The sequence below is a fragment of the Saccharopolyspora indica genome (assembly GCF_027853965.1).
Classification (GTDB): Bacteria; Actinomycetota; Actinomycetes; order Mycobacteriales; family Pseudonocardiaceae; genus Saccharopolyspora; species Saccharopolyspora indica.
This window is the reverse complement of the sequence record NZ_JAQGLB010000003.1, coordinates 400,444-457,317: the sequence shown is the minus strand read 5'-3', so window position 1 is coordinate 457,317 and position 56,874 is coordinate 400,444. Positions and strand designations below refer to the sequence as shown.

Below are 56,874 nucleotides of genomic sequence, written 5' to 3'. Positions count from 1 at the left end.
CTGCCTGCCCCCGCCACGCTGGTACGACAAACCACGCTGCCAATCGCGACCGTTCTGCTGGTAGGGCCGATGGGCTCTACCTGTGACCGGCATGTTCTCGAGCCCCGGCGGGTACACCTCGCAACGTCGAGCCATCGAGCGGCTGCCGGGGATGGGAAGGTCATGAACGAGAGCAAGCCACAGATCCTGGTCGGTGTCGACGGATCGGCCGGATCCCGGGCGGCGCTGCGGTGGGCGCTGCGCTACGCCGAGCTCAGCGGCGGGCGTGTCGTCGCGCTGATCGCCTGCGCGATTCCCGCGCTGATCGATGTAGCGCTGATGCTGGAGGACGACGTCGCCGCCAATGCGAAACGGGAACTGGAGAAAGCCGTGGAGGAAACCCGCGCTCTGCTCGGAACACGGCTTCCGGTGGAACAACGAGTGGTGCGCGACCACGCCGCGCGAGCGTTGCTGGACGAGGCGCGAGAGCAGGACGTGGATCTGCTGGTGGTGGGACATCGAGGACACGGCGGGTTCATCGAGGCGCTGCTGGGCTCGGTGAGCCAGCACTGCGTCCACCACGCTCCGTGCCCGGTCGTCGTCGTCCGTCACCGATCCTGATGCACGGCAACGCCGATCGATTCACTTCCCCGTGCGTGCTACTGGGATCTCCTTGCGCGTCTCGGTTTCCCGCCGTGGCATGTGGATGGTGAGAATGCCCGCTTCGTACTCGGCTTTGATGTCGTCGGTGCTGCAACTGGCTGGTAGCAGGAGTGTGCGGCTGAAGCTGCCGTAGTAGAACTCGCTGTGCCGTTCGGTGCGCTCTTCGTGCTTGCGCTCGGCGTCGATCTTGAGCTGGTTTCCTTCGACGCTGATGTGGATGTCCTTGTCGGGGTCCACGCCGGGCAGTTCGCAGCGGACGACGAGTTCGTCCTTCTCGGCGTAGGTCTCCACGCGCATCGCGTGGCGTTCGCCGAACGGCCACTCGGTTTCGAGCATCTGGAAGATGTCCGGCAGGCCACGGCCCGGCCGGGGCAACAAGCTGGTCATGGTGCCTCCTCAACGACGGATGAACCCTTCTCAGGATCTGTCCTCGTCGTGAGGCGGACTAGGGCCGACCGGCCCGTTCCCCACCACGCGCATCGCGGGCCGAGATGCCGGGATGCGGCACCAGTACCGCCCGAGTTGTGCCGTGCTGAAGCGGCCGTACGGTCGAGGCCAGGAGGGAGTCGGCCATGCACAACGCGAACGTCGTGGGCGTTGACGGATCCGAGTCAGCGCTAGCCGCAGTGCGCTGGGCCGCGAGCGATGCCGCGTTGCACCGAGTTCCGCTGCGGCTGGTGTCGGTCGGAGCCGGGACGTTGCCTGACGCGGCTCGCGCCGCCGACGAGACCGATCGGCATCGCTGGCTGGACTCGGCGACACGACTGGCCATCGAGATCGCTCCGCGAGCGCAGGTCCGCCCGGAGCTCCGTCGCGGTGCGCCCGGTTCCGTTCTGGTCGAGGAATCCGGGCGAGCCCGTCGGGTGATCGTGGGAATTCGTGGGCTCGCCGAGCGAACTGGTCTGCCGGTCGGCTCCGTCGCCGAGTTGGTCGCCATGCACGCCGCGTGCCCGGTCGCAGTGGTGCGAGGACGGGAACCCGGACCAGCCGAGCCGAGCTCGATCCTGGTCGGGGTCGATGGCTCCCGCGTTGGTGAAGCCGCCGTCGCCACGGCGTTCGAGGAAGCATCGGCTCGCCGCGTGCCGCTGGTTGCCGTGCACGTCTGGATGGATGTCGCGATCGATCCCTGGCTCCCCGCCGACGACGGGGAATGGGAAGAGATCAACGAGACCGAACGGGCCGTGCTCGCTGAACGCCTCGCGGGGTGGCAGGAGAAGTACCCGGACGTCGAGGTGCGCCGGGTGGTGGAACGGGACCGGCCGGTGCGCTACCTGATCGAGCACGCCGAGAACGCCCAGCTGATCGTTGTCGGCAGCCGGGGGCGGGGCGGCATGACCGGGATGCTGCTGGGCTCGACCAGCCGAGCCCTGCTGCACATGGCCCCGTGCCCGGTGCTCATCGCCCGGTCCCCGAACACCTGAACGCCGCGGGCGTGACCCAGCTGGTGACCATCAGCCCTACCAGGGGTTGTGGCTGGTACGGAACTGTCAACCCGGAGGCTTCGTCCTCCGAGGTGACATCAGATGATGGGTCTGCCCAGAAACAACCGGCCCCGGGCCGGTCCGGTCCACAGCCTCGGGTGGGCGGCGAACGTCGACGTCCGCGTCAGCAGCGACGGCGTGCAGCCGTTGCACCTGGCCGAGGTCAGGGACGGGCTGGCCGATCGCCTCGGGTTGCCAGCGGTGCCGCAGGCGCTGATGCGGTTCGGGTACCCGGCGCCGGTGAATCCTGGAAGCAGGGGGAGTCATGAGCAGTTCTGAGGTGAAGCCGGTCGTGGTCGGGATCGACGGATCCCCGTCGGCACTCGACGCAGCGTGCTGGGCGGCAGCCGAAGCCGCCCGCCGCGGAACGTGGCTGCAGATCGTCTTCGCCGACGTCTTCGCGCAGGTCTACATACCGGAGCTGCCGACGATCCCGTTGCCGGAGACCTACAGCGATGCGATGGCGCGGCAAGCCAGGACCTGGCTGGACCGCGCTGAACAGGCGGCGCGGTCCGCAGCACCTGATATCGAGGTGCGGACCGTCTCGCACACCGGGAGTGCGGCGCCGGTGCTCATCGACGAGTCCCAGCGGGCTCAGCTGGTGGTCGTGGGCAGCCGCGGGCTCGGTGGGTACACGGGCTTGATCGTGGGATCGGTCGCCGTGGCCCTGTGCGCGCACGGTCATTGCCCGGTCGCGGTCGTGCGACAGTCGCCCGCGGACGTGGACCCGGCTGCGCCGGTGGTCGTCGGCGTGGACGACCGGGATCACCAGGAACCGGTGCTGACCGCCGCTTTCGATGCGGCCGCGATGCGCAGCGTGCTGTTGGTGGCTGTGCACGCCTGGCACGAAGTGGGATCCCGACGTGCCTGGAAGGAATTCCACGCGGCGGGCCAATCGGCTGCGGTGCACGCCGAGGAGGAACGCTTCCTCGCCGAAGCGCTGGCGGGGTGGACCGACAAGTACCCGGATGTCGCAGTACGTCGCGTCGTGGTGCACGGCCAGCCCGCTCGAGCACTGCTCGACCACGCCGAACACGCTCAACTCGTCGTAGCGGGCTCCCGTGGCCGCGGAGGCTTCGCCGGGCTGCTGCTGGGGTCGACCAGCCAGCAGCTGGTGCACCACGCCTCGTGCTCTGTGCTCGTGGTGCGGTGACGCCCGAGGTTTCGGAAGGAGAGGAAGATGCACTACTGGGGTGACTACGGCCCGAGCATCTGGGGAATGACCATGATGACGGTGAGCATGGTGCTGTTCTGGGCGTTGATCATCGCCGCCATCGTTGCTCTCGTCCGCTACATCGGCCGGACCGGGCGGAGCGAGCAGAGGTCCACTCCTGCGGAGGAAATCCTCGCCGAGCGGTACGCGCGCGGGGAGATCGATGATGAGGAGTACCGCCGCCGCATGCAGTCATTGTCGGAGCGCGGCCACCGAAGAACCTGACGTGGTAGGGCACTGGAGGCACCGCCCCTGGAACGCTCCGGCCCGGGAACGCGTGCGAGGACCTCAGCATTCGAATTCGTTGCTGGACGAGGAGAAGCCCGATGGACCAGGAAACGAAGGAGACCGGAAGCACACCTGTCAGCACCGTCACCTCGACATCGTGGTCGCGGTCGACGGATCCGTTGGCGACTACCACGCCGCCGTTGCGCAGAACGTGATCGTCGGTCGGCCGGCGCGAACGACGTAGCCCAGTGGAGACGACGACAGTCATGTCAGGTCTGTGCACCGACCTGTACGAGATCAGGATGGCGGCCAGCTACCTGCGTCGCGGTATGACCGCACCCGCGACGTTCAGCCTGTTCGTCCGGAAACTGCCGCGTGACCGGGGATTTCTGGTCGCCGCGGGTCTAGCCGACTGTCTGGATTTCCTCCAGGAGTTCCATTTCGACACCGATGAACTCAGCTATCTCTCTGACGTGGTAGGGCTCGACGCCGACGACCTGGCAGCACTGGGGGAGCTGCGGTTCACCGGCGAGGTGCGGGCGGTGCCCGAGGGACGCGTGGTCTTCGCCGGTGAGCCCCTCCTGGAGGTCACCGCGCCGATCGCGCAGGCACAGCTGGTGGAGACGGCGCTGCTGAACTTCGTGACGTTCCAGACGTCGGTGGCGACCAAGGCCGCCCGGTGCCGGATCGCAGCACCGCACGCGGATCTCATCGACTTCGCGGCACGCCGCACGCACGGGCTGGAAGCTGCCAGGGCGGTCGCGCGGGCTTCAGCCATCGCCGGGTTCGCGGGAACGAGCTACGTGGCCGCGGCACGGGAGTTCGGTCTTCCCGCCTCCGGAACGATGGCGCACTCCTACATCGAGGCCTTCCCCGACGAACGAGCGGCTTTCACGGCTTTCGCCGAAGACTTCCCTGGCATCACGGTGTTCCTCGTGGACACCTACGACACCCTCGAGGGAGTGCGGAGGGCCATCGAGGTCGCCGCGGGACGTTCTGAGGAACTCGTCGGGATCCGGCTCGACTCCGGCGACCTGGCAGAACTGGCGAGGCGGTCCCGTCGCCTGCTCGACGAGGCAGGGTTCGCGGACGCCAAGATCATGGCCAGCGGCGGGCTCGACGAACACCAGCTCGCCGACCTCTCGGATGCCCCGATCGACGCCTTCGGCATCGGAACCCGCATGGGAGTGTCGGCCGACGCCCCGTCCCTGGACAGCGCCTACAAGCTCGTCGAATACGACCACCGTCCCGTGATGAAGCTGTCGCCGGGCAAGCTGACCGCCCCCGGATCCAAGCAAGTCCACCGCGGCGCTCCCGGGGAACCGGAACTCCTCTCTCTGCGGGACGACATCGCCCCGTCCGGCCGAGAACCGTTGTTGGAGATCGTGATGCGCGACGGGGTGCGCTTGCACGATCCGGAGAACGTCGAGGTGGCGCGCCGACGATTCGAAGGAGATCTGCGATGGCTTCCCGACATGGCGCGTCAGCTCACCGACCCGAGTCCCGTCGAGGTGACGTGGAGTCCGAAACTGCAGCGCCTCACCGGTGAGCTGAGACATGCTTTGGCCACCCGAATGGGGCTGAAGGACACGTCGGAGTGATAGCGATGCTGTGCTGCCCACATCACAGTGGTGGGCGACCTGGCTCGGCCGACCGCCTCGTTCTCGACGTGCGATCTCGGGAGCGCGCGAGTAGACCCGGATTCGACTGCAGAACCAGGCATTGGGGGAGCGATGAATGACCAGAAGCCGCGAATCCTCGTCGGGGTGGATGGCTCGCCAGGCTCCCAGGCCGCTCTGCGGTGGGCGTTGACCTACGCCGAACAATGCGGCGGAACCATCACCGCGTTGATCGCTTGGGCACCGCCAGTCCTGGTCGAGGCTGCGCCCGTACCCCCGGTGATTTCCGACGAGGATTCGAAGAAGTGTGCCGAACAACAGCTCCGGCAGACCGTGGACGACACCAAGGCTGCCCTGGCAACATCGGTTCATGTCGGCCTCGAGGTGGTTCGCGGCCCGGCTGCCCGGTCGCTGCTGGAACGCACCGAGCACGCCGACCTCCTCGTGGTGGGAAGCCGCGGCCACGGCGGGTTCGTCGGGGCGCTCCTGGGCTCGGTGAGCCAGCATTGCGTGAGCCATGCGCACTGCCCGGTCGTCGTAGTGCGCCCCGGCGCCGGATGAGCACCGACAACTTGCCCCTTCCCGCGGTGGTCGTCGAGGCGGGGTGTCATTCGACCACCGACCCACGCGTCCCGGCATCCATGGAATCTCAGCGTCAGGTAGTCGCACGAGCCTGCTCGGCTCCAGGGCCGTTCGACCCTGCATCGACCTCCCCGACGCGAGACAGTTGGTGGGCGATTCGCATCCCCAGAACCAGTGGGAGAGCACCAGGATGGACACCTCGCGCACCGGAACGTCACCGGCTCGCTTCGTGCAACCGAACAGCGTCGCTATCACGCAAAGCCACTGCGCTGTGGTCATTTTCATCGCTGATCGTGCGTACAAGGTCAAGAAACCGGTCGACTTCGGCTTCCTCGACTTCAGCACCGTGGCTGCGCGGGAGTGGGCGTGCAGACGGGAACTGGAGCTCAACCGCCGGCTCGCCCCGGACGTCTACCTCGACGTAGCCCAGGTCATCGACGGCAGCAACGAGCCGTGCGACTGGATCGTGATCATGCGCCGCATGCCAGCAGAACGACGGCTCTCTGAATTGGTGACGCACGGCGCGGACGTACGAGGCGATCTGAAGCAGCTGGCACGCTTGCTCGCCTCCTTCCACAGCGTGGCGGACCGCGGAGCTGAGATCGATGTCGCGGGAGGACTCGCAGCGCTGCGCAGACGGTGGACCGACAACTTCGCCGGTGTTGAGCCGTTCGTCGATGAAGTCATCGACCGTTCTGCATTCGCGGAGATCGTCGAGCTGACCCTGCGCTTCCTCGGTGGACGCGAGGCGTTGTTCGACGAACGAGTGCGGCGGGGATGCATCGTGGACGGACATGGTGATCTGCTGGCCGAAGACATCTTTTGCCTGCCGGATGGCCCGCGAGTGCTGGACTGCCTCGAGTTCGACGACATGCTTCGCTACGTCGACGCCCTGGACGATGCGGCGTTCCTGGCGATGGACCTCGAGAGGCTCGGTGACCCCGAGCTCGGCCGGGCCTTTCTTGATTGGTACCAGGAATTCTCCGACGCTCGAGGTGTTGCCTCGCTGGCACACCACTACCTGGCTTACCGGGCGTTCGTCCGGGCGAAGGTCGCGTGCCTGCGGCATGCGCAAGGTGTTGCCGACGCCGCAACACAGGCGCAGCAGCTGACCAGCATGACGGTGCAGCACCTGCGCGACGGCCAGGTACGCCTCGTACTGGTGGGCGGACTACCCGGCACCGGAAAGTCGACCATCGCAGGCGCGCTCGCGGACCGGATGGGTGCGGTTCTGCTGCGCACAGACCAGATCCGCCGAGAGCTACCCGGGTCCGTCGGCCTCGCGGCGCACGCCGGCTACGGCCGCGGCCTCTACGAGAGCGAACGCGTGCACGAGACGTACCGGGAAATGCTGACACGAGCACGTACCCTGCTCGAGTTCGGGGAAAGCGTGATCTTGGATGCGAGTTGGAGCCGCGCGGAGGAACGCGAGTCGGCCAGGCTTGTCGCAAACGAGACGTTCTCGGCGGTCACCGAGCTTCGGTGCGTGGCCCCATCTGAGATCACCGAGCCTCGCCTGCTCGCCCGAGAGGGTGATATCTCCGACGCGACCGCGGAGATCGCTGCATCGATGAGTCGGCACTTCGCCACTTGGCCTGAGGCCATTCCCATCGACACCTCCGGGCGCGGGGATGCCTCGATCAGCGCGGCATGGGCTGCTCTCGACGTTCGCTGAAGGAATTTCTGCGCCATGCAGCCGCCACAGCGCCCTGACTTTGCGGAAACCGGAACGCTTTGAGGCTGAAAGGCCCGGCCGACGCCTGGCTCGGCGAAGGATACTGGCAGTAGGCCAAGGCGTTGTGAGCTGGTGCCAGGAAGCTGAGAGGCGCACCGTGATCGAAGTTGTCGGGCGGTGGTGGGCTGGAACATCGGATTGGCATCCTCTCGCGGCCTACGAGATCGTGCTCGAACATATGGGGACCAAGTGGCGTGTGACCTACAGAGTGCACGGCGAGCCGCATGCCTTCGTCAGTTTCGAGAGCGAATCTGAAGCCCGACACGACATCAAACACCTCATGACGATCTGTCCTCCCGATGTGCTGCCGTGGCATGAGGTTGCAACGGTAGACCCGTGAGCCATCCTGGATGATTTGTTTCTCGGTCGGCTCGCAAAAGCTGAGAAATGGACGATCTTGCGCTGCTGGTTAGGTCGCGGAGCGATGAAGGTGGGCGGTTCAGGTGGTCGCCTCCTGCCTGAGCGTGCTCCGGCTTTGAGTGTCCCTTCAGTCGCAGCCGTCCTGTGCAGCACAATGTTGGCTGGAACTGTCGTGTCAGTGCTGACTGAATTTTAGGTATCGCAGAGGCCGGGCTTCGTTGCGGCTTTGTGCGACGCGCTTCATTGTGGTGTGGGTGGCAAAGCGAGCGGAGGGGTGAGTGTCGTGGACTCCTTTACTTCGCTGAGTAGACTGTGCAGTGACCTCGAAGAATGAGTCTGAGCACGCCGCTGACCCCGCACTTGGCTGGGGGTCAAGGGGTCGCAGGTTCAAATCCTGTCATCCCGACGGTTGTGACCAGCGGGTTTGCCGAAAGGTGAACCCGCTGGTTTCGTCTTTGGGGTCGTTGTGGTCGCAATGTGGTCGCATGTCGCGCGATCGTTTCCGTGGGGTGTTCTTGGTCAGGCGGCTTGTGTCTGGGTTGTGTTGAGTGTGGTGGCGATGGCGTCGACGGCTTGGTGTGCGGTGTGTCGGGCGAGGTGGCCGTAGATGTTGACGGTGACGGAGAGCGTTGAGTGGCGCATGGTCTTGGAGATGACGCCGAGGGGCACGTTGCTGGCGATCATGAGTGTGGCGGCGAGGTGTCGGAGGTCGTGAACGCGGATGCGTGGTACCCCGGCGGCGGTGCTGAGATCGTGCAAACGGTGCAGGACATACTCCGGCCGTAGGGGTTGTCCGTTGGCTCTGGTGAAGACGAGTCCGTAGTCGCGCCATCGGGAGCCGGCGGCGAGCTGCTGGCTGTGTTGGCGGGTGGCTTGTCGTTGCAGGGCTTGGGTGACGCGGCAGGAGAGTCCGATCCAGTCTTGGCTGGTCTTTGTTTTGGGCGCGGTGAATACCGGAGTCGTGTTGTTCACATTGGACAGTGTGTAGCGGACGTAGAGGACTCGGTCGTCGAGGTGGACGTCTGCCCAGTGCAGTGCGAGTGCTTCTCCTTTGCGCATGCCGGTGCCGATGAGTACTTCGAACAGCTCGGTGAGCGGGTCGTTGACGGCCGCGCAGTGGGCGAGGAATCGGACGGCTTCGGCGGGTGTCCAGCAGATCCGTTGGGGTTTCGGTGGTTGCGGGATCACGGCGTATCTGGCTGCGTTGTGGGCTAGTCGGCGCTCGCGGACGGCGTCGCCGAGTGCGCTGGAGAGGGTGGCGATGCAGCGTCGGAGGGTGACCGCGCCGCGGCCGGCGTCGAGCTGGGCGTGGACGAACTGGGTGATGTGCTGGGTGGCTGAGTTTCTCCAGCCGGATCTCGCCGAGGGCGGGGATGAGGTTCTTGGTGATGTAGTCGGTGTAGCGGGCGATAGTGGTGGGCTTGAGTGTCAGTGTTTTGGTGGCGAGCCAGTCGGTGAGGTAGTCGGCGACGGTCTGGCGGTCGTCTATGGAGATTCCGCTGCGTTCGCAGGCCAGGACGCGGTTGAGCTCGGCCTGGGCGTGGGCTCGGGTGTCGTAGCCGCTGCGGCGCAGGGTGTGGCGGCGGCCTGTGATCGAGGGCAGGTCCACGGCGAAGGTCCAGGTTCCGTGCTTGCTCGAGGCGAGCTTGGGGCAGTGCGGGCCGAGCTGCCGTCCCAGTTCGTCGCGGCATCCGCAGCGGCGGTAGACCCGGCCGCGGTTCGGATTCGAGGTCATCGGGATCACCTTCTTCGCGTGGCGATGTATCCGCAGGTCAGGGCCCTGTGTCTCTAGGCTGCGCGGGATGCGACCACAGTGCGACCACCGGCCCCGTCTTCGCAGGTCAGCGGACAACCACGTGTCGCTACGTCACCAACGACATGCGCATCGCTCGCGAGGAGATCTTCGGTCCGGTCCTCGTCATCATCCCGTACGAGCACGAGGAGGAGGCGGTCGCGATCGCCAACGATTCCGAGTACGGGCTGGGCGGGGGAGTCTTCTCGCCGGACCGCGAACGCGACCGCGGTGGCGCGCCGGGTCGTGACCGGCACGATCGGCATCAACAGCGCGTCGTTCCCGATGGAAGCGCCGTTCGGCGGCGTGAAGAACAGCGGCATGGGCCGCGAACTGGGTCCCAGCAGTCTCGAACCGTACCTGGAGCTGAAGACCATCTTCCGGAGCTGACGAGGTGGGACAGGCCCGGGAAACATGCCGTGCGGGTGTGACGCTGTCCGATGCCGGGCGGTAGTCGCTCAGCGGGGGAGGAGTCCCTCCCTGGATGAGACCTTCCCTTCTCGCGCGGTTCGATCCGGCGCACATTGGGAGTCACGGCGAGCCGGACAAGCGGCCCCGTCAGGATCTCCACATCGGAAGAGGTAACCGGCCCCATGCGGCATGATGTGCGTTTCCCGAGCAACGGCCTGATGCTCGCGGGACATCTCTACACCCCCGACAGCCCGACCTCCGAGCTGTCCCCGGCCATCGTGGTCGGTCACCCGACGACCGGGGTCAAGGAGCAGACCCCCAGCCTGTACGCCCAGCGGCTGGCCGAGGAGGGCTACATCGCCCTGACCTTCGACGCGGCCTACCAGGGCGGCAGCGAGGGCGAGCCGCGCGGCCTGGAGAACCCGTTCCAGCGCGCGGACGACTTCCGCTGGGCGGTGTCGTACCTGGCCAACCGCGAGGACGTCGACCCCGAGCGGATCGGTGTGCTCGGCATCTGCGCGTCCGGTGGCTACGCGCCGTTCGCCGCGCAAACCGATCACCGGATGAAGGCCGTGGCCACCGTCAGCGCGGTGGACCTGCCGGGCTTCTTCCGCGCCGGTGACCCGGAGGGCTTCAACGAGCTGGTCAAGCAGTCCGGGCAGGCCTACAGCGACGAGGTGGCGGGCAAGCCGGCACCGCTGGTGCCCGCGCTGCCCGAGACCGCCGACGCGTCCACCCCGGCGTCGGTGGCGGAGTTCGTCGACTACTACAAGACGCCGCGGGCCCAGCACCCGTGCTCGACCGGCATGTGGGCGCTGCGCAGCGCGGCGCTGCTGGACCAGTACGACTCCTTCGCCCGGATCGACAAGATCGCGCCGCGGCCGCTGCTGATGATCGCCGGCACCAAGGCCGAGACCTTGCCCTTCAGCGAGGGCGCGGTGGCCCAGGCCGGTGACAACGCCGAGCTGCACCTGATCGAGGGCGCGACCCACGTCGACCTCTACGACCGGGACGAGTACCTCGCCCCGGCGGTGGCCAAGCTGGTCGAGTTCTTCAACCAGAACCTGACCAAGGGCTGAGCTCGGCGGAGTCCGGAGACCGCGGTGGCGACACCGCGGTCTCCGCTCTCCCATCGGACCGGGTCCAGGCGTTCACCACGACGCAGAACAGGAGAGCAGTACGATGAGCCACGACCCCTACGCCAACCTCCCCGCGGTCGGCTCCTTCACCGTTGTCAGCGACGACGTCGCGGACGGTCGGACGCTGCCGCTCGCGCAGCGCAGTGGAATCTTCGGTGCCGGTGGCGAAGACGTCTCTCCGCACCTGAGCTGGTCCGGTTTCCCGGCGGAAACGGCGAGTTTCGTCGTGACCGCGTACGACCCCGACGCACCGACGGTCAGCGGGTTCTGGCACTGGGCCGTCGTCGACATCCCGGCCGACGTCACCGAACTCCCGACCGGCGCGGGGGAACCGATCGGGAGCTTGCTGCCCGATGGTGCCTTCCAGCTGGCCAATGACGCCGGTCTGCGCCGTTTTCTCGGTGCGGCACCGCCGGAAGGCCACGGTGCGCACCGCTACGTCTTCGCCGTCCACGCCGTCGACGTCCCCACCTTGGGAATCCCGGACACGGCGACACCGGCGTTCCTCGGGTTCAACCTGCTCGGCCGCACGCTCGGCCGAGCGATCATGACGCCCGTCTACGAACGCTGACTTCACCACCGCAGCACCCGCGCCGTCCCTAGCAGGGGCGGCGCGGGTGCTGATCTCACGGCAGGACCAGGACCACCTTGCCGCGGGTCGCGCCGCTGCGGACGCGCTCGGCCGCGTCGTTGGCGCGGTCGAAGGGGAACTCCTGGTCGACGACCGGCCGGAGCCTCCCGTCCGAGAGGGCGGGCAGCGCCGCTTCGTAGGCTTCGCCGAGCAGTTGCGCGAGCACCTCGGGGCGGCCGTAGGACACGCCGCGCACGGTGAGGTGGCGGAACGACAGGGCGTCGACGTCGATGGTGGACGCGGCGCCGCCGAGTCGGCCCGCTTGCACCACCTGACCGTCGATCCGCGTGGCGGGCAGCACCTCCGCGAACGTCTGACCCGCCACGTGGTCCACCGCGAGATCCACGCCGATGCCGTCGGTCGCCGCGAGCACCGCTTCGGTGAGCGGTTCGGATGACGTGATGACGACCTGGTCGACGCCGAGCGAGGTCAGCAGCTCCGCTTTGCCGGGCGAACGCGTCGTCGCGAGGACGCGACCGGCGCCGAGAACCTTCGCCAGCTGGACGCCCACCAGGCCGATCGCGGACGTGGCGCCCGTGATGAGCACGGTCTGCCCGGCGCTCAGCCGCCCGGCGCGGAGCGCGCCGTACTCCGTGAGCAGGGCTACCGGGAGGGTGACTCCTTCCGCATCGCTCAGGCCTTCCGGGATCGGCAACGCCAGATCGCTCTGCGCCACCGCGCATTCCGCGAACGCCCGCGAAGTGGTCGCCATGACCCGGGAGCCGATGCGTGCCGAGTCCACGCCGGCTCCCACTGCGGTGATCGTCCCGGCGACCTCGTAACCGCCGATCACGGGCTCGGCCGTGTCGCCCGGCCCGTTGTCCAGCGCCCGCACGTCGCCGTTGTTCAGCGCGAATGCGGTCGCCCGGATCAGCACTTGGCCGGGCCCCGGATCCGGCGCTTCGACGTGGACCTTCTCCCAGGCGTGCTGCGGCGTGACCGCGAGCGCGGTGATGGTGGTCATGACACTCCTTGTTCTGCGGCGAAAGAACGGCTGAACGACTGTCCGCCCGACACGCTGCGCCGCATGTCGGCCAATCGCATCAGTTCGTACCTCGCCAAGCCCTCGTGCGGTGCGGATGCCTCGTGGAGGGCCTCGGCCATCGCGGCTGCGTCGGCGACCGCTTGGTCGAAGCCAGCGCCGGTCATCGGGGTCTGCGCGTGCGCTGCGTCGCCCACGAGAGCCAGGCGGGCGTTGGTCACCTTTTCCGGCAGGTACTCGGAAATCGGTGTGGCCACGACGTCCTGGTTGCGGAATGCCTCGATGACGCCCGATCGCCACGGTTCGTCCCACTTGCGCGCGGCTTCTTCGGCGAGTTGGTCGTAGATGTCGTCGGGGATGTCCCCGGCGCGCGGTGTGCGCATCACGTCGCTGCCCCGGACGGCGCCGATCCGGCGGAGCAGGTCGTTGTAGCGGGGATCGAACCAGCCCCAGCCGAAGCGCCGGACCTTCTCGTCCGCCTCGATCAGCGGGTAGACCGCGAGCAGGTCGCGTCCGCCCTCGAAGAACGTCGGGCCCCCGGCCCGGTCCCGGTGGACCTCGGGAAGTTCGGACTGGCCGAGCCACAGGACGTAGCCGGCGTATCCGGCGTTGGCGCGCTCGGCATCGACCGCTCCGCGGACCACGCTGCGGTAGCCGTCGGCACCGATGACGACCTCCGCGGCCCAGACCCGGCCGTCAGCGGTGCGAGCCCACGCCTCGTCGTCGTCGCAGCCCACGGCCACGACGTTCGCGCCGTCGATCAGCTGGATCGCCGGATCAGCGGCTGCTGCGGCCCGCAGAGCCTGGTAGACGTCCCACCAGGCGTGCGGCAGGTAGCCCTGCTGCAGCGCGCCGTGGCCGAGGTGGCCGGAGACGACTCGGTACGCGTCGGGGCCGATGGCATGTTGGAGTTGCCCGCCGGCCACCCGAATCGCCACCCCGCGCTGGGTTCGCCCGGCCGTGCGTTCGAGGACTGCGGCCGGGATGCCCTGGGCCGACAGCGCGAGTGCTGTGGACAGTCCGCCCAACGATCCGCCGACGATGAGCGGGCCCTCGATGCGTCGGGTTTCGGTGGTCGTGGAGGATGATGTGCTCAATGTGAACTTCCGGTTCGAAGCTGTCGTTCGGGCCTGCCAGACCCGGTCCGCTCCGAGTCTGGCCACGGCACCGCGCGCGAAGAAGGGCCGACTTCGTCCCCGGGAGAGCGTTGTCCCCGGGTGCGACGGGTTCAGTACTGGGCGAAGGTCACGGGGAGGGCGGCCAGGCCGCGGACCCACACCGACGGGAGCCACTGCAGGTCGTCGGGGCGCACCGCGAGCGCGACGTCGGGCAGGCGGTCGAGGAGCACCTCGATTCCGGTCGTGGCGATGATCCGCGCGATTTCCTGGGCGGGGAAGGGACACCCGTGCTCTCCGTGGCTGAACGACAGGTGCGCCTGGTTGCCCGCCGCGCCCGCGCAGGAGTCCGGGCGAACCTGCGGATCGGTGTTCGCCGAGGCCAGGCCGAGGACGATCAGGTCTCCTCTGCGGATCCGCTGGCCGCCCAGCTGGGTGTCCTGGGTGGCCCACCGGCCGACGAAGTTCTGCGTCGGGCTGTCCTCCCAGAGCACTTCGGTCAGGGCCTGCGCCACGCTGCTGCGCCCGCCGGAGAGGGTCATCGCGAAGCGGTCGTCGGTGAGCATCAGCCGGATCGTGTTGCCCATCCAGCAGCCGGTGTTGAGGTATCCGGCGGCCATCGTGATCAGCAGGTCGGTGGCGATCTCCTCGTCGGTCAGCCCCACCGGGTGGGCCTGCAGCGCCGAGGGCACGTCGCGGCCGGGGTTGCGGCGCTTGTCCCGCACCAGTTCGAGCATCCGCCCGAAGGTCCGCCGGTGGGCGTGGACCGCTTCGTCGCCTTCGGCCGCCGACGTGGTGACGTCGTGCGCGAGGGCCGGGGCCTCCTCGTCCGGCAGCCCGTAGATCTTCAGCATGGTCAGCAGCGGGATCCGGTGCGCGTACTCGGTGATCAGATCCGCGCTGCCGCGCCCGGCGAAGCCGTCGATCAGATCGTCGCAGATCCGCTCGACCTGCGAACGCAGTTCGAACTCGTCCACAGCGGACAGTGCCGATGCGATCGCGTCCGCGCGTTCGCGGTGCGCTTCTCCCTCGGCGAAGAGCACCGTCGGCTGGTGCTCGACGTAGGGCCGCATCGACCAGTCGCGGGGAACCGAGGACCAGGCGTTCCAGCGGCGCGAGTCGCGGCCGAAGAGCTCCGGGGTGCTGGTGACGTGGTGGAGTTCGCGGTAGCCGAGCACGCACCAGGCGGGCACGCCGCCTTCCAGCAGCACCGGGACCACGGGCCCGTGCTCGCGCCGCATCTCCCGGTACACCTCGACGGGGTTGTCGTGGAACCGCGGGCCGTAGAGCCGCGCGGCTCTGGCGTGCGGGTTCTGGGCGCCCGGACGGGTCACGGCGCGGCCTCCCGGGTGGACGACATGGCGTGGAGGTGCTCGACCAGCCCGATCAGCACGGCCTTGCTGGATTCCCGGTCGCGGGCGTCGCAGTCGATCAGCGGTACTCCGGCCGACAGGTCGAGCGCGTCGCGCACCTGCGCCAGGCTGTGCACGGGCCTGCCGAAGTTGTTGCGGGCGACGATGAACGGCATCCGGTGGTGTTCGAGCCGGTCGATGGCGTACCAGGAGTCGGCCAGCCGCCGGTCGTCGACGAGCACGACCGCGCCCAGCGAGCCCGCGAACAGCTGGTCCCACACGAACCAGAACCGCTCCTGGCCGGGTGCGCCGAACAGGTACAGCACCAGGTGGTCGTTCAGCGTGATCCGGCCGAAGTCGAAGGCCACCGTGGTGGTGGACTTGCCGCTGACGCCGCCGGTTTCGTCGATGCCGACGCCGGCCTGCGTCATGGTCTCCTCGGTGCTGAGCGGCCGGATCTCGCTGACCGAGCGCACGATGGTGGTCTTGCCGACGGCGAACCCGCCTACGATCACGATTTTCAGGGCGTCCGTCACGGTCCCGCGCAGCGGTGCGGGTGCGGAGGTCGCCCGTTCAGAGATTGCGGAGTCCAACGAGCACCTGCTTCAGGAATTCGGGAGTGGGCAGTTGCGCCTCGGTGCGGGCCGAGGACGGGTGGCGGGCGGTGACCTTGCCCATGTCGAGCAGGTCCGAGAGCAGCACCTTCACCACGCTCACCGGAAGCCGCAGTCCCGCGGACAGCTCCGCCACGGCCATCGGCCGGCGGCACAGCCGCAGGATCCACGCGTGCTCGGACTGCATGCCCGGGACCGGATCGCATTCGCTCACGATCAGCGTCACCAGGTCGAAGGAATCCTCCGCCGGCCGGCTGCGACCTCCGGTGACGGTGTAGAGCCGGTCCGGGCCGTCGTCGAGCCAGGTCATTGCGGCCAGGCGGGGTTGGCGCCGCGCGGGGCGGTGCTGAGGTGCTCGCCGATCTGCTCGACCAGCTCGTTCATGTTGTGCCCGACGACGCCGACGTCCGCGTCCTCTCCGGCCAGCACGGCGAGGTGCGCGCCCGCGCCGGCCTCGACGATGCAGAGCACGCCGCCGTAGAACTCGGTCATGGACTGGCGCACCCCGCCGCTGCCGTCGCCGAATTCGGCCGAGGCTCCGCAGGACAGGCTCTGGATGCCGGAGGCGATGGCGGCCAGCTGGTCGGCCTGATCCATCGACAGGCCGGGCGTGTGGCAGAGCTTGAGTCCGTCCTTCGACAGCACCAGGGCGTGCCGGCTGTGCGGCGTCTGCGCCAGCAGGTTCTCCAGCAGCCAGTCGAGGTCGCGCGTCGTGGTGGTCATCGCAGTTCTGGGCCGGTGTTGTGGAACGGGAACCGGCCCGTGCCTCCAATCCTGTTGTGCTGACCGCGTAGCGGTCATCGAGCGTTGTCGTCCGGGGACGACTGGGTGCGGCGGGCGTTGCGGAAGGCGTCGAACCGCGCGCCCGGGTCCGGCCGCCGCCTGGCCTGCCGGGGTTCCTTCGGTGCGTTGGCCGCGTGCGCGGCGGCAAGAGTTTGGCCGCGGTGGCGCTTGGGCAGCGCGTTAGGTTCGCCGCCGGTCGCCGGGAGCGGGGTGCCCGCGGTGGGGAAGGCCGGTTCCCGGTCGGATCGGGAGCTCTCCTGAGCGGGGAGGGAGATGTCCTCGGTGATCTGGGAGGCGGGAGCCCGGCCGAGTGCGGGAGCCGGATCGTGCCGGGGCTGGGTGATCAGCTGCCGGGGAATCAGGACGACGACACCGGTGCCGCCGCGCGAGGAGGACCGGAACGAGACGGTCAGGCCGTGCTTGCGGGCCAGCCGGCCCACCACGGCGAGCCCGAGCCGGGTCCCGGACATCGCGGCCAGGTCCAGCGGTTCGGCCGACACAGCGCGCTCGGCGCGGGCCAGCGCCTCGGGGCTCATGACCAGACCGCTGTCCTCGATCCGGACGACGATCCCGGTGTGGATGGCCTCCACGTAGACGTGGACCTCTTCGGCGGGCGGGGAGAAGCGGGTCGCGTTGTCCATCAGCTCGGCGAGCACGTGCATGACGCCTTCCGCCGCGTAGCCGGCGATCGCGACGGTGCTGGTCGAGTGCGTCCGGATCCGCTGGTAGCCGCTGATCCGGCCCATCGCGCCGCGCAGCACGCTCTCCATCACGATCGGCTTGGTCCAGCGGCGGCCGGAGCGGGCGCCGGTGAGCACCGCGATGCTGTCCGCGAGGCGACCGGCCTGCGCGGTGCTGTGGTCGAGCTTGAGCAGGTCCGCGAGCACGTCCGCGTCGTGCTTGCCCTCCATCTCGCGGAGATCGGCGAGCATGCTGGTCGCCAGCGCCTGCATGCGACCGGCCACGTTGGCACTGGTGGCGGTGGCGGCGGCACGCATCCGCTCACCGGTGGCGATCTCCTCGGCCGCTGCGCGGACGACCTGCTGGTGGGCAGGCCCGAAGGAGTGCGCCACCTCGGCGGTCGCGGCGTCCGCAGGGGCTCCTTCGCGCACCCGGCGGGCTACGGCCGGGAGCGCTTCTTCGGCGAGCCGGGCGAGTTCCGCGTCGGCCGCGGCGAGACGCGCCCGGGTGTCGCGGGCCAGCAGGGTGCCGCGGACCGCGAGCGCGATGGCCGCGGACAGCAGGGCCGAGAGGACACCTCCGTACCACGCGACCAGTGCCTGGCTTGTGGCGTCCGCGGTCAGGGACATCCACAGGCAGGCGCCGCCGGTGACGGTCGCGGCAGACAAGAGGGCGAGCAGCGCGGGGCGAACGGATTCGTGGGACGGCATTGGAATGTCCTCAATGGCCTGTCGGTAACCGAAGGATCGGCCGATCATAGCCCGCATCATATATTAAGTAATTCACATTTCAGTAACGCCTCCGAAAGCTGGCCGGGTGTCCGAGAACTTGGACACCCGGCCAGCTTCCACGTCCGTAGCGTCGCAGCAATGCAGCTCCGCCGGGCTGTGCCGCCCGACTCGACGAGGAGTGGAGTGGAGAATGATCGCTACTGCGATCGGTGCCGTGCCGTGCGCGCGGCACCGGAGCGAGCCGCCGTCCGCGTGGTCTTCCCGACGACTGCCCGCAGGTCCGGACAGCGGCCCGTCGAGCTCTGAGGAGCATGGACGGTCGCCCGCCGTCGTTCCCCCGGCCCGCGAACGGGGGTCCGGCGGGGAGCGCTCGACCGGGCCGGTGCTGGTGCTGATCGCGGTGGTGGCCTTCCTGGCGGCGGTGGACAGCACGATTGTCGCCGCGGCTGCCGGGTCGGTCGCCGCGGAGCTGCACCTGGGCGTCGGGCAGGTCTCCTGGCTCGGGCTTGGGTACGTGCTGCCGTACGCCGCGCTGCTGTTGCCGGCAGGCCCGATGATCGACCGGCTGGGAGAGCGAGCGGTTCTGCGTTGGGGGAGTGCGCTTTTCGGCGCGGGATCCTGGCTGGCGGGGTTCGCCTCGACCTGGTCGTTGCTGATCGCCGGGCGCGTGCTCCAGGGCGTGGCCGCCGCTGCGGTCGTGCCCGCTGCGCTCATGCTGCTGCGTACCGCGCTGCCCCCAGCGCGTCGGGCGTCGGGGGCGGCGATCTGGCTGGTGGCGTTGGCCGGGGCGCTGGCTGCTGGGCCGGTGCTCGGTGGAGCGCTGAGCGAATACCTGCACTGGCGTTGGGTCTTCTGGTCGGTACTGCCGTTCGTGCTCATCATCATGCTGCTGGCCGGAACCCTTCCGGCACGGCTGGGCGAGGTGGCTCCGCGGCTCGGTGGATCGGTGCGGGTGTTGCTCCGGAGGCGTGGGCTGCGGGGCGGACTGCTGGTGCAGCTGCTGTGGGGCGTCGGCGTCACCGGGGTCGCGTTCTTCACCCCGGTGGTGCACCAGGAGTTGTTGCGGACCGGGCCGAGCGCTGCCGCGTTGCCCCTGCTGGCCGTGGCGATCGCGTTGATCGTCGCCACTCCGCTGGTGGGCAGGGCGGTGGTGGTGATGGGCGCCGCGGCGGTGGTGGTGTGCGGGCTGGGGCTGGTCGCCGCAGGGCTGGTCGCGTTGGCAGCGGTGGGCGATGTGCCCGCGCTCGGGCTGCGGCTGGCCGCGCTGGCCGTGATCGGGTTCGGCTCGGCGTTCACCGCGCCGCTGACCACCTGCGCGCTTGAGATCGTCCCGGAGCGCCTCACCGGTACCGCCGCCGGAATGCTGGCCGCCTCGCGAGAGCTCTCCGGTGCTCTCGGCGTCGCACTGGTCGGCGCGCTGATGGCCTCCGGGCCGATGGTCGCGGGATACGCCGACGCGCTCGTTGTCGCCGCTGCGGTGACCGCCGTCGCGGCCTTGCTGGCCGCCCGGGTTCTGCCGCGCAGGCGAACCTCCGAATTGTCCCTTGTGGACTGAGCAGGGTGCAGACGACCGAACCGATCGCGTGAACCGACGTAGCGAGGATTCTCCGATGAACTCTGTTACTGCTGCACGTCTTCCAGCGGCTGCCGCACAAATTCCGCCGCCCGACGCCCTGCTGCCCGACCAGCTCGCCGGGTGGGCCGCGTTCGACGGCGAGGCGGAGGCCGTCACGTTCCTGGACTACCGCGAGCGGCCCGCCGGCCGCCGTGTCGCGGTGACCTGGGGGCAGCTCGACGATCGGGCCACCGCAGTGGCCGGATGGCTGCAATCCCGGGTCGAACGCGGTGAACCGGTGGCGATCATGGTGGACCAGACGCCGGACTACCTGTCCGCCTTCCTCGGCGTGCTGCGCGCGGGCGCAGTCGCGGTGCCGCTGTTCGGACCGGACCTGCCCGGGCACGGTGACCGGCTCGCCGCCGTGCTCGCCGACTGCCGTCCCGCAATCGCGCTGACCAGTCCGGGTAAGGCCGATGCGGTCGCGGAGTTCCTCGACGGCCACGGGCTGAGCGGCGTCGAAGTCGCTTGTGTGCCCACGACGGCCGATCGGGAATTCGCGCCGGTCCCGCTGCGGCCCGACGACCTCGCCTACCTCCAGTACACCTCGGGATCCACCGGGACTCCGCGCGGTGTGATGATCACGCACGGCAACGTGGTGGCCAACGCGAGCCAGGCGTGCGCGGCCTACGGCGTCACCAGGAACCGCGGAGTCACGGTGAGCTGGTTGCCGTTGTTCCACGACATGGGCCTGGTGCTGTCGATCGCCGCGCCGCTGGTCGCCGGCGTCCGCACGGTGCTGATGCAGCCGGTGTCGTTCCTGGTCCGGCCGCAACGCTGGTTGGAAGCGCTGTCGGCCAACCCCGGTTCGATCAGCGCCGCACCCAGCTTCGCCTACGCCTTCAGCGCCGCGCGGGTGGCTGAGCAGGACAAGCTCCGGCTCCGGCTGGACGCGGTGCACGCGCTCATCGACGGCAGCGAACCTGTGCAACCTGCGTCGGTCGACCGCTTCCGGGCTGCCTTCGAGGCCTGCGGGCTGCGGCCCCAGGTGCACCGGCCTTCCTACGGCCTGGCCGAGGCCACGGTGTTCGTCTCGGCCGGGGTGGCGGACGGGCCGCCGCGCCGGCGGTCGTTCGACCGGCGGGAGCTGGCCGCGGGGCGGCTGGTGGAGCGGTCCGGCACCGAGGCGATCGAGATCGTCTCCTGTGGACAGTCGATCGGTCAGCGGGTGATGACCGTGGACCCGGGCACGGCCTGCGAGGTGCCCAAGGGAACGGTGGGGGAGATCTGGGTCAGCGGACCCAACGTCGGGCGGGGCTACTGGAACCGGCCGCGGGAGACCGATGAGGTCTTCGGTGCGCGGTTGGCCGATCGGCCGGAACTCGGCTCTTGGCTCCGCACCGGAGATCTGGGCGCGTGGCACGGCGGCGAGCTGTACGTGACCGGCCGGTTGAAGGACCTGATCATCGTGGACGGGCGCAACCACTACCCGCAGGACGTCGAGCAGACGGTGGAGGAGGCGCACCGCGCGATCGGGCCGCGCAAGAGCGTGGCGTTCGCGGTCGGCACTCCGGACGGTGAGCGCGCGGTCGTGCTGGCCGAGCGAAGCCGGAAGCTGCCTGCCGGTGAGGTGGATCCCGCGGAGCTGGCCGGAGCGGTCCGGGCCGCGGTCGCCCAGCGGCACGGGCTCACGCTGCACGACGTCCAGCTGGTGGAGCCGGGCACGTTGCAGCGCACCTCCAGCGGCAAGATCGCCCGCTCGGCGTGCCGCGCCCGCTACCTGGAGGCGCGGCCGTGACCCCCGCCGAGCTGACGACCTGGCTGGTGGGGAGGCTGTCCGCGCTGTCCGGCCTGCCGACCGCGATGATCGAGGTGGACCGGCCGCTGCGCGACCTGGGCGTCTCCTCGCGCGAGGCCGCTGCCGTGGCCGGTGAACTGGCGGAACTGCTGGGCAGGCAGGTCCCGGTCACGATCGTCTACCAGCACCCGAGCGTGGCGGAGCTGGTCACCGCGGTTCTGGAGCCCGGTACGTCCGGCGGACCGCGCCGGGCCCCGGCGCCCAGGGAGCCGATCGCGGTGCTGGGCATCGGGTGCCGGCTGCCGGGCGAGATCGACTCGCCGGAGCAGTTCTGGGACCTGCTGGCCACCGGGCGGGACGCGGTCGGCCCGCGTCCGGCCGGTCGGGCGGGGCCCGACGAGCCCGCCGGATACCTCGACGACGTGGCCGGGTTCGACGCGGACTTCTTCGGCATCACCCCGCGCGAGGCGGCGGTGATGGACCCGCAGCAGCGGATCCTGCTGGAGGTGGCGTGGTCGGCCCTGGAACACGCCGGGATCGCACCGGGCTCCTTGCGCGGCAGCCGGACCGGCGTGTTCGCGGGAGTGTCGTCCGCCGAGTACGGCGCGCTGGCCATGGCCGATCCCGACCAGGTGGACGCGTGGTCGGGCACCGGCGCGGCGGTCAGCGTGCTCGCCAACCGGCTGTCCTACCTGCTCGACCTGCGGGGGCCTTCGGTCGTGGTGGACACGGCGTGCTCCTCGTCGTTGGTGGCGGTGCACCAGGCGTTGGTGAGCTTGCAGCGCGGGGAGTGCGATCTGGCGTTGGTGGGCGGGGTGAACCTGCTGCTCACCCCGGGACCGTTCGCGATGTTCCGGCGGGCAGGCCTGCTCGCGGCGGACGCGCGGTGCAAGGCGTTCGACGCGGCCGCCAACGGGATCGCGCGCGGTGAGGGCTGCGGGGTGCTGGTGCTGCGGCGGCTGTCGGACGCGCGGTCGGCGGGCGATCGGGTGCTGGCCGTGCTGCGCGGCAGCGCCACGAACTCCGACGGTCGGTCCAACGGCCTGATGGCGCCGAATCCCGCGGCACAGGCCGACTTGCTGCGCGTCGCCTACGCCGATGCCGACGTCGATCCGTGCACTGTGGACTACGTGGAGGCGCACGGCACCGGGACCCTGCTGGGTGACCCGGTCGAGGCGGGCGCCTTGGGCGCGGAGCTGGGGGTCGGCAGGCCCGAGGGCGAGCCGCTGCTGCTGGGTTCGGTGAAGACCAACCTGGGCCACCTGGAGGGAGCCGCCGGGATTACCGGGCTCATCAAGACCGTGCTGGCGCTGGGCCACGACACGATCCCGGCGAGCCTGCACTTCCGCGAGCCGAACCCGCACATCGACTTCGCCGCCGGACGGTTGCAGGTGGTCGGTGAGCCCCGGTCGTGGCCGCGCTACTCGGGGCTGGCCCGAGCCGGGGTGTCGGCGTTCGGGTTCGGCGGCACCAACGCGCACGTCGTGGTCGAGGAGTGGCCGACGGGTCCGGCCCCGGGGGACGAGCACGACGACACGACCGAACTGTTCGCGATCTCCGGTCGTTCCGCCGAACGGCTCGCCGCCCGCGCTGACGATCTCGCCGACTGGCTGGAGACCGCGCCGGACACCCCGCTGCCGGACGTGGCCGCGGCCTTGGCGGTGCGGTGCGACCACGAGCCGGTGCGCGCGGTGGTGCAGGCTCGGCAGCGGTCGGAGCTGGTCAGCGGATTGCGGGCGGTGGCAGCCGGGGAACGAGCACCGCACGTGGTCACCGGCACGGCCCGCTCCGACGCCGCGGCCCCGGTGTTCGTGTTCTCCGGGTACGGCTCGTACTGGCCGGGCATGGGTGCGCACCTGCTGGCCGCCGAACCGGACTTCGCGGAAGCCGTGGCCGAGCTGGAGCCGCACTTCGCAGTCGGTCCGGGCTTCTCGCTGAGCGCGGTGCTGCGCTCTTCCGAAGAGCTGACCGACCTCAAGGTCGTGCAGCCCGCCCTGTTCGGCATGCAGGTCGCGCTGGCCCGGTGCTGGCAGGCGCGCGGGGTGACCCCGGCTGCGGTGATCGGGCACTCGATGGGCGAGATCGCGGCGGCCGTCGTCGCAGGTGCGCTGGACGTGCCGCAGGGCCTGCTGGTGATGCGCGAGCGAGCACGAGTGCTGGCCGGGATCGATGCCCGCGACCCTGGCGCGATGGCGGTGGTGGAGATGTCGCCGGAGGAACTGGCCGGCCTCGCCCCGCGGTATCCCGGCGTGGAGATCGCCGTGCACGGATCGCCGACGCAGTGCACGGTCTCCGGCCCGCCCGGTCCGGTCGCCGACCTGGTGGCGTTCGCGGCCGGACGTGGCCGGTTCACCCGCGTGCTTCCGCTGGGTGCGGCCGGGCACTCGGCGGCGGTGGAGCCGGGGCTGGCCGGATTCCGCGCGGCCATCGGCTCCCTGCTGCCCGCGCCGCCGTCGGTGCGGGTGTTCTCCAGCGTGTTCGACCCGCTCACCGAGCCCAAGTTCGGGCCGGACTACTGGGTGGGCAACCTGCGCCGTCCGGTCCGCTTCACCCAGGCCGTGACGGCCGCGCTGGAGCAGGGACACGGCGTGTTCCTGGAGATCGCACCGCACCCGGTGGCGGTTGCCGCTGTCGAGCAGACCGCGCACGCCGCCGGGGCGGACGCGCTGGTGCTGGCGAGCATGCGGCGTCAGGCCGAGGGATTCCTGCCCGCGCTGGCCGCTCTGCACACCGCCGGGCATCCGGCCGTGCTGCGCGGGCAGTACCCGGCGGCGCCGGCCGTGGATCTTCCCAGGCGCCGCTGGCGACACACCCGGCACTGGATCACCTCGGCCGCACCGCGCGACGACCGCAGGCACCCGTTGCTGGGCGACCACGTCGAGGTGCCCGAAGACGGCCGTCACCTGTGGCAGTCGGAGGTGTCCACCGCAGCGCTACCGTGGCTGGCCGACCACGCGCTGGACGGGACCCCGGTGTTCCCCGCGACCGGCTACCTGGAACTCGCGCTGGCGGCCGGAGGTGGCAAGGCCGTGCGGGACCTGACCTTGGACGCGCTGCTGGACCTGTCCACTGCCGCGACGCTCACCACCAGCCTGACCGGCGACCAGGTGACCGTGCTGGTGCGGGACGGAGATGAGTGGGTCACCCACGCCAGCGCCACGCTGACCCCCGACGACGCGCCCGCGCCCGCGCCGTTGGGTCGGATCGCAGGACCCGAGATCGACGTGCACGAGCGGTTCACCGCCGCCGGGCACGCCTACGGGCCGGCGTTCCGGGGGGTGAGCACGGCCTTCGCCGCCGGAGGTGCGGCGTCGGCCGTGCTCACGTTGCCCGAGCAGGCCCGGCCCCACCCGGCGTACGTGCTGCACCCGGCGCTGGCCGACGCCTGCCTGCACGTGCTGGCCGCGGCCGCCGCGAGTGCCACGCCCGGCCGGTACGTGCCGACCCGGATCGGATCGGTGCGAGTGCTGGGCGACCCCGCACGTGGAACCTGGTGCGCCGCCGAGATCGCGGAGTCCACATCGGACTCGGTGACCGGCACGGTGCAGCTGCTTGCCGACGACGACACGGTCCTGGTGGAGTTCGCGGGCGTGCACGCCTCCCGCCTGCGGACCGCAACCACGGTCCTGGAACGGCGTTGGGTGCCCGCACCGCTGCCGGAGCTCTCCTCGCGGGAACCCCGCACTTGGGCAGTGGTGTCCGATTCTCCGGATCTTGCCGCCGCGTTCGACGGTGACATCGTTCGTTGCGATCTCGACGGGTCGGCGGACGGAGTGCTGCTGCTGGCCGACGACGCAACGGATCCCGAGGAAGCCCAGCACCTGGTGATGCGCGTTGTGAACCTGGCGTCCGAGCTGGCGGTGCGGGCATCGCCACCCAGGTTGTGGTTGGTGAGCAGCGGTGCGCACGCCGTGGCGGCAGGCGAGACCGGTGAGCCGGGAGTGGCGTGCCTGCGGGCGCTCGTGCGGGTGCTGGCCTTCGAGCATCCTGAGCTGCGCGCGACCGTGGTGGACCTGGACCCCGCGGGCTCGATCGCCGACCTGGTCGCCGAAGTGCGGGCCGACCAACCCGATGACGAGGTCGCCTGGCGTGACGGGCAGCGCTACTCCGCACGGCTGGCCCGCGTCCTGCTGGCAGGCGGCGAGGTCCCGGTCGGTGAGGGTGCGTACCTGATCACCGGTGGGCTGGGCGAACTCGGACTGCTCGTCGCGAGCTGGCTCGTCGACCGCGGTGCGACCCGGCTGGTGCTCTCCGGCCGCACAGCGCCGAGCGAACCGGCCGTCGGCGTGCTTGCCGAGCTGCGCGCCCGGGGCGTCGAGGTGGACGTGGTGCTGGGCGACCTCGTCGATCCCGGTGTGGCCGAGCAGCTCGTCGAGCACGCCCAGCGCGGCGGCGTGCCGTTGCGCGGTGTGGTGCACGGCGCGGGCGTGCTCGCGGACCGCACGGTGGCCGAGCTGAGCGCGGACGAGCTGACCCGCGCATGGCGGCCCAAGGTGATCGGCGGGTGGCGGCTGCACGAAGCCACGGCCGGGGTGCCGCTGGACTGGTGGCTCGCGCAGTCCTCGCTGGCCGGACTGGTCGGCTCGCCCGGGCAGGCCGCGTACGCCACCGCGAACGCCTGGCTGGACGCGCTGGTCGCATCGCGGCGCGCCGCCGGGCTGCCGGCGACCACGATCAACTGGGCCGCGTGGACCCGTGCAGAGGGAACCGAGGATCGGATCAACGCCGAGCTGGCCTCGGTGGAACCAGCCGCCGCGCTGGACGCGCTCGGTGCGGTGCTGGCCGACGGGCGGTCTTCGGCAGGAGTGGTCCAGGGAGGCCTCGGCCGGGCCGCCGAGATCTTCCCGGAGCTGGCCACCCGCCCGTTCCTCGCCGACCTGGTCGCCCGGCCCGTCCGGGTCGAAGAGCGGAGCAGACCGACAACCCTGGCAGCCGTCCGGACTCGACTTCTCGCCCTCGTCGCCGAACTGCTGGGGACCCCGCCCGAGCAGGTGGATGCGCATGCTCCGCTCACCGCTCTCGGCCTGGACTCGCTGATGGCCATGCGGTTGCGCACGGCGGTGCAGCGCGATTTCGGCGCGCAACCACCCACGGCGCTGCTGCTGCGCGGGGCCAGCACGACCGAAGCAGCCGCCGCGCTGGCTGCCGAGCTGGGCATCGAGACCGGGGCACCGGCACCCGCCGTCATCGGCCCGCGCGACCCGGCGGAGCGGTGGATCGCGCTCGTCTGGCAGGAAGTTCTGGGCGTCGACGAGTTCGGGGTGCACCAGGAATTCGCCGAGCTGGGCGGCACTTCCGAGCACGCCGACCGGGTGCGTGCGGCCGTGGCCGAGCGGCTGGGCGAGGTGCCCGCCGATCTGTTCGCCACACCGACGGTCGAGGCCATGGCCGACGTGGTCCGGGTGGGGTTAGAAAGCTCCCCGGAAGGCGCCGTGCGCACCCTGCGCGCAGGTACCGGGAGGCCGCTGCACCTGTTCCACCCGGCAGGCGGGCCGACCAGCGTGTACCAGCCGCTGGTGGCCTATCTCGGCCGTCCGTGCCTGGGCTACGAGCGCGTCGACCACCTCCGCACCGTGGAGGCCAAGGCGGCGCACTACGCCGATCTGGTGCTCGACCACCAGCCGGCGGGACCGTACGCGCTGGGCGGCTGGTCGTTCGGCGGATGCCTGGCCTACGAGGTCGCGCAGGTGCTCACCGCGCGTGGTGAGCAGGTGGAGCTGGTGTTCCTCATCGACACGATCCTCCCGCTGCCCGCGGCGGACGAACCGGATGCGGCGGCGCTGCGACGGTTCGGCCGGTTCGCCGAGCACATCGAGCGGACCTACGGCGTGACGTTGGAGCTGTCGCTGGACGAACTCGCGGCGGTGGGCGAGGACGAGCGGATCGGGATCGTGCTGGACCGGGTGCGCGCGACCGTGCCCGGGATCGGCGCCGCCGTGCTGCACCACCAGTACACGTCCTATGTGGACGCACGCGTGGCCGAGCGGTACCGGCCGCGCGCGTGGGACGGCCCGGTGCTGCTGCTGCGCGCCGAGCAACCGCACCTGCTGACCGGTTCGCTCGACCCGCGCTACCTCCGCACCGACGACGCGCTGGGCTGGGACGAGCTGTGCCCGGATGTGCGCGTGGTGCGCGTGCCCGGTGACCACGTCTCCATGATCGATCCGCCGCACGTCGAGGTGCTCGCAGCTCGGCTCGACGCCGCGCTGCGCACAATTCCGTCGCAGCACAGGAGAAACGTTCGATGAAGCCCAGCACGCGTTTCCGAGCGCTCGCCTTTGTCGGCGCTCTGCTGTTGATCCCGGTCGCTCCCGCCTCGGCCACCACCGTCGCCGACGACGGTGCCCGCGTGGTCAGCGAGACGCGGGTGGACGACCGGACGATCGATCTGGTCATCGACTCGCCAGCGCTGGGCACCACCGCGCCGGTGCGCCTGCTGCTTCCCACGAACTACGAGAGCCAGCCGGACCGGCTGTTCCCGCAGCTGTGGCTGCTGCACGGCTGCTGCTCCGACCAGGACGTCCCGCCGACCCCGGACTACGTGGCATGGACAGAGCACACCGACGTCGCCGCGTTCACCGCGGACAAGGACGTCCTGGTCGTCATGCCCTCCGGCGGTCAGGCCGGGTTCTACTCGGCGTGGCGGTCGGGCGCCCCGGACTGGGAGAGGTTCCACACCTCGGAGGTGCGCCAGATCGTCGAGCGCAACTACCGGGCGAACCAGACCCGCGCGGTGGCCGGGCTGTCCATCGGCGGGTACGGCGCGATGGCGTACGCCTTCCGGCACAAGGGGATGTTCAGAGCTGCCGCGTCCTACAGCGGTCTGCCCAACACGCTCGCGCCGGGCGTGGCCCAGTGGATCCAGGCGATCCTGGTGCGCGAGGGCTTCGGGCCCTTCGACCTGTGGGGCTCGGAGCGCTGGAACCACGACGTGTGGAGCGAGCACAACCCGTTCGACCACCTCGACGACCTGCGCGGCACCGCGCTGTACGTCTCGGCGGGCAACGGCAGGCCGGGACCGCTCGATCCGTCCGCATCAGACGATCCGGTCGAGATGACCGCCTACGTCTCCTCGCGCACGTTCACCGACGTGCTCTGGCTGCGCGGGATCCCGGTGACGGTGAACTACTACGGCAACGGCACGCACGGCTGGCCGTACTGGGAGCGCGAGCTGCACACGTCCTGGCCGTTCCTCGCCGCCGCGCTCGGACTGTGACGTCCCGACGGTGATGCCGCGGCCGTCCGGTTGGTCGGCGAGGCGCCGGCCAACCGGACGAGAAAGCCGTTGACGAGCCGGGGTGAGCTCGCTCGTGGCGTCAAGCGACGACGACCGCTCGGGCGCCGTTCTCGGCGGCGCAGTAGTCGACGGCTTCGCCGATGTCGGCGAAGCCGAAGGTCGCGGTGACCAGCTGGTCGAGCAGGAGCGCGCCTCGCTGGTAGAGGTTGACGAGCTGGGGGATGTCGGACTTGACGTGGGCGGATCCGTAGAGGCAGCCCTTGACCGTCTTCCCGGACATGACGACGTTGTTGAAGACTTCGTCGATGGCCACCCCGGGAGCTGCCCCGACGAGCACAGCTGTGCCTCCGCGCCGGGTCATGGCGACGGCCTGGTTGACCGTCTCGTGCCGACCGGCGACTTCGACGACGATGTCCGCGCCCCTCCGGCCGGTGAGCTTCTGCACCTGATTGACCACGTCCGGGCTCGCCATCAGGGTGTGGGTCGCGCCGAGTTCGGTGGCCAGGGCCAGTCGTTCCGGGTGCAGGTCGATCGCGATGACGGTCGTGGCCCCGGCGATCCGGGCGCCCTGCACCGCGTTCAACCCGACTCCGCCGCAACCGATGACGGCCACCGAGTCGCCCACCCGCACGCCGCCGGTCTTGACCGCGGCACCGAAGCCGGTCAGCACACCGCATCCGAGCAGCGCGGCAGAAGCCATCGGAACCTCGTCGGGAATCTTGATGGCCGCGCCTGCCGGCACAACGGTGCGCTGGGAGAAAGTGCCGAGCCCGCAGAACTGGCGGAGCGGTGCGCCATCGATGCTCATGCGAGTGCTGCCGTCGGGCATGGTGTGCGCGCCGAGCATGGTGCGCGGTCGACCGCACAGGTGCTGCTCGGCCCGCTGGCAGTAGTAGCAGGTGCCGCAGCTGGCCAGCCAGGTCAGCACCACGTGATCGCCGACGGCGAGTTCGGTGACGTCGGCTCCCACGCTCGACACGACGCCGGCGCCCTCGTGTCCGAGGACCAGGGGCAGCGGCGACGGGAGCTTCCCGGAGAACACCCCGACGTCGGAGTGGCAGACGCCGGTGGCGCGCACGTCGACGACGACCTCGCCCGGGCCGGGCCCGGAGACTTCGACATCGGCGATCCGCAGTGGTGCGCCGGCCTTTTCGAACAGTGCGGCTCGGGTCATTCCGGGGTCTTCCCTTCCAGTTCGTTCGACGGGCGCTGTGCCCGGAGTGCGTGCGGAGGTCAGTCGTTCTGGGGCTCGGGTGCGCCGTAGTCGTCGCGCAGGACGTTCTTGCGGATCTTGCCGCTGGCATTGCGCGGGAGTTCGTCCACGAAGTGGAAGTGCTTGGGCACCTTGTACTTGGCGAGCCGTTCGACGAGCCAGGCGCGCAGCGCGTCGGGGTCGATCGTGCTGCCTTCGGCGGCGACGATGATGGCTGATCCGACTTCGACGTACTGCGGGTCGGGCACGCCGATGACCGCGGCGTCGACGACGGATTCGTGGCTGGTCAGCACCATTTCGACTTCGGCGGGATAGACGTTCTCGCCGCCGCTGCGGTACATGTCCTTGGCCCGGCCGGCGATGGTGAGGAAGCCGTCTGCGCTGACTCGGCCGAGGTCTCCGGACCGGCACCAGCCGTCGGTGAAGGTGGCCTCGTCGGCGTCCGGGTTGTTCCAGTAGCCGATGCTCACCCCGCCGCTGCGCACGCATATTTCGCCGACCTCGTCGACGCCGGTGAGCGATCCGTCGGGGCGGACGACCTTGACCTCGGTCATGGCTTGCGGCCTGCCGATGCTCTTCTCCCGGCCCCGGGCCACGTCGAACTCCAGGCTGGTGCTGACCGCCCCGCCCTCGGTGAGGCTGTAGGACTGCACCAGCTCCACACCGGGCAGGCGGCGTTCCAGCTCGTCGTACACCCAGGGCATCACGACGTCGCCACCGGTGACGATGCGTTCGAGTGTCGCCGGTACCTGGTCGTCGGTGTCGTCGCGGCGGAGGAGGTCGAACAGCATGAACGGGTACAGCAGCATGTCGGTGGTGCCGTTCTCGCGGCCCGTCGCGAGGAAGTTGTCGAGGCTGAAGTTGCCGGAGGGGAAGGCGATCGCGGTTCCGTGCGCGATGAGCGCGGGAAGCAGCAGCACCTCGAAGCCGCCCGCGTGGAACAGCGGGCCGCTGGTCTGGGCGACGGTCCGGCCGTCGATCCGCCATCGCTGGATCTGGACCGAGGCGGTCCACAGGGCATTGCTGTGCGAGAACAACGCGCCTTTCGGTCTCCCCGTGGTCCCCGAGGAGTACATCAGCGCCACCGGGTCCTCGGGACCGATCTGCGGGAACCCGGTGGCGTCGGATTCCTCGTCGGCGAACAGCGGCAGCGGGACGGCCCAGCCGGGAGTCTCGCCCCGGACGACGTAGGTGGACACCGGGATTTCGTCGCGGAGGGGGTCGACGGTGGCGCAGAACTCGGCGTCCAGGATCAGCAGCGATGTCTGCGAGTCGGCCAGCATGTACTGCAGCTCAGGGCCGCTCAGCCGCCAGTTCAGCCGGACGGCGATGCCGCCGACTCGACCGATGGCCAGGTACAGCGCGATGTAGTCGGTGCAATTGCGCAGCAGGATTCCGACGCGGTCGCCCTTCCGCACGCCCGCCTTCTGCAGCGCGCGGGCGTAGCGCAGTTCCGCGGCGCGCAGTTCCGTCCAGCTCAGCGGTGGTTCATCGCCCAGCGCGACGGCTGGTCGGCGAGGATCGACGGCTGGCATCTGGCCGGCGATCGAATCGGTGATGAAGTTCAGGCTCATCCCCATTGATGACTCCCGTCGAGCTGCTGGTTGGCCGGATGGGTAGTTCGGTTCATCTGCTTCGCGCGCGAGTGGGGTCCTGGACGATCGCGCCGGACTCGCGGAGGGCGTCCACCTCGGGGCCTGCGAAGCCCCATTCCTGGAGCGCCCGGACGGTGTCCGTCCCGGCGGGCACCGCAGGTCCTCGTATCTCGCCGGGTGTGCGGCTGAAGCGCGGTGCGGGAGCGGGCTGCAGCACGCCGTCGTTGGGCACGAAGCTCCCGCGCGCCCGCGCGTGGTCGTGCTCCAGTGCTTCGTCGAGGTCGAGGACCGGTGTCGTGCACGCTTCCCGGTTCGCGAAACGGGTCTCCCACTCCGCTCGGGAACGGGTCCTGAACACGCCTTCGATCCGGGCCCGCAGTTCCGGCCACGCGTCCCGGTCCCACTGCGACGCGGCGAGATCCGGACTCAGCCCCAGCACGTCGAGCAGTTCGGCGAAGAACTTCGCCTCGATCGCGCCGACGGCCATCCACCCGCCGTCCGAGGTCTCGTACACCGCGTAGAACGGCGCCCCGCCGTCGAGGACGTTGGTGCCCCGGGTCAGGCTGAGCATCCCGGCTTGGCGTTGACCGTAGAAGATCCCGCCGAGCAGGGAGATCCCGTCGAGCATGGCCGTATCGACCACCTGGCCGCGCCCGCTGCTGCGCGATTCCCACAGCGCCGACAGCACACCCATCGCCAGCATGAGGCCGCCGCCTGCGAAGTCGCCGAGCAGGTTGAGCGGGATCGCCGGCGCGCTTCCGGCCGGCCCCATGGCGGCGAGCAGGCCGGAGGCCGCGAGGTAGTTGAGATCGTGCCCGGCCCGGTCGCTCAGCGGCCCGTCCTGACCCCACCCGGTGGCCCGGCCGTAGACGAGCCGAGGATTGCGCTCGAAGCACTCCTGCGGCCCGACCCCGAGTCGTTCGGTCACTCCCGGCCGGTTGCCCTCGATCAGGGCATCGGCCCGTCCGGCCAGCCGGAGGAGCGCTGCCACTCCGTCGGGATGCTTCAGGTCGATGGCCACCGAACGGCGTCCGCGGTCGTTGACGAATGCGGGTTGACGTCCGTCTGCGGCGCCGAGGTCGGTGCGGAGGGAGCCCACGTCGCTCGGCCGTTCGACGCGCAGCACTTCGGCGCCCAGGTCGCTGAACAGCATGCCGCACCAGGGAACCGGGCCGAGGCTTGCCAGCTCGACGATCTTCAGTCCGGTCAGCGGGCCCATGACCTCGCCCTTCTGTCGGAGAAATCGGTTTCGAACGTCCGCTTCGCTCGAAGCGGACAGTGAGGTCGCGGGTCGCCCACCGCTCACGACCGGCCGACCAGGATCTGCTTGAGCTCGGTGAATCCGAGGATGCCCTCGGGACCCGATTCGCGCCCCCAGCCGGAGGCGCCCACACCGCCGAACGGTGCGCTCATGTCCGGGCCGAAGGAGTTGACCGCCACCGCGCCGGAGCGGATCCGACCGGCGACCTCGATGCCCGTGTCGACGTCGGCGGTGTACACCGCGCCGGACAAGCCGTACTCCGTGGCGTTGGCGAGCCGAACGGCGTCGTCGAGGTCGCGGTACACCTGCACCGCGGTCACCGGCCCGAACACCTCGCGCTCGATCAGGTCGAAGTGCTCACCGACGTCGGTGAACAAGGTCGGGCGGTAGTACCAACCGGCGTCGAATCCCTCAGGCCGGCAGCCGCCGGCGACGAGGCGCGCGCCGTCGGCCTTCGCACGCGCGACGAAGGACTCCGTGCGGTCCCGAGCGGCTTCGTTGATCAGCGGGCCGACGTGCGTGGCTCGGTCGAGCGGATCACCGACGGTCAGCCGGTCCCAAGCGGCTCCGAGGCGCGCGACCACCTCGTCGTGCCTGCTTTCGGAAACCAGGATTCGGGACAGCAGGGCACAGACCTGCCCCGCCCCGCTGGTGGCACCCGGGACCAGCGCGCGCAACACCTCGTCCAGCGGCGCGTCGTCGAGGATCAGCGCCGGGGACTTGCCGCCGAGTTCGAGTTGCGTCCGCGCGTACCGGGAACGCGTCGCGGCGAGAACGTCCTGAGCCGCCGCGTGTCCACCGGTCAGCGACACCAGGTCCACTCGCGGATCGCGGGTCAGCGCCTTGCCGATGTCCGCGGTGCCGCAGACGACACCGACGACGCCGGCGGGAAAGCCCGCTTCCCGAGCGCACTCGGCGACGATCGTCATGACCAGATGGGATTCCGGCGCGGCCTTGACCACCACGGGGCATCCGGCCAGCAGTGCGGGGACCACCTTGGACGCGATGGTCACCACAGGTCCGTTGCAGGGGAGGATTCCGAGCACGACACCGACCGGCTCCCGGCGCAGCAGGACGTTGCCCAGCTCGGAGGTCCGCTTCTGCTCCTCCAGCACGGCTTCAGCGCCCGCCAGCGCGGACCGCCAGGACGCGAGCGTGCCGAAGCGGTGCAACGTCCGGCCGTGCCGGATCGGCATGCCGGCCTCCACCGCCCACACGGCGTGCAGTGCGTCGGCGCGAGCGTCGACGAGGTCCAGCCATCGTCGGCAGGCCGCGATTCGGTCGGCCGGCGGGGTGCGGGCCCATTCCTCGCGAGCGGCATCGGCCGCGTCGACAGCACTGATGGCATCGGCGGCCGACGGATGGCGGACCACGCACACCGGTTCGCCCGTCGACGGCGAGACGACCGGATGGGACTCGCCGGTCGCGGGTCGCCACTCACCGCCGATCAGGATCTCGTCGGTGTGCGCGATCCGCGTTCCCGCTACGTCCATCGATCTTCCACCTCTCATCGTTGGCCGGACATGGTCAGCTGTGCGGTGCTGTTCCGGTTCGGGCTCGCTCGCGGGGGAACCCGTGCTGACGGGTCTGGCGTCGAACAACCGCGCGCGGGTGCGGGGCGTCGTGCTCCCGGACGGCGGAGGGGGCACCGATCGCGATCCCCGCACTGATGCGCTGCGAACTCCACATGCGCCTGTTCGTTACGATTGCTGGCGAGCATGGGGGGCCGGCACGAGCTCTCGGCACGCGAGTCCGGGCGAGGAGGATCAAGATGAGTGCGCCGCGCGCGGGTGCAGGGTCGCGATCGTCCGACGCCGGTCAGCAGCGCGAGACCCGGGCCATGCGCAAGCGCGCTGGGCGGATCCGGCTCATCGAGCACACCGCCGCACGACTGTTCGCCGAGCGGGGCTACGAGGCGACCAACTTCGAGGACATCGGCGCCGCTCTCGACATGCGCGGCTCCAGCCTCTACTACTACTTCCCGTCCAAGGAGGAGCTCTTCCTCCGGTGCATGGAGAACTCGGCCGCCGAGGTGTTCCCGCGCCTCCGGGCGATCGCGGGATCCGGCGGGGCGCCGCTGCGACGACTCCGGTCGATGTTCCGCGAGGAAGCGGTGATCACGCTTCGCGAGTACCCGGAGTTCGTGCCGCTGTTCCTCAAGGTCCAGGTGCCGATCGAAGCGCTCGAACAGCGTCGTAACGAGCTGCGCCGCGAGCAGACCCTGATCTTCCGCGACGTCGTCGACGAGCTCGCCGAATCGCAGGTGCCGCGGGTCGCGAGCCTGCACTCGGCCCTGAACCTCGCTCTGGGCGGTCTGGCGCTCATCGGCGAGTGGTTCAACCCGGAACGGGATCTCGGCGTCGAGGAATTCGCCGACCAGGTGTCGTGCTCCTTGATCAGGCTGTTCGGGGCCGAGCCGGAATAACGGGTAAGTGCGCCGAGGCGCCGGTTCACCGTCTGAGGTGGTCGGCCAGGTCGTGGGCCTTCCTTGGCGCTGCGCAGCACGGTCGAACTGGCCCTGGCAGAGGCGCTGAACGGCCGACGGCTTGCCGGGTCTTTCGACGGCGGCATTCGCAGCGGCGCGGGGTTTCGTCATGCTTGCTCGTTCCTTCTGATGCGCCTGGCCGCACGGGGATGTCGTGGTGCCGAGATGGCGCCTGATCCACTCGGTTGCGGTCGAATGGCGGGCAGAGCGTCCCTTGTCCTGCAGGGATGCCCGATGCTAGCAGAAGTTCAACTCATGTCTAGAAAATCTACTGGTCTGTTGATCAAGCTTGGCCCGGTAGGTGTGGCGGCTCTCCATGCGTCTTCGCAGGCGGACCAGGGGCTCGGGTGCGAAAAATCTACACTCCTGTTGAATATTGACTCGATGAAAGATGATATATAGTATCTGTGTGATTTGAAGCACAGGAGTCCGTTGTGTGGGGCTGCTGGGGGGATCTCCGGCAGCCGTGTCCCGACTGCGTTGGCGCAGACGTGCTCCTCGTTCGCCGGTCGACGGCCCGTGCCGGAGGTCCGGAGTGGAGCGAAACCTCTTGTCGTAGTGGCGATTCGCATGGATACAGGAGTTCTTGCCATGGCAGCGAACAGGACTGTGCGCCGGGTGTGGGCGCTCGACGCACCGCAACTGGCCGTCGATTGCGGTCTCTTGATGCTGGGTACGGGTGGTGTGCGGGAAACCATTCCCTCGCCCGCGTTCCTGGTCGAGCACGCCGAGGGGCTGCTGCTCTTCGACACCAGCCTCGCCAGCTCCGCCGCCGGTGACCCGGCGGCCGCTTACGGTGAACTCGCGGCCGCGTTCCAGATCGACTTCCCCGAGACCTACCGTCTCGATCGGCAGCTGGCGGCGATCGGGTACCGGACCAGCGATGTCCGTCGCATCGTGCTCTCCCACCTGCACTTCGACCACTCGGGCGGGCTAGATCTGTTCCCGCACGCGCAGGGATTCATCGGCGCGGGTGAGCTGCGGTACGCGCGAACACCGTCCAACCTGGACGCCGCGTTCTTCCGCGAAGCCGACATCGAGGCTGCTGGGCGGATCGCGTGGAACGAGGTCCCGGCCGGTTACGACCACGACCTCTTCGGTGACGGCAGCGTGGTCCTGCTGTCCTTGCACGGCCACACGCCCGGCACGCTGGGGCTCAAGCTGCGAATGCCGGACGAGAGCACGCTGGTCCTGACCGGCGACGCAGCGCACAAGCGCGCCAGCGTCGAAGCGACCACCGGGATGCCCTTCGACGTCGACCGGCTGAACAAGAACAGCGCCCTCCAGAAGATCAGGTTGCTGGGGACCCAGCCAGGAACCACCGTCTGGATCAGCCACGATCCACAGGACTGGGCCGACTTCCGGGCTGCGGGCGCGGAGATCACCAGCGCGGCCGAGCTGCAGCCTCGCGTCACGGACCCCACGCCTGCCTGACGCGCGAGCACGGGTCCCGGAAGGGGCGAGAGGAACGGCGAGCGCGAAATTCGCCGTGGCGGTCGGGAGTTCAAGCGCACATGGCGTTGAAGTCCCCCGCCGCCGCGCTCGGGTTGTGACGCCCCGATCGCTCAGTCGGCCGTGTCGTGCGCGGGCTGCTGGTGGTGGGTGCTCCAGGAAGCGAGGATGCGCAGCGCGTCGTGCGAGGGTGAGCCGGGTTCGGCGGTCCAGGTGATCAGCTGCTGGTCCGGGTCGGTGGTGCAGGTGAGGGCGTTCCAGTCCAGGGTGAGGTCGCCGACGACGGGGTGGTGCATGGTCTTGCTGCCCACGCTGCGGCTCGCCACGTGGTGGGCGCCCCACCACTGGCGGAACTGGTCGTCCTGGACGGACAGTTCGCCGACGAGCGCCATCAGTTGCGGGTCGTCGGGGGAGTCGGCGGCTTCCATGCGCAGTTGTGCGACGCAGGTCCGGGCGACGTTCTCCCAGTCGTCGTAGAGCCTCCTCGCCGCCGGGTCGGTGAACAGCAGCCGGATGTAGTTGCGCTTGTTCGCCGGCATCTGGGAGAAATCGGCCAGCAGCGCGGAGGCGAGCGGGTTCCACGCCAGGATCTCCTGGCAGCGCCCCATGACGATGGCGGGAACGGTGACGAGCTCGTCGAGCAGGCGCTGCAGCGATGGCTGGACCTTCTGCCGTGCGCGCCTGCGCGGGCGGGCGGTGTCCTTGCCCGCCAGTTCGAACAGGTAGTCGCGCTGGTCGTCGTCGAGCTGCAGGACGCGGGCGATGGTGTTCAGGACCTGCGCCGAGGCCTGCATGCGGCCCTGCTCCAGCCTCGTGTAGTAGTCGGTGCTGATCACCGCGAGCTGAGCCACCTCTTCGCGCCGCAGACCCGGTACCCGGCGCACCGCACCCGTCGCGGGCAGGCCCACCTGCCGCGGGCTCAGCTCGCCCCGCCGGGCCCGGAGGAACTCGCCCAGCTCGTTGCGGTGTGCGTTCGTGCTGCTCATGACAACCGAGTGTCCCAGGCATCGGCGGGAACGTCAGTGGGAGAGTTCTGTCCCTGGAAGGCCGCCTCCCCGGCGGTCGGCCGAACCGCTCCGGCCGTCGGCAACTCGGCCCATGATGTCCGCCGCCCGGGACAGCGTGGCGCGCTCGTCCTTGCTGAGCTGCGTCAGCTGCTGTTCCAGCCAGTGCTCCCGGGCCGAGACCTCGTGCTCGATGTGAGCGCGCCCGGCGTCGGTCAGCTCGACGACGACCCGCCTCCGGTCGCGGGGGTGGGTGTTCCTGGTGGTCATGCCGAGCTCCTGCAAGGAGCAGAGCACCCTGGTCGTCGACGAGGGCCGCACGTTGTCGTTGGCCGCGAGCTCACCGGGGGCCTGCGGACCCGACCGGTGCAGCGACGCCAGCACCGACAGCTGGGACAGGCTCAGCGAGCCGGCTCCCTCCTTCCGGAGCCGCCGGTTGAGCCGGACCACGGCGACCGCCAGCCGGGCGGTCCGGAGTTCGTCTGCGCGTATGTCGTTGCGCGTCAAGGGAAACCTCGCCTGCCTGTGCGGTCACCGGTTTACCGAATGTTGACGCATCATATATTCTACGTCGACGGAAGTGGATCTGGTGGAACCTCCGTGCTGTCGGTGAGCGACGAGGTGGACGATGCACCACGAGCCCGTCATCGGAGTCGAGTTGCGCGAGCTGTGCGCCGACGTGCGAGCCGCTCTCGATCTCGACATCGCACTTCCCGACGTCGAAACGGTCTCGCCGGACCTGCTGAAGCCCGTGCTGAGCCGGCTGTGGTTCGCCGTGCTCGGCGGGATCCTCCGCGCTGAAGGGGGCGCGGCGGAGGGGCGGCGGTTGCTGGAACTCCTCGGACGGATCCGCGACGCCGAGTCCGCCGTCGCGGAGGCCCGCGTCGTACGGCGGCACGCGGTCCTGCGCGAGGTCGCGGACGCGCTCGCCTGGGTTCGCGGGGCGGGGACCGCCGATGACTTCCTGCGCCGGGTTCCCGAGGCCGGATGCCGTCTGGGCTTCGACCGCGTGCTGGTCTCCCGCGTCGAGGACTCGGTCTGGAAGCTGCACTCGATGTGCGTGGTCCGCGAACAGGAGCGGGCCGACGAGCTCGTCGCCGTCGGCAGGGCCTCGCCACCGCTGCTCGAAGGCGACATCGTCGAGGCCGACGTCGTGAACCGGTCGCAGTCCTGCCTGGTCTTCGACGTGCAGAACAGTCACCGGGTGGTCCGCGACCTGGTCCGGGTCGGCAGGTCGGAGTCCTACGGGGTCGCGCCGCTCGCCGTGCACGGCGAGGTGGTCGGGATGATCCACGCCGACCGCTACTACCAGCGCCGCGACGTCGACACCACCGACCAGACGCTGCTGTCGCTGATGGCCGAAGGGCTCAGCGACTCGCTCGGACGGCTCGTGCTGCTGGAGGGGCTGGCCGCTCTGCACCGCGGCGCCGGCCTGCCGGTGGCGAGCACCGCACCGGCGCCGCAGCCCGATGAGGTTCCGCTGACCCCGCGCGAATCCGAGGTCATGGAACTGCTCGCCGCCGGTACCTCGAACCGGCAGATCGCCCGCAAGCTGCTGATCACCGAGGGGACGGTGAAGGCGCACGTGACCCGCATCCTGCGCAAGCTCGACGTCACCAGCCGGACCGAGGCGATCTCCCGGTGGCTGCGCAACCGTCCCGCGTACCGCGGCTACCCGTCGAAGGTCGAACGACGACCGTGACCTTTGGCAGACGATGTGGGCCCGGCCACGTTGGGAAGGTGTGCCCACGACGTCAGCGAAGCCGTGGAGGAGTGGTCATGGGCGAGGTGTCGGTGCTTGTGGACGGTCTCACGCACACCGAAGGTTGCCGTTGGCGGGACGGGCGAATCTGGTTCAGCGACATCTACACCTACAGCGTGCGCTCGGCCGAGGAGGACGGGTCGGACCTGCGGACCGAGGCGGAGGTGCCGGGAGAGCCCTCGGGACTCGGCTGGCTGCCGGACGGGCGGTTGCTGGTCGTGTCGATGAAGGACCGCAGGCTGGTGCGCCGCGAGCACGACGGCAGGGTCGTCACCCACGCCGACCTCTCCGCGCACACCGCGTTGCCGCTCAACGACATGGTCGTGGGTGCCGACGGCACGGCCTGGGTCGGCAGCTTCGGCTTCGACATCATGAGCCTGGCACCGCGCCGCCCCGGGCGGTTGCTGCGGGTGACCCCGGACGGTTCGGTTTCGGCAGCCGGCGAAGGGCTGCACTTCCCGAACGGCGCCACGATCATCGACGGCCGCACGCTGGTGCTGGCCGAGTCGTTCGGCAACCGGCTCTCGGCTTTCGACATCCGGCCGGACGGCTCGCTGTCCGAGCGCCGCGACTGGGCGCGCTTCGGGCCGGTGCCGGAGGCCGAGGACCCGGTCGAAGCCATGGGCGAGCTCGCGGTGGCCGCGGACGGGATCTCGACCGTCGACGCCGAGGGCGCGATCTGGGTGGCCGACTTCGTCAGGAGCCGGGCGGTCCGCGTCCGGCCGGGCGGGGAGATCGTGGACGAGGTCTCGACCGGCGATCTCAGCTGCTACTCGTGCGTCCTGGGCGGTGCCGACGGCCGGACCCTGTTCCTGTGCGCGACACCGGCGGAGTTCGACCCGGAGATCCGTGCGAACAACCCCGAGAGCGCGGTGCTGTCCGTCCGGGTCGAGGTCCCGGCGGCGTGATGCGTTCGCGGAAACCGGAAAGTCCGCCGACGGAGGAGTCGATGGAGACATGAAGACGCATTGCGACGTGACCGTTCGCATCGGTGGGGAGGTGCGGTCGTGCTGACCCGGGCCGCGACGCTGCAGGAGGTTCCTGGCCGCTACGAGGTGGTCGAGCTGGAGCTGGAGGACCCGCGCCCGGGCGAGATCCGGGTGCGGATGAGAGCGGCCGGAATGTGCCGCTCCGACAACCACTTCGCGACCGGCACCCAGCAGGTGCCGATCCTGCCGATCGTCGGCGGGCACGAGGGCGCGGGAGTCGTGGACGCGCTGGGCCCCGGTGTCGCGGGATTCGCCGAGGGCGACCACGTGGTCTTCTCGTTCCTGCCGATGTGCGGCCGGTGCTGGTTCTGCGCGAAGGGCATGCAGAACCTGTGCCAGCTCGGTGCGTCGATCGGGACGGGCGCGCGGTTCACCGACCCGACGTCGTTCCGGTTCTCGCTCGACGGCCGACCGGTCGGGCAGCTGGCCGGGCTCGGGGTCTTCAGCGAGTACGTGACGGTCCACGTGGAGTCCGCGATCAAGATCGACGCGTCGATACCGTTCGACGTCGCCTGCCTCACCGGGTGCGGTGTCGGCACGGGCTGGGGTGCGGCGGTCAACTCCGCCCAGGTGCGGCCGGGGCAGGTCGTCATCGTCATGGGCGTCGGCGGGATCGGGATCAACGCCGTGCAAGGAGCCGCGCACGCCGGGGCCGACGTCGTGATCGCCGTCGACCCGGTCGAGTTCAAGCGCGAGTCGGCGCTCAGGCTCGGGGCCACGCACGCCTTCGCCGACATCGCGGAGGGCGCCGACTTCGCACGGTCGGTCACCAACGGCCAAGGTGCCGACGCCACGATCGTCACGGTCGGCGTCCTGCGGGGCGAGCACGTGGGTCAGGGCCTGGATTCCGTGCGCAAGGCCGGTACCTGCGTCGTGACCGGCCTCGGGGACAGCGTGGTCGGTGCGGGCGACATCAACCTGCACCAGCTGACCCTCTACCAGAAGCGGTTGCAGGGATCCCTGTTCGGCGCCAGCTCGCCGAGCGCGGACATCCCGGCCCAGCTGGAGATGTACCGCAACGGCACGATCAAGCTCGACGAGCTGATCACCACGCGCTACACGCTCGACCAGGTGGCCCAGGGCTACGACGACATGGACGCCGGCCGGAACCTGCGCGGTGTCGTCATCTTCGACTCCTGAGTGCTCCCGCCGCTCCCGGTTCCGGGAGCGGCGCCCGGCCCTTGTTCGCCGTCCGATAGGAGTCCGCAGTGGGCAGAAATCAGGAGAGCTTCTACATCGGCGGCCGATGGGTGCGGCCGATGTCCGACTCGACCGCGGAACTGATCTCCCCGGTGACCGAGGAGGCATACGCGCGCGTGCCGCTGGCGGCCAAGCCCGATGTGGACGCCGCTGTCTCGGCAGCTCGGGCGGCGTTCGACGACGGTCCGTGGCCGCGGATGCCGCTGGCCGAGCGCATCGACGCCTTGCGTCGCTTCGCCGACGTCTACCGGCCGCGCCACGGCGAACTCGCGGAGCTGGTCACCCGCGAGATGGGTGCTCCGATCACCTTGTCGAAGCGGATGCACGCGAGCGTGCCGCAGCTCATTCTCGACGCGTTCCTGGAACTGGCGCCGCAATACCCGTTCCGCACCGTCCGCCGCTCGTCGACCGGCAATGCGCTGGTCACCCGCGAGCCAGTCGGCGTCGTCGCGGCGATCATCCCGTGGAACACCCCGCACTCGACGGCGATGCTCAAGATCGTTCCGGCGCTGCTGGCCGGGTGCACCGTCGTGCTGAAGCCCGCCGAGGAAACACCGCTGGACGCCGTGCTGCTGGCCGAGTGCATCGACGCCGCCGGTCTGCCCGACGGTGTTCTCAACGTGGTGACCGCGGACCGGCAGATGAGCGAGCAGCTCGTGGTCCACCCGGGCGTGGACAAGGTGGCGTTCACCGGTTCGACCGCGGCCGGGCGCCGGATCGCTTCACTGTGCGGCAACGACCTGCGCCGGGTGACGCTCGAACTGGGCGGCAAGTCGGCTGCCGTGGTGCTCGACGACGCAGACCTGGACGCGGTCATGGCCGCCGTCGGCGCGACGTCCATGCGCAACTCCGGGCAGGCGTGCAGCAACAAGACCCGCATCATCGTCTCCCGCAGGCGCGAGGCCGACCTGCTGGAACGGCTGACCGAGCACGTGGCGTCGCTGAAGGTGGGTGATCCGGGCGACCCGGATACCGATATCGGGCCGCTCGTGTCGGCGCGGCAGCGGGAGCGGGTGGAGCGCTACGTCGCGGCCGGGCGCGCCGAAGGCGCGAAGCTGGTCGCCGGCGGTGGGCGTCCGGCGGGCCTGGCCCGGGGGTGGTTCGTCGAACCCACCGTGTTCACCGACGTGCGGCCGTCGATGACGATCGCCCAGGAGGAGATCTTCGGGCCCGTGCTGTCCGTCCTGACCTGCGCGGACGAGGACGAGGCCGTGACGATTGCGAACGACTCGTGCTACGGGCTGAACGGGTCGGTGTTCAGCACCGATCTCGGCCGCGGCCTCGCGGTGGCGAGCCGCATCCGGACCGGAACCGTGGAGCTCAACGGTCACCCCGTCGGATTCCACGCCCCGATCGGCGGGTTCAAGCGCAGCGGCATCGGGCGCGAGGCGGGCCTGGAGGGATTCGACTCCTACGTGGAGCTGAGGTCGATCGGACTGCCCGGGGATCTCGCCGAGGCCCTGGCCTGAGCGGGTGCGCGGAGACCGCGACGCAGGCCGCGGTCTCCGCGCACCTCGGCCGGGCGGATCAGACCAGGTGCTCGGTGAAGAACTCGGTCAGCTTGGCCACCGCCGGGGTGACGTACTCGTCCTTGTCGTAGAGGTCGACGTGGGTCGCGCCCTCGATCTTGTACAGCTCGGCGTTGTCGCCGGCCTTGGCCACCGCACCCTCGCTGAAGGGCAGCGTCGCGGCCTCGGTGCCCGCGATCATCAGCAGCGGTCGCGGGGCGATCTTGTCGACGTGCTCGTAGGAGTCGTACTGGTCGAGCTGGTCGGCGCTGCGCATCACGTACCGGTTGGTCGCGCGTGGGTGCTGGGCGCGCGGAGTCTTGTAGTAGTCGTAGAACTCGCGCACGAGCGCCGGGGTCGACTCGTCGATCGAGTCGGGCACCACCGGGACCGTCCGGGCAGGCTCGCCCGCGGCCTCTTCGCTGCGCAGCCGGCCCGACTGCGCGACCATCTCCGCGAACCCGTCCGGGTCGGCTCCGCGCAGGAAGGCGGGCACGTCGGCCCCGCTCACGGTGGCCACGGCCTTCATCCGGTGGTCGGTCTGCGCGGCGAAGGGCACGTACCCGCCTGATCCGCAGATGCCCAGCACCCCGATCCGCTCGGGGTCGACCTCGTCGCGGGTGGTCAGGTAGGACACGGCGGCCCGGAAGTCCTCCGCGCGCTGGAACGGATCCTCCAGGCCGTGCGGCTCGCCCTCGCTCTCGCCCTGGTAAGCGGCGTCGAACGTGAGGGCGATGAACCCTTCGTCGGCCAAGCGCTGGGCGTAGAGCGCCGCGGTCTGCTCCTTCACCCCGGTGGTCGGGTGCCCGACGACAACGGCGGGGGAGCGCTCGGCGACCGGGTTGTCGGGCTCGTAGAGCTGTCCGGCGAGCATCATTCCGCTGCTGGGGAATCGAACATCGGTCGTCATGAGAACGGTCACCTCGTGTTGCTGGTATTGCTGGTGCGGTCGATGGCGCCGTGAACGGCGGCTCGGCGGAGGGAGCGTCCGCATCCCCGTGTCTTCACTCTGGTTCGGCTCCCCGCAGGTGAGAAGAGACGGTTTCATCCCGGGAGGGGATTGTCCTCCGGTCACGCGTCGATCGCAGAACGTGCACGCGCGGTCCGCGGAGAAGACGCGCCATCCGAATTCGGTGAAGTCCGTTGGGGGCGTTCGCAAAAACGTTGTGCTTCCCGGTTCGTGCGTCCCTTCCAGTTCTAGAAAACATAGGATATATTAAGTTCTGCAAGGTCTCAGTGTGGAGCGCCGAGGGGATGGATCGATGCCGAGATACACCTACGTCGTGCTGACCAATCCGGTCGAGGGCAAAGAGGACGAGTTCAACGACTGGTACACGAACACCCACGTGCACGACGCGGTCAGGGTGCCGGGTTTCGTCTCCGCGCAGCGGTTCAAGCTCGCCGGCGCGCAGCGCAGCGAGTCCCGACCGTGGGGCTACCTGGCGATCTACGAGCTGGAGACCGACGACCTGCAGGCGTCGGTCGACGAACTGGCCAAGCGGTACAACACGCCCGACATGGTGATCAGCGAGGCGCTCCACCCCGAGCGGCTGGGCCTGATCTTCGAGGCGATGGGCCCGCTGGTGGAGGCGAAGTCCTGAGCGCTCGTGTCTCTCCGTATTTCCGAGGAAAGGTGACCCAGGGTCGATGTCGGTTCAGACCAACGAGGAAATCGCCCGAGGCTGGATCCAGTCTTTGTCCAGTGTGGACCTGTTCTACGAGTACTGCGCGCCGGACTGCAAGGTGTGGCACAGCTCCGACGACAAGTGGATGACCGTCAAGGAGGCGATCGACGCGGTGCACGGCCGGGGCGGGCTCCCGCCCTTCCGCAACTCGCGCTACACCGTGACGGACAAGGGCTTCTTCGTGCAGACCTCGACGACGCTGGACGGAACGAACGTGCACCTCATCCAGGTGGTGACGGTGCAGGACGGCAAGGCGATCTCGGCCGAGGAGTACATCGGGCCGGAGATGGACATCGCCGTGTAGGCGGTGCTCGCAGCCGTCCGGTCCCCGGGCGACCCACCGGCGATCCCGGCGGGTTGCCCGGGGGCCGCTGCTTCGATCATGCGGGCGGGCTCTCCCGCTTCGCCGTCCCGGGCGGCATCCCAGCCGCCCGGGACACGCGACTGCGGGAGTTAGACGGCGATGTCCATCTCGGGACCGATGTACTCCTCGATCGAGACCACTTTGCCATCGTTCACCGTCGCTACCTGGACGATGTGCACGGTCGTCTCCCGCAGCGTCAGCGTCGCCTGAACGATGAAGCCCTTCTCGGTCAACGTGTAACTCGTGTTGCGGGCGGTTGGAAGCCCACCGTGGGCCTTCACCGCGTCAATCGCGTCCTTGGTGGCCATCCACTTGTTGTCGGAACTGTGCCACACCTTGCAGTCCGGTGCGCTCAGGTCGTAGTAGTCGTCGGGATTCGCCAGCGCACCGGCCCAGCCCCGGGCGATTTCCTCGGTTTCCATTACCGGCATCGTTCTTCAAACCCTTCTTCTCGAATTCACGACCGGGTCAGTACGGTTCGTGGATCTCCGGCATCGGGTGCGGCATCCGCTGTCCCTTGGAGGTCTGGCCCTCCAGGTCGTCCAGCACGGAGAGGTCGCCCGCGGCGACCTCGACGAGGTATCCGTCGGGGTCGACGGCCATGAACACGGTCACGGGGCCGAGATTCTTCGGCTGGACGGCCAGCCTGCCGCCCGCGTTTTCCACGTCGGCGCGTGCCTGCTCGATGTCGCTGACCACCATTGCCAGCGGTGCCCAGCCGTGCGAGACCGGAACCGCGTAGCGGTCGCCGCGAATCAGCACGAGAAGCCGTGCTCCGCTGGGGTCCTCGAGGAAGGCCTCTTCGACGTTCGGGTCGGACATCTCGGCCCGTCCCACTTCCCGCAGACCGAACGCGTCCGCGTAGAACGTGAGCGACCGGTCGAGATCACTCACCACGAGACGAAGTGACAAGATGCGTCCGTCGGCCATTGTGAACCTCCTGTGACAGAGGATGAGCGGGATCGCTCACCTGCTTGTTCGTGATTTCCTGCACCAACCTGAGAAATTCCTGAGGGTTTTCCGGTCCTCTTAGCGGGTGGAATTTCGGGTGGTTTCGGATTTCGTTGTTGCATCACCATTGTTACTACTCGGTTCAGTATGGCGGGGAGGGTGGGAAGTATCCTGGGACAGTTTCGTCCCCCGGTTTTCGCTTTTATGAGACTTGGCTGAGAAATGTCTCAGCCAAGTCTTGCTTCAATGGTGTGACGGCAGTTGCGCGGTCGGCCCGTCGCCCGGGTTGCGGGCTGGCTCGCCCTGCGGGAGCGCGGTCTACGACGGCACCGATGCGTGCCTCAGCCCGGTGCTGAGAGTGCTCGCGCCTGCGCGCAGGAGTGCGAGTGGGCGCGAGTCCGTGGTGAGGTTGAATTCGCAATGGAAGGCGTGGCCGAGGTCGGCGACGGGTTCCACGCGGAGGAAATCGTCCGGTTCGAAGTGGCCGGAATGCTCTGCCCGAGCGGCACGCAGCGTCAGTGCGCGGCTTCGGCGGCCCAGGAAGCGAGGATGCGCAGCTGTTCGTGGGAGGGGCTGCCGCGTTCGGCGGTCCAGGTGACCAGCTGCTGATCGGGGTCGGTGACGCAGGAGAGGGTGTCCCAGTCGAGGGTGAGGTCGCCGACGACCGGGTGCCGGATCACCTTGGTGCCCATGCTGCGCACGGCCACCCGGTGCGAACCCCACCACCGCCGGAAGTCCTCGTCCCGCAACGACAGTTCGCCGATCAGGTCGATCAGTCGCGGATCTTTCGGGTCCCGGGCGGCTTCCATGCGGAGTTGGGCAACGCAGGTGCGCGCGACGTTCTCCCATTCCGGGTACAGCGCCCGCACACCGGGATCGGTGAACACCAACCGCACGTAATTGCGGTTGCGCTCCGGGAGTCGGCCGAAGTCGGTGATCAGAGCGGAAGCCATCGGATTCCACGCGATGACGTCCATGCGCCGCCCGATGACCACGGCCGGGATGTCGTGCAGGCTGTCGAGCAGCCTTCCCAGCAGCGGCCGGACCTTCTGACCGGACCGCCGGCGCGGCCGGGCGGAGTCCCTGCCGGACAGCTCGGAGAGGTATTCGCGCTCGTCGTCGTCGAGCCGCAGGACGCGGGCGATGGCGTCCAGCACGGGTTCGGAAGCCAGCCTCCGGCCCTGCTCCAACCGGGTGTAGTAGTCGGTGCTGATCGAGGCCAGCTGGGCCACTTCCTCCCGGCGCAGTCCCGGGACCCGGCGTCTCCGGTCGGCCCCGGGCAGGCCGACCATGTCGGGGGTGAGCTCCATCCGGCGGGCTTTGAGGAACGCTCCCAGCTCGCTGCGGTGCTCATTACTCCTCATGCATACCGATCTTGGCAGCGATCACCATTTTTGTGAGGGGGACAGTTGTGTCCCCGGATGCGGTTCTTGGGGGATGGAGGACTCCCTTTTGCGGTGGTCCTGCGGGTGTGAGTCTTGATGGCGTGGCCGACAGGATCGGCCCACCAGAAACTGCGGAAACGCTTTTCCTCCGGTTTCTGCGAACCACTGCGAAGGAAGTAGCGGAAGACCTTGCAGACGAGTGTCACCTTCCCCAGCAACAACCTTGAGCTGGCCGGAATCCTGTTCACCCCGGACGGCCACACCGGCGGTCGACTGCCGGCTGTCGTCGTCTCCCACCCGGGCGGCGGCGTCAAGGAGCAGACCGCCAGCATCTACGCCGAGCGGCTGGCCGGTCTCGGCTTCGCCGCGCTCGTCTTCGACGCCGCCTATCAGGGCGAGAGCGAGGGCGAGCCCCGGGGGCTGGAGGACCCGTTCCAGCGCGCCGAGGACGTCAAGTCGGCAGTCACCTACCTGACCACCCGCGATGACATCGACGCCGAGAACATCGGTGCACTCGGCATCTGCGCCTCGGGTGGCTACGTGCCGTTCGCCGCGCAGACCGACCACCGCATCAAGGCGGTGAGCGCGGTCAGCGCTGTTGACTGGGGCGACATGCTGCGCAACGGCCTCGGTCGAACCCAGGACCCGGCTGTTCTCGACACCATGCTCAAGACCGCCGGTGCCCTGCGCACCGCTGCGGCCCGCGGAGAGGAGCCGACCTACGAGGCATGGGCTCCAGAGAACCCGGAGGGTCTGGAGAACGCGCCGACCCTCTACCGGGAGGCGCAGGACTACTACCGGACCGAGCGCGCCAAGCACCCGCGTTCGGACAACAAGTGGCGGTTGGAGAGCGTCGACCGCATCGCGCACTTCGACGCTTTCGCGAAGGTCGACATGATCTCGCCGCGGCCGTTGCTGATGATCGCCGGTACCGATGCCGACACGCGCTACTTCAGCGAGGAGGCCATCGAGAAGGCGGCCGAGCCGAAGGAGCTGTTCCTGGTCGACGGAGCGACCCACATCGGGCTCTACGACCTGGACGAGCACGTCACCCCGGCCGTGGCCAAGCTCGGCGAGTTCTTCGGCAAGCACCTGGCCGGCTGACGAGCGGTCCCGCGCGGGACGTCGGTGGCGTCGTGGGAAGAACTCGGTCCCCCTGTTCGGCGAACAGGGGGACCGAGGTGTCGTCGTCGGGTCAGGGGCCGTCGGACGACCTCCGTGAGCGTCGGGGTTCGCTCGCGGTCACTGGACAGCAGCGGTGGCCTGCGGACCACCGGTGCAGGTCGCGACCCGTCCGGTGTAGACGAGCTCGGTGGAGCAGTTCTCGTCGTCGGTGACGGTGACCGTGACAGGCCCGGTGGTGGGTCCGCTGAAGGTGTGGGTGACCTCCGGCGTCGTCGTGGTCTCGGTGGTGCCGTCGCCGAAGTCCCAGTCGTACCGGGCGATCGAACCGTCGGAGTCGGTGCTGCCCGCCGCGGAGAAGGTCGTGGTCGCGCCTTCGGAACCGACGACGCGCACTGCCGCGGTCGGGCCCTGGTTCGGGGTGATGACGGCCGTCGGGCCGTCGGCGAACAGCGTCTTGGTGTCGACCAGCGGTTGTCCGGTCGGGGTCAGGCTTCCGTCGTCCTGGACCACGTAGGTGTAGGCCCGCGCGGTCAGGCCGAATGAGGCGACCTCGACGATGAACAGCCGCTTGCCGTCCGGGCTGAGCACGGTCAGACCGGGCATGCCGTCCTTGCGGGCGGGGTAGGGAGACCCGGGCAGTGGGGTCAGCGCCCCGCTGTCCTCGATCGCGAACCCGGTGACGGTGCCGTCCGCGGCCTGCGGGATGTAGAGGCGCTTGCTGTCGGCGGTGATGGCGGCACCGTGCGGCAGACCACCGGTCGGATACGGAGATCCGGGCAGCGGGGTCAGCGACCCGTCCTCCTCGATCCTGAAGCCCGACTGGGACTTGTCCTGCTCGTTGCTGACGTACAGGAAGCGGCCGTCGGGCGTGATGGCGGGCAGCGCGGCCACGGCGCCGGTCTCGACCGGCTCGCCGACCGGGGTGAGGCTTGCATCGGACGCGATCGCGAACGGGAAGATGGTGTTCGAGAACGCGCTGGAGACGTACAGGTAGCGGCCGTCGGGGGAGATCACCGGAAGGCTCAGCGTGGCCGTCGGCACCTTGACGGCCGGGGCACCGGTCGGCGCGAGATCCCCGGACGGGCCGATCGCGTACGAGCGGACCTCTCCCTCGTTGTCACCGGTGAGGGTGGCGAACAGCCGCTTGCCGTCCGGGCTGACGGTCAGGCCGATCACGGCCACCCCGGCGGTGTCGACGGTTGCGCCCGGGCGCTGGCTCAGCGTCCCGTCCGAGCGGATCTCGTGGCCGGTGATCCCGCCCTTCTGACTTCCGCTGTAGACCGTCTTCCCGTCGTGGGAGACCGCGATGGAGAAGCCGGTTCCCTCCTTGACCGCGAACGGCGAACCGGGCACCGGCGAGAGCGTGCCCCTGCGGTCGGCGTTGAGCGACGCGATGTTGCCCGAGCCCATTCCGCCGACCAGGAGCTGGCGGACCGGTGCGGCAGCGTCTTCGGGTGACGCGGACGCCGGGGCCAGCAGGCCGGTCGATGCCAGGGCCAGCGCGGACAGGCCGATCGCGGCACGGCGCGAACCGTGGAGCAGTTTCGCAGACATGAACGTCTACACCTCCTGAGCAGCATTGCTCATTTCATTGGTGCTTCTCGGAATTGCTCTGCGCCATCGGGGCGCGGGGACGAACCCGAACCGGTGGCCGCCCGCTGACCGGGCGGCCACTGCTCAGGCGTTGGGGGGAGTGCCGAGGACCAGGCCGTAGGCGCGGCGGTCGACCCGCCCGCTGAGGTCGATCGTGATGGCCTTCGCCTCGGTGAACTCGTCGAGCGCGTCGGGCCCGAGCTCGCGACCGGTGCCGCTCTGCTTGAAGCCGCCGAAGGGCATGTGCTGGGACATGTTGTGGTAGTCGTTGATCCACACCGAGCCCGCCTGGAGCTGGTTGGCCACCTCCAGCGCGCGCGGGATGTCCTGGCTCCACACCGCGCCGGCCAGCCCGTACTCGGTGTCGTTGGCGATCTTGATCGCCTCGTCGACGGAGTCGTAGCGCAGCACCGACAGCACCGGGCCGAAGATCTCCTCGCGTGCGATGCACATGTCGTTGCTGACGCCGGTGAACACCGTCGGCTCGACCCAGAAACCGCGTTCGAAGCCCGGGCCGCTGGGCACGCCGCCACCGTGCGCGAGGGTGGCGCCCTCCCGCTTGCCCGCCTCGATGTAGCCGAGGATCCGGTCGCGCTGGTCGGCGCTCATCACCGGGCCGATGTCGGTAGCCGGGTCGAGCGGGTTGCCGATCCTGAGGGTCTTGAGCCGCGCGATCAGCCGGTCCACGAACTCGTCGTGCAGCGAAGCGGGCAGCAGCAGCCGGGTGCCGGACTCGCACGCCTGGCCGGCGTGCAGCAGGAACGCGTAGATCGAGCCGTCCACGGCCGCGTCGAGGTCGGCGTCGTCGAGGACGATGTTGGGGCCCTTGCCGCCGAGTTCGAGGGTCACCCGCTTGATGGTGTCGGCGGCGTTGCGCATCACCTGCCGCCCGATCTCGGTGGAACCGGTGAATCCGATCATCCGGACGTCCGGGTGGCGGGTGAGGTGCACGCCGACCGTCTCACCGTCCCCGGTGACCACGTTGAAAGCACCGTCGGGCAGCCCGGCCTCGCGCAGGATCACGGCCAGTTCCAGCGCCGCGATCGGGGTCTTCTCGTCGGTCTTGATGACCACGCTGTTGCCCGCCGCGAGCGCCGGGATCGCCTTCCACACGGTCAGGATCAGCGGGAAGTTCCACGGCACGATGCCGACGCAGACACCGATCGGCTCCCGGCGGACGAGCTGGGTGCTCAGCACCTGGCCGGCCACCGGACCGGGACGTTCCCACTCGTAGCGTCGCGTCAGGTCGGCGAAGTGCTGGGTGTGCAGGAGCGGGAAGCCCACGCAGATCGCCTGCGACAGGCGCAGCGGGAAGCCTCCCTCGCGGGTGCCGATCTCGGTGAGCTCTTCGATCCGGCTCGTCAGGCCCGCGACCACGCGGTCGAGCACAGCGGCCCGCTCCACCGGCGGCGTGTTGCGCCACACCCCGTCGTCGAAGGTCCGCTTGGCCGCCGCCACCGCCGCGTCGGCGTGGTCGGTGCCGCCCTTGGCGGCGGTGGCGACCAGTTCCTCCGTGGCGGGGTTGATCAGGTCGTACTGCTCCCCGGAATCGACCCAAGTGCCGCCGATGAACATGCGGTAGTGCGGAACCCCGTTGCGGTCCACGGCAGGGCTGTCGGTCTGCGCGGTCATCTCCACCCTTTGCCAGGTCGTGCCGCCGAACCGTTCGGCGGCGGTGTTCCGACCTTAGGAAGAGTTCCCGAGCGGAAGTGTCCAACAATCTGGACAATCGCGATTCCGGTGCCACTGCGGGAAATTCGCGGACCGTTGTGGTTGACAACATTATATGTGATGCACGAAGCTCACCGCCTGTCGTTGATGCGGTGCGATCCGTCCGGAGGACCTCACCCGATGCGAAGCGCTCGGCGACCACTCGGTGGACGGGGCACGCGGTGGCCCGCGATGGAGGAGACATGACAGTGACGGTCGCCGGTGCGGCGCCGAAGTTCGGCGCGCTGTTCGAGTCGCCGCGGATGCTGGTCGACGGGCAGTGGGTCGAGTCGGTTTCGGGCGCGGTATCGGACGTCGTCGACCCCGGTACGGGTGAGGTGATCACCCAGGTCGCGGCGGGCGACGAAACCGACGTCGACGCCGCGGTGCGGGCCGCGCTGCGGGCCTTCGAAGAGCAGCGCTGGTCGGGGCTGTCCGGGCAGCAGCGTGCGGGCGTGCTGTGGCGCGCGGCGGATCTGATCGAGGCCAACGCCGACGAGCTGGCCGCGCTGGAGAGCCTGGACGTGGGCATGCCGGTGCCGCTGGCCCGCGGGTTCATCGGTGAGGCGGTCAACCAGTTCCGGTACTTCGCCGGATGGGCGGACAAGATCCACGGGCGCAGCCTGGAGATCGGGCCCGCGGACCGTCGTTTCCACGCCTACACGTCGAAGGAACCGATCGGCGTCGCGGGCATGATCGTGCCGTGGAACGCGCCTGCCTACGCGGCGTCGATGAAGTTGGCGCCGGCGCTGGCGGCCGGATGTTCCTGCGTGCTGAAGCCCTCCGAGGAGACGCCGCTGACAGCGTTGGCGATCGGGAGCCTCTTGCTGGAAGCAGGCGTGCCGGAGGGCGTCGTCAACGTGGTGACCGGGTTCGGGCCGACAGTGGGTGCTCCGCTGGTGGCGCACGATTGCGTGCACAAGGTGAGCTTCACCGGGTCGACGCAGGTCGGCAAGGAGGTGGTCCGGGCGGCCACCGGGAACTTGAAGAAGCTGTCCCTGGAACTCGGCGGCAAGTCGGCGATGGTCGTGCTGCCGGACGTGGAGGTGTCCCAGGTCGTCGCGGAGCTCGCCGGCGCGATCTTCATGAACACCGGCCAGATCTGCACCGCGGGATCGCGGTTGTACGTCCACCGGGAGGTCTTCGACGAGGTCGTCGAAGGCGTTGCGGAGGTCGCCAGGTCGCTCAAGATCGGGTACGGCGCCGACCCGTCGGTGGACCTCGGCCCGCTGGTCTCGGCCAGGCATCTCGACCGGGTCGGCGAGTACGTGCGGGGCGGGATCGCCGACGGTGCGCGGGTCGTCTGCGGCGGATCGCGGATCGGGGACAGGGGGTACTTCTTCGAACCCACGGTCCTGGCCGACGTCGACCAGTCGATGCGCGTGGTGCGCGAGGAGATCTTCGGCCCGGTGCTCTGCGCCCAGCCGTTCACCGACGTGGACGAGGCGGTCGCCAAGGCCAACGACACGGAGTTCGGCCTGGCCGCGAGCGTGTGGACGCGCGACGTCGCCTCCGCGCATTCCATCGCGCGCCGGCTGCGGGCCGGTCGTGTCGGCATCAACGTGCACCGGGCGGGCGGGGTCCAGATGCCCGTGGGCGGCTACGACCAGTCCGGCTGGGGGCGGGAGTGCGGCCCCGAGGCAGTGGAGGAGTACCTGGAGACCAAGTCGGTGCTCACCCTGCTGGACCGCTGACCGGCTGTCGTCACCCGAACTTCGCGACGGCCGGGTCGCGATTCCAATGCGCCTGAGGAGCGTTCTGTGACAACGAAATTCGACTACTCGGGGAAGGTCGCCTTCGTGACCGGCGCCGGGTCGGGCATCGGCCGGGCGACGGCGCTGGCCTTCGCCGGGGCCGGTGCCGATGTCGCGATCGCCGATATCAGCGCGGCGGGCCTCGACGAGACCGCGTCCCTGATCGCCGACGCCGGCGGCGGGGTGCGCGCCTTTCCGGTCGATGTGGCCGATGCTGCGCAGGTCGAGCGTGCGGTCACCAGAGCCGTGGAGGTCTTCGGTCGGCTGGACGTCGCGTTCAACAACGCGGCCACCTTCGACGCGCCGGGCCCGGTGGACACCCTTGAAGTGGAGACCTGGAACCGCATCATCGCGGTGAACCTGTCCGGAATCTTCCACTGCGTGAAGTACCAAGCCGCCGCCATGCTGCCCCGGGGCGGCGGCGCGATCATCAACACCGGCTCCGTCGCCAGCGAGATCGCCTCGCTGGGGCTCACGGCCTACACCGCGTCGAAGCACGGCGTGGTCGGGCTGACCAAGAAAGCGGCCCTCGACTACGCCACCCGGGGACTCCGCGTCAACGCGGTCCTCCCCGGCGCGATCGACACCCCGATGGCCGCGGAGTTCAGCGGCGGCACCGAGGAGGGCCGCGCCGCGATGGTCGCGCTGGAACCGATGGGACGCCTCGGCGCTCCCCGCGAGATCGCCGACGTCGTGCTCTGGCTGGGATCCGATGCCGCGTCGTTCGTGACCGGTCACTGCGTCGCCGTCGACGGGGGCTGGCTCGCGCGGTGATCTCCGAGCACGAGAAGTGCGGTCGGACCCGATGGTCCGACCGCACTCGTCGTTGCTGCGGGCTTCGTCGGCGCGTGTTACGCGGCGGGTTCGCCTCCGAACTCGGCCACCAGGCTGGTGCGGGGGCCGTCGGGGCCGAGCAGGTCGAGGTCGAATCCGTCCGCGGTCGGCTCGCCGCGCACTTCGGCGGCCTGGCCGCAGAACAGCGGCGCCCGGTTCCGGTGGGTGAGGCGAACGGCTCGGCCGGGAGGCTGTTCGAGCCGGAGCACCTCGGCCAGGGCGAGCGTCATGAGCGGGCCGTGCACCACGAGACCGGGATATCCCTCGACGGCGGTCGCGTAGGGCCAGTCGTAGTGGATGCGGTGCGCGTTGGCGGTGGCTGCTGAGAAGCGCATGAGCAGGCTGGGATCGGTGGCGAAGTCCCAGGTCCACGGGCCCGTCCGCCGCAGCGGTCGACCGACCGGGTGCAGCTCAGCGGCGACATCGGCACGGGCTGTTGAGACCGACGGCTCGGCCGCTTCCCGGTAGATGAGGTCCTGGCGCTCCTCGACCGCCAGTCGTCCGTCCGCGCCGAACAGCCGGGTGCGCACGACCACGATCACGAGCTCGCCGGAGCGGCCGGACTTCTCCGTCACGGACTCCACTGTGGACTCGCGGCGCACGGTCTCGCCGATGCGGACATCGGCGTGGAAGGCCACCTCGCCGCCGGCGAACATCCGACGTGGCAGCTCGACCGGGGGCAGGAACGAGCCTCGCGCCGGGTGGCCGTCGAGCGCCAGCTCCGAGGAGACCGGCCACCGGGGCAGCGCGACCCAGTGCCACAGCGGCGGAAGGGCGTCACCGTCCCCGGGCGCCGGTGCCTCATCGTCGAACAGCTTGGCCAGCGCGGCCACGGGTCCTGGATCGACCAGTTCGTGCGTGGTCGCGGTGTGCGGTTCCCATTGCTTCATCGGTGTTCTCACGAACCTTCCACCGGTCTGATCCACCGGCATCTCGGGATGTCCTGGACAGCCGTGCGTCCGCGGTCAGGCCTTCGGCCAGACGCGGGTCCGGTCGTCGACGTGGTAGTCGAACACCAGCAGCCCGACTTGCTGCTCGGCGATCCAGTCCGCGAAGCGCCGGTGGACCGGGTGTTCCTGGTAGCGCTCCAGGGCGTGCTCGTCGTCGAACTCCATGAACAGCAGGTGGGAGTAGCCGCGGGTGCGAGCACCGGTCAGGTCGGGGCCGAAGCGGATCGTGCGCGCCTCTCCGATGGTCGAGAGCGACTCGATTCCAGCCGTCATCTCGCTGAGCTGGTGATCGGTGGGCGGGCGGCCGAAGCGGAAGGCCACGACGTGCTGCAGAGTCATCGGTTCACCCATCTCCCGGCGGTGCCGCGCGGGTTGCGGTGGCAGGCCGCTTCCGGCTCGGTTCGAGCGGGCCCACCCTTGCGGAAAGATAATATATAATGTCAACATGTGCCTCAAGTGGCCGGCGATCCGCAGTCCGGCCGCGCGAAGCGCAGAAGTGGAAGGCGTTCCATGACCGATGCCCCGAGGCCGTTGTCCGGACTGGAGATCACCGAGTGCGCGAGCTTCGTCGCCGGGCCCACCGGTGGGATGACGCTGGCGCAGCTGGGCGCGGACGTCGTGCGCATCGATCCGATCGGTGGTGGCAGCGACCACCGGCGCTGGCCCCTGGTGGGCGATGGCGACGGCGCCGCCGATGCGGACTCCTACTACTGGACCTCGCTGAACAAGGGCAAGCGGTCCATCGCCGTGGACATGCGCTCGGACGAGGGGCGCGAGCTCGTCGTCGCGCTGGCGACCGCGCCGGGCGAGAACCGCGGCGTGCTGGTGGACAACGTGGTGGGTCGCCGGTGGATGTCCAACGAGGTGCTGGTCGCGCAGCGGCCTGACCTCGTCCACCTGCGGGTGCAGGGGTATCCCGACGGGAGCCCGGCGGTGGACTACACGGTCAACGCCGAGATCGGCATCCCGGGGATCACCGGTCCGGAGGCCGTCGGGTCGCCGGTGAACCACGCGCTGCCCGCGTGGGACCTGGTGGCGGGGCTGACCGTGTCGACGGGAGTGCTCGCCGCGCTCTACGAGAGGTCCCGGAGCGGGCGGGGTGCCTACGTCGAGCTGGCGCTCTCCGACATCGCGCTGGCCGGGGTCGCGAACCTGGGCTGGCTGTCCGAGGTCGCCGGGCGGGGGAGCGAGCGGTCGCGGCACGGCAACCACGTCTACGGCAGCTTCGGCGTCGATTTCGCCTGCTCGGACGGCGGCCGGGTGATGGTCGTGGCGCTGACTCCGGGGCAGTGGTCGGCGCTGTGCGAGGCGACCGGCACCGCCGAGGTCTTCGCCGCGCTGGCGACGGCGCTGGGAGCGGACTGGGCGGACGA

50 protein-coding genes and 2 pseudogenes (1 of these 52 only partly in view) are annotated in these 56,874 nt (G+C 69.7%); 28 read left to right on the top strand and 24 right to left on the bottom strand.

What is annotated here, in order from left to right:
- Nucleotides 1-162 precede the first annotated feature (162 nt).
- Complete coding sequence (locus OU416_RS09500) at nt 163-600, top strand: universal stress protein (RefSeq protein WP_270926496.1); 438 nt, start codon at nt 163-165, stop codon at nt 598-600.
- A 21-nt stretch (nt 601-621) separates the two neighbouring features.
- On the opposite strand, the gene OU416_RS09495 is transcribed toward OU416_RS09500, so the two are convergent.
- Nucleotides 622-1,029 carry an Hsp20/alpha crystallin family protein gene (locus OU416_RS09495; protein WP_270926495.1) on the bottom strand — a complete coding sequence of 136 codons (408 nt, stop codon included), beginning with the start codon at nt 1,027-1,029 and terminating at the stop codon, nt 622-624.
- 185 nt (nt 1,030-1,214) lie between these two features.
- Here OU416_RS09495 and OU416_RS09490 point away from each other — a divergent pair, with 185 nt between their 5' ends.
- The 8 genes from OU416_RS09490 to OU416_RS09455 all read left to right on the top strand — a co-directional run bounded on the left by OU416_RS09490 (nt 1,215) and on the right by OU416_RS09455 (nt 7,840).
- Entirely contained in the window at nt 1,215-2,063 is an 849-nt protein-coding gene (locus tag OU416_RS09490) for a universal stress protein (protein WP_270926494.1), read from the top strand.
- 105 nt (nt 2,064-2,168) lie between these two features.
- Nucleotides 2,169-2,402: a hypothetical protein gene (locus OU416_RS09485; RefSeq protein ID WP_270926493.1), complete on the top strand. Its 234-nt coding sequence runs from the start codon at nt 2,169-2,171 to the stop codon at nt 2,400-2,402.
- Nucleotides 2,389-3,276: a universal stress protein gene (locus OU416_RS09480; RefSeq protein ID WP_270926492.1), complete on the top strand. Its 888-nt coding sequence runs from the start codon at nt 2,389-2,391 to the stop codon at nt 3,274-3,276. Before OU416_RS09485 ends, OU416_RS09480 begins: the two co-directional genes overlap by 14 nt.
- A gap of 27 nt (nt 3,277-3,303) precedes the next feature.
- Nucleotides 3,304-3,561, top strand: coding sequence for an SHOCT domain-containing protein (locus OU416_RS09475; protein ID WP_270926491.1), 258 nt, complete (start codon nt 3,304-3,306; stop codon nt 3,559-3,561).
- Between the two features lie 251 nt (nt 3,562-3,812).
- Entirely contained in the window at nt 3,813-5,165 is a 1,353-nt protein-coding gene (locus OU416_RS09470; protein WP_270926490.1) for a nicotinate phosphoribosyltransferase, read from the top strand.
- Nucleotides 5,166-5,297: 132 nt separating this feature from the next.
- The gene (locus OU416_RS09465; RefSeq protein WP_270926489.1) at nt 5,298-5,744 is read left to right on the top strand and encodes a universal stress protein; all 447 of its coding nucleotides are present in this window, start codon (nt 5,298-5,300) and stop codon (nt 5,742-5,744) included.
- 211 nt (nt 5,745-5,955) lie between these two features.
- Nucleotides 5,956-7,440, top strand: a complete 1,485-nt coding sequence (locus OU416_RS09460; RefSeq protein ID WP_270926488.1) for a bifunctional aminoglycoside phosphotransferase/ATP-binding protein — start codon at nt 5,956-5,958, stop codon at nt 7,438-7,440.
- 157 nt (nt 7,441-7,597) lie between these two features.
- Entirely contained in the window at nt 7,598-7,840 is a 243-nt protein-coding gene (locus OU416_RS09455; RefSeq protein ID WP_270926487.1) for a hypothetical protein, read from the top strand.
- A gap of 539 nt (nt 7,841-8,379) precedes the next feature.
- Here the strand turns inward: OU416_RS09455 and OU416_RS09450 are convergent.
- Both OU416_RS09450 and OU416_RS40285 read right to left on the bottom strand, forming a co-directional pair.
- Nucleotides 8,380-9,048: a site-specific integrase gene (locus OU416_RS09450; protein ID WP_270926486.1), complete on the bottom strand. Its 669-nt coding sequence runs from the start codon at nt 9,046-9,048 to the stop codon at nt 8,380-8,382.
- A 205-nt stretch (nt 9,049-9,253) separates the two neighbouring features.
- Nucleotides 9,254-9,595, bottom strand: a pseudogene (locus tag OU416_RS40285) (hypothetical protein); the annotation flags it as partial.
- Between the two features lie 131 nt (nt 9,596-9,726).
- Here OU416_RS40285 and OU416_RS09445 point away from each other — a divergent pair.
- The 3 genes and pseudogenes from OU416_RS09445 to OU416_RS09435 all read left to right on the top strand — a co-directional run.
- Nucleotides 9,727-10,042 (top strand): annotated as a pseudogene (locus tag OU416_RS09445) (aldehyde dehydrogenase family protein); the annotation flags it as partial.
- A 203-nt stretch (nt 10,043-10,245) separates the two neighbouring features.
- A complete protein-coding gene (locus OU416_RS09440) occupies nt 10,246-11,142 on the top strand; it encodes an alpha/beta hydrolase (protein ID WP_270926485.1) in 897 nt (298 codons plus the stop codon).
- Between the two features lie 103 nt (nt 11,143-11,245).
- Nucleotides 11,246-11,773 (top strand): YbhB/YbcL family Raf kinase inhibitor-like protein, encoded by a 528-nt coding sequence (locus tag OU416_RS09435; RefSeq protein ID WP_270926484.1) that lies wholly within the window; start codon nt 11,246-11,248, stop codon nt 11,771-11,773.
- 55 nt (nt 11,774-11,828) lie between these two features.
- Here the strand turns inward: OU416_RS09435 and OU416_RS09430 are convergent, their stop codons facing one another.
- The 7 genes from OU416_RS09430 to OU416_RS09400 all read right to left on the bottom strand — a co-directional run bounded on the left by OU416_RS09430 (nt 11,829) and on the right by OU416_RS09400 (nt 18,070).
- A complete protein-coding gene (locus OU416_RS09430) occupies nt 11,829-12,797 on the bottom strand; it encodes a quinone oxidoreductase family protein (protein ID WP_270926483.1) in 969 nt (322 codons plus the stop codon).
- Nucleotides 12,794-13,912 (bottom strand): FAD-dependent monooxygenase, encoded by a 1,119-nt coding sequence (locus OU416_RS09425; RefSeq protein ID WP_270926482.1) that lies wholly within the window; start codon nt 13,910-13,912, stop codon nt 12,794-12,796. Before OU416_RS09425 ends, OU416_RS09430 begins: the two co-directional genes overlap by 4 nt.
- 131 nt (nt 13,913-14,043) lie before the next feature.
- Entirely contained in the window at nt 14,044-15,264 is a 1,221-nt protein-coding gene (locus tag OU416_RS09420; RefSeq protein WP_372907247.1) for a cytochrome P450, read from the bottom strand.
- Nucleotides 15,261-15,797 (bottom strand): GTP-binding protein, encoded by a 537-nt coding sequence (locus OU416_RS09415; RefSeq protein ID WP_333779629.1) that lies wholly within the window; start codon nt 15,795-15,797, stop codon nt 15,261-15,263. Before OU416_RS09415 ends, OU416_RS09420 begins: the two co-directional genes overlap by 4 nt.
- A 58-nt stretch (nt 15,798-15,855) precedes the next feature.
- Complete coding sequence (locus OU416_RS09410; protein ID WP_270926480.1) at nt 15,856-16,206, bottom strand: DUF742 domain-containing protein; 351 nt, start codon at nt 16,204-16,206, stop codon at nt 15,856-15,858.
- Nucleotides 16,203-16,619 (bottom strand): roadblock/LC7 domain-containing protein, encoded by a 417-nt coding sequence (locus OU416_RS09405; RefSeq protein ID WP_270926479.1) that lies wholly within the window; start codon nt 16,617-16,619, stop codon nt 16,203-16,205. Before OU416_RS09405 ends, OU416_RS09410 begins: the two co-directional genes overlap by 4 nt.
- A 74-nt stretch (nt 16,620-16,693) precedes the next feature.
- Nucleotides 16,694-18,070, bottom strand: coding sequence for a sensor histidine kinase (locus tag OU416_RS09400; protein ID WP_270926478.1), 1,377 nt, complete (start codon nt 18,068-18,070; stop codon nt 16,694-16,696).
- A gap of 211 nt (nt 18,071-18,281) precedes the next feature.
- Between OU416_RS09400 and OU416_RS09395 the strand changes: the two genes are divergently transcribed.
- The 4 genes from OU416_RS09395 to OU416_RS09380 are packed head-to-tail and all read left to right on the top strand — an operon-like array spanning nt 18,282 to nt 28,660.
- Nucleotides 18,282-19,646, top strand: coding sequence for an MFS transporter (locus OU416_RS09395; RefSeq protein ID WP_270926477.1), 1,365 nt, complete (start codon nt 18,282-18,284; stop codon nt 19,644-19,646).
- Between the two features lie 55 nt (nt 19,647-19,701).
- Nucleotides 19,702-21,444, top strand: a complete 1,743-nt coding sequence (locus OU416_RS09390; protein WP_270926476.1) for a fatty acyl-AMP ligase — start codon at nt 19,702-19,704, stop codon at nt 21,442-21,444.
- Nucleotides 21,441-27,692 carry a type I polyketide synthase gene (locus OU416_RS09385; RefSeq protein ID WP_270926475.1) on the top strand — a complete coding sequence of 2,084 codons (6,252 nt, stop codon included), beginning with the start codon at nt 21,441-21,443 and terminating at the stop codon, nt 27,690-27,692. The genes OU416_RS09390 and OU416_RS09385 overlap by 4 nt, the downstream gene beginning before the upstream one ends.
- A complete protein-coding gene (locus OU416_RS09380) occupies nt 27,689-28,660 on the top strand; it encodes an alpha/beta hydrolase (RefSeq protein ID WP_270926474.1) in 972 nt (323 codons plus the stop codon). The genes OU416_RS09385 and OU416_RS09380 overlap by 4 nt, the downstream gene beginning before the upstream one ends.
- Nucleotides 28,661-28,760: 100 nt before the next feature.
- Here OU416_RS09380 and OU416_RS09375 read toward each other — a convergent pair whose 3' ends face one another.
- The 4 genes from OU416_RS09375 to OU416_RS09360 form a co-directional block, all read right to left on the bottom strand.
- Nucleotides 28,761-29,855 carry a Zn-dependent alcohol dehydrogenase gene (locus tag OU416_RS09375; protein WP_270926473.1) on the bottom strand — a complete coding sequence of 365 codons (1,095 nt, stop codon included), beginning with the start codon at nt 29,853-29,855 and terminating at the stop codon, nt 28,761-28,763.
- 59 nt (nt 29,856-29,914) lie between these two features.
- The gene (locus tag OU416_RS09370) at nt 29,915-31,474 is read right to left on the bottom strand and encodes a class I adenylate-forming enzyme family protein (protein WP_270926472.1); all 1,560 of its coding nucleotides are present in this window, start codon (nt 31,472-31,474) and stop codon (nt 29,915-29,917) included.
- Nucleotides 31,475-31,520: 46 nt separating this feature from the next.
- Nucleotides 31,521-32,708, bottom strand: coding sequence for a CaiB/BaiF CoA transferase family protein (locus tag OU416_RS09365; RefSeq protein WP_270926471.1), 1,188 nt, complete (start codon nt 32,706-32,708; stop codon nt 31,521-31,523).
- 83 nt (nt 32,709-32,791) lie between these two features.
- Nucleotides 32,792-34,243: an aldehyde dehydrogenase family protein gene (locus OU416_RS09360; protein WP_270926470.1), complete on the bottom strand. Its 1,452-nt coding sequence runs from the start codon at nt 34,241-34,243 to the stop codon at nt 32,792-32,794.
- 278 nt (nt 34,244-34,521) lie between these two features.
- Here OU416_RS09360 and OU416_RS09355 point away from each other — a divergent pair, with 278 nt between their 5' ends.
- Together OU416_RS09355 and OU416_RS09350 are read left to right on the top strand one after the other, a co-directional pair.
- Nucleotides 34,522-35,175: a TetR/AcrR family transcriptional regulator gene (locus OU416_RS09355; RefSeq protein ID WP_270926469.1), complete on the top strand. Its 654-nt coding sequence runs from the start codon at nt 34,522-34,524 to the stop codon at nt 35,173-35,175.
- Between the two features lie 651 nt (nt 35,176-35,826).
- Nucleotides 35,827-36,669 carry an N-acyl homoserine lactonase family protein gene (locus OU416_RS09350; protein WP_270926468.1) on the top strand — a complete coding sequence of 281 codons (843 nt, stop codon included), beginning with the start codon at nt 35,827-35,829 and terminating at the stop codon, nt 36,667-36,669.
- Nucleotides 36,670-36,800: 131 nt separating this feature from the next.
- Here the strand turns inward: OU416_RS09350 and OU416_RS09345 are convergent, their stop codons facing one another.
- Complete coding sequence (locus OU416_RS09345) at nt 36,801-37,673, bottom strand: helix-turn-helix domain-containing protein (RefSeq protein WP_270926467.1); 873 nt, start codon at nt 37,671-37,673, stop codon at nt 36,801-36,803.
- Nucleotides 37,674-37,706: 33 nt separating this feature from the next.
- Nucleotides 37,707-38,198 carry a MarR family transcriptional regulator gene (locus tag OU416_RS09340; RefSeq protein ID WP_270926466.1) on the bottom strand — a complete coding sequence of 164 codons (492 nt, stop codon included), beginning with the start codon at nt 38,196-38,198 and terminating at the stop codon, nt 37,707-37,709.
- A 121-nt stretch (nt 38,199-38,319) separates the two neighbouring features.
- On the opposite strand from OU416_RS09340, the gene OU416_RS09335 reads away from it, so the two are divergent.
- From OU416_RS09335 to OU416_RS09320, 4 genes are all read left to right on the top strand, one after another.
- Nucleotides 38,320-39,393: a response regulator transcription factor gene (locus OU416_RS09335; RefSeq protein ID WP_270926465.1), complete on the top strand. Its 1,074-nt coding sequence runs from the start codon at nt 38,320-38,322 to the stop codon at nt 39,391-39,393.
- Between the two features lie 77 nt (nt 39,394-39,470).
- Nucleotides 39,471-40,361 carry an SMP-30/gluconolactonase/LRE family protein gene (locus OU416_RS09330; RefSeq protein WP_270926464.1) on the top strand — a complete coding sequence of 297 codons (891 nt, stop codon included), beginning with the start codon at nt 39,471-39,473 and terminating at the stop codon, nt 40,359-40,361.
- Nucleotides 40,362-40,460: 99 nt separating this feature from the next.
- Nucleotides 40,461-41,582, top strand: coding sequence for an NDMA-dependent alcohol dehydrogenase (locus OU416_RS09325; RefSeq protein WP_270926463.1), 1,122 nt, complete (start codon nt 40,461-40,463; stop codon nt 41,580-41,582).
- A 68-nt stretch (nt 41,583-41,650) separates the two neighbouring features.
- Nucleotides 41,651-43,111, top strand: coding sequence for an aldehyde dehydrogenase (locus OU416_RS09320; RefSeq protein ID WP_270926462.1), 1,461 nt, complete (start codon nt 41,651-41,653; stop codon nt 43,109-43,111).
- Between the two features lie 58 nt (nt 43,112-43,169).
- On the opposite strand, the gene OU416_RS09315 is transcribed toward OU416_RS09320, so the two are convergent.
- Nucleotides 43,170-44,060 carry an alpha/beta hydrolase gene (locus OU416_RS09315; RefSeq protein WP_270926461.1) on the bottom strand — a complete coding sequence of 297 codons (891 nt, stop codon included), beginning with the start codon at nt 44,058-44,060 and terminating at the stop codon, nt 43,170-43,172.
- A 352-nt stretch (nt 44,061-44,412) separates the two neighbouring features.
- Between OU416_RS09315 and OU416_RS09310 the strand changes: the two genes are divergently transcribed.
- Together OU416_RS09310 and OU416_RS09305 are read left to right on the top strand one after the other, a co-directional pair.
- Complete coding sequence (locus tag OU416_RS09310) at nt 44,413-44,751, top strand: DUF4286 family protein (protein ID WP_270926460.1); 339 nt, start codon at nt 44,413-44,415, stop codon at nt 44,749-44,751.
- A gap of 46 nt (nt 44,752-44,797) precedes the next feature.
- Complete coding sequence (locus OU416_RS09305) at nt 44,798-45,139, top strand: hypothetical protein (RefSeq protein WP_270926459.1); 342 nt, start codon at nt 44,798-44,800, stop codon at nt 45,137-45,139.
- Nucleotides 45,140-45,288: 149 nt separating this feature from the next.
- Here the strand turns inward: OU416_RS09305 and OU416_RS09300 are convergent, their stop codons facing one another.
- The 3 genes from OU416_RS09300 to OU416_RS09290 all read right to left on the bottom strand — a co-directional run bounded on the left by OU416_RS09300 (nt 45,289) and on the right by OU416_RS09290 (nt 47,514).
- Complete coding sequence (locus OU416_RS09300) at nt 45,289-45,621, bottom strand: hypothetical protein (RefSeq protein ID WP_270926458.1); 333 nt, start codon at nt 45,619-45,621, stop codon at nt 45,289-45,291.
- A gap of 46 nt (nt 45,622-45,667) precedes the next feature.
- Nucleotides 45,668-46,129: a VOC family protein gene (locus tag OU416_RS09295; RefSeq protein ID WP_270926457.1), complete on the bottom strand. Its 462-nt coding sequence runs from the start codon at nt 46,127-46,129 to the stop codon at nt 45,668-45,670.
- A gap of 536 nt (nt 46,130-46,665) precedes the next feature.
- Complete coding sequence (locus tag OU416_RS09290) at nt 46,666-47,514, bottom strand: helix-turn-helix transcriptional regulator (protein ID WP_270926456.1); 849 nt, start codon at nt 47,512-47,514, stop codon at nt 46,666-46,668.
- A gap of 210 nt (nt 47,515-47,724) precedes the next feature.
- Between OU416_RS09290 and OU416_RS09285 the strand changes: the two genes are divergently transcribed.
- Entirely contained in the window at nt 47,725-48,639 is a 915-nt protein-coding gene (locus OU416_RS09285; protein ID WP_270926455.1) for an alpha/beta hydrolase, read from the top strand.
- Between the two features lie 138 nt (nt 48,640-48,777).
- Here the strand turns inward: OU416_RS09285 and OU416_RS09280 are convergent, their stop codons facing one another.
- A complete protein-coding gene (locus tag OU416_RS09280) occupies nt 48,778-50,214 on the bottom strand; it encodes a PKD domain-containing protein (protein WP_270926454.1) in 1,437 nt (478 codons plus the stop codon).
- A gap of 123 nt (nt 50,215-50,337) precedes the next feature.
- A complete protein-coding gene (locus tag OU416_RS09275; RefSeq protein WP_270926453.1) occupies nt 50,338-51,885 on the bottom strand; it encodes an aldehyde dehydrogenase family protein in 1,548 nt (515 codons plus the stop codon).
- A 281-nt stretch (nt 51,886-52,166) separates the two neighbouring features.
- On the opposite strand from OU416_RS09275, the gene OU416_RS09270 reads away from it, so the two are divergent.
- Together OU416_RS09270 and OU416_RS09265 are read left to right on the top strand one after the other, a co-directional pair.
- Nucleotides 52,167-53,657, top strand: coding sequence for an aldehyde dehydrogenase family protein (locus tag OU416_RS09270; protein WP_270926452.1), 1,491 nt, complete (start codon nt 52,167-52,169; stop codon nt 53,655-53,657).
- 66 nt (nt 53,658-53,723) lie between these two features.
- The gene (locus OU416_RS09265) at nt 53,724-54,491 is read left to right on the top strand and encodes an SDR family NAD(P)-dependent oxidoreductase (RefSeq protein WP_270926451.1); all 768 of its coding nucleotides are present in this window, start codon (nt 53,724-53,726) and stop codon (nt 54,489-54,491) included.
- 77 nt (nt 54,492-54,568) lie between these two features.
- Here OU416_RS09265 and OU416_RS09260 read toward each other — a convergent pair whose 3' ends face one another.
- Complete coding sequence (locus OU416_RS09260) at nt 54,569-55,441, bottom strand: FAS1-like dehydratase domain-containing protein (RefSeq protein WP_270926450.1); 873 nt, start codon at nt 55,439-55,441, stop codon at nt 54,569-54,571.
- 75 nt (nt 55,442-55,516) lie between these two features.
- Nucleotides 55,517-55,840 carry a Dabb family protein gene (locus tag OU416_RS09255; RefSeq protein WP_270926449.1) on the bottom strand — a complete coding sequence of 108 codons (324 nt, stop codon included), beginning with the start codon at nt 55,838-55,840 and terminating at the stop codon, nt 55,517-55,519.
- Between the two features lie 171 nt (nt 55,841-56,011).
- On the opposite strand from OU416_RS09255, the gene OU416_RS09250 reads away from it, so the two are divergent.
- On the top strand, nt 56,012-56,874 hold the 5' portion of the coding sequence (locus OU416_RS09250) for a CoA transferase (RefSeq protein ID WP_270926448.1). The gene runs 376 nt beyond the window's last position; the window shows 863 of its 1,239 coding nt (coding positions 1-863); it begins with the start codon at nt 56,012-56,014; the stop codon falls past the right edge of the window.

Bases quoted from the DNA above. Each gene is read 5' to 3' on its own strand.
- OU416_RS09315 (WP_270926461.1), bottom strand. From the start codon at position 44,060: ATGACGACCGATGTTCGATTCCCCAGCAGCGGAATGATGCTCGCCGGA.
- OU416_RS09275 (WP_270926453.1), bottom strand. From the start codon at position 51,885: ATGACCGCGCAGACCGACAGCCCTGCCGTGGACCGCAACGGGGTTCCG.
- OU416_RS09500 (WP_270926496.1), top strand. From the start codon at position 163: ATGAACGAGAGCAAGCCACAGATCCTGGTCGGTGTCGACGGATCGGCC.
- OU416_RS09480 (WP_270926492.1), top strand. From the start codon at position 2,389: ATGAGCAGTTCTGAGGTGAAGCCGGTCGTGGTCGGGATCGACGGATCC.
- OU416_RS09410 (WP_270926480.1), bottom strand. From the start codon at position 16,206: ATGACCTGGCTCGACGACGGCCCGGACCGGCTCTACACCGTCACCGGA.
- OU416_RS09290 (WP_270926456.1), bottom strand. From the start codon at position 47,514: ATGAGGAGTAATGAGCACCGCAGCGAGCTGGGAGCGTTCCTCAAAGCC.
- OU416_RS09360 (WP_270926470.1), bottom strand. From the start codon at position 34,243: ATGGACGTAGCGGGAACGCGGATCGCGCACACCGACGAGATCCTGATC.
- OU416_RS09295 (WP_270926457.1), bottom strand. From the start codon at position 46,129: ATGGCCGACGGACGCATCTTGTCACTTCGTCTCGTGGTGAGTGATCTC.
- OU416_RS09335 (WP_270926465.1), top strand. From the start codon at position 38,320: ATGCACCACGAGCCCGTCATCGGAGTCGAGTTGCGCGAGCTGTGCGCC.
- OU416_RS09350 (WP_270926468.1), top strand. From the start codon at position 35,827: ATGGCAGCGAACAGGACTGTGCGCCGGGTGTGGGCGCTCGACGCACCG.
- OU416_RS09485 (WP_270926493.1), top strand. From the start codon at position 2,169: ATGGGTCTGCCCAGAAACAACCGGCCCCGGGCCGGTCCGGTCCACAGC.
- OU416_RS09300 (WP_270926458.1), bottom strand. From the start codon at position 45,621: ATGGAAACCGAGGAAATCGCCCGGGGCTGGGCCGGTGCGCTGGCGAAT.
- OU416_RS09370 (WP_270926472.1), bottom strand. From the start codon at position 31,474: ATGGGGATGAGCCTGAACTTCATCACCGATTCGATCGCCGGCCAGATG.
- OU416_RS09395 (WP_270926477.1), top strand. From the start codon at position 18,282: ATGATCGCTACTGCGATCGGTGCCGTGCCGTGCGCGCGGCACCGGAGC.
- OU416_RS09260 (WP_270926450.1), bottom strand. From the start codon at position 55,441: ATGAAGCAATGGGAACCGCACACCGCGACCACGCACGAACTGGTCGAT.
- OU416_RS09280 (WP_270926454.1), bottom strand. From the start codon at position 50,214: ATGTCTGCGAAACTGCTCCACGGTTCGCGCCGTGCCGCGATCGGCCTG.
- OU416_RS09310 (WP_270926460.1), top strand. From the start codon at position 44,413: ATGCCGAGATACACCTACGTCGTGCTGACCAATCCGGTCGAGGGCAAA.
- OU416_RS09430 (WP_270926483.1), bottom strand. From the start codon at position 12,797: ATGACCACCATCACCGCGCTCGCGGTCACGCCGCAGCACGCCTGGGAG.
- OU416_RS09330 (WP_270926464.1), top strand. From the start codon at position 39,471: ATGGGCGAGGTGTCGGTGCTTGTGGACGGTCTCACGCACACCGAAGGT.
- OU416_RS09345 (WP_270926467.1), bottom strand. From the start codon at position 37,673: ATGAGCAGCACGAACGCACACCGCAACGAGCTGGGCGAGTTCCTCCGG.
- OU416_RS09380 (WP_270926474.1), top strand. From the start codon at position 27,689: ATGAAGCCCAGCACGCGTTTCCGAGCGCTCGCCTTTGTCGGCGCTCTG.
- OU416_RS09435 (WP_270926484.1), top strand. From the start codon at position 11,246: ATGAGCCACGACCCCTACGCCAACCTCCCCGCGGTCGGCTCCTTCACC.
- OU416_RS09390 (WP_270926476.1), top strand. From the start codon at position 19,702: ATGAACTCTGTTACTGCTGCACGTCTTCCAGCGGCTGCCGCACAAATT.
- OU416_RS09400 (WP_270926478.1), bottom strand. From the start codon at position 18,070: ATGCCGTCCCACGAATCCGTTCGCCCCGCGCTGCTCGCCCTCTTGTCT.
- OU416_RS09490 (WP_270926494.1), top strand. From the start codon at position 1,215: ATGCACAACGCGAACGTCGTGGGCGTTGACGGATCCGAGTCAGCGCTA.
- OU416_RS09405 (WP_270926479.1), bottom strand. From the start codon at position 16,619: ATGACCACCACGACGCGCGACCTCGACTGGCTGCTGGAGAACCTGCTG.
- OU416_RS09305 (WP_270926459.1), top strand. From the start codon at position 44,798: ATGTCGGTTCAGACCAACGAGGAAATCGCCCGAGGCTGGATCCAGTCT.
- OU416_RS09465 (WP_270926489.1), top strand. From the start codon at position 5,298: ATGAATGACCAGAAGCCGCGAATCCTCGTCGGGGTGGATGGCTCGCCA.
- OU416_RS09440 (WP_270926485.1), top strand. From the start codon at position 10,246: ATGCGGCATGATGTGCGTTTCCCGAGCAACGGCCTGATGCTCGCGGGA.
- OU416_RS09460 (WP_270926488.1), top strand. From the start codon at position 5,956: ATGGACACCTCGCGCACCGGAACGTCACCGGCTCGCTTCGTGCAACCG.
- OU416_RS09365 (WP_270926471.1), bottom strand. From the start codon at position 32,708: ATGGGCCCGCTGACCGGACTGAAGATCGTCGAGCTGGCAAGCCTCGGC.
- OU416_RS09375 (WP_270926473.1), bottom strand. From the start codon at position 29,855: ATGACCCGAGCCGCACTGTTCGAAAAGGCCGGCGCACCACTGCGGATC.
- OU416_RS09475 (WP_270926491.1), top strand. From the start codon at position 3,304: ATGCACTACTGGGGTGACTACGGCCCGAGCATCTGGGGAATGACCATG.
- OU416_RS09355 (WP_270926469.1), top strand. From the start codon at position 34,522: ATGAGTGCGCCGCGCGCGGGTGCAGGGTCGCGATCGTCCGACGCCGGT.
- OU416_RS09495 (WP_270926495.1), bottom strand. From the start codon at position 1,029: ATGACCAGCTTGTTGCCCCGGCCGGGCCGTGGCCTGCCGGACATCTTC.
- OU416_RS09255 (WP_270926449.1), bottom strand. From the start codon at position 55,840: ATGACTCTGCAGCACGTCGTGGCCTTCCGCTTCGGCCGCCCGCCCACC.
- OU416_RS09270 (WP_270926452.1), top strand. From the start codon at position 52,167: ATGACAGTGACGGTCGCCGGTGCGGCGCCGAAGTTCGGCGCGCTGTTC.